Here is a 55,739-nt window from a genome sequence, read left to right on the forward strand (position 1 = left end):
GTTGGATCGTTAGAGCCACCTACGGTCCAGGCAATATCCAACTTCGAGATCCGGTTCGCGAGTGGCAGCGTTCGATCGATCGGCGCTCGATCTCGATAGCATCAGCCATGCCCTTATGGACGGACGCGAGCGGCGCATGGACACCGGACACCTGGCTAGTTATCTTTGCGGGAGCAACATTCGTAACTGCCCTCGCCGCGGCTATCGTCGGATTAAGTCAGCTTCGCGGATACCAGACGGCCGCACGCAGCCAAACTCGTCCGTACATCGTTATCGACTTCGGGCTCCGTGACACCGCAATGCTTATGCTTCAGGTGACTAACGTCGGAACGCGTCCGGCCCGCGATATCTCGATCCGGTTCGATCCGCCTCTGGAGTCGACAGCGCCTGATCTTTTGGAACCTGTCGCTGCTGCTCTCGACCCGGCCACTCCGATTAGGGTTCTTCCGCCCGGACGCACCGTTGAGTGGTTCCTGGACAACGGCCTCGTTGCAGTGGGGAGTGACCGCGTCCCTCAGGTCTACTCTGTTGTGACCGAATACTCGGATGCGGTGCCGCGGCGAGTATGGGCTTGGCGGGGCGGGCTTCCTCGTCGGGCAGACGAGACATTCATCGACCGGGGGCACCAACTCTCCTTAGCGCTCTACAATCAGACCGCCTTACCCAAGCCGGACATTCCAGAGCTTGTTGAGGCTGTACGAAAAGTCGCGAGCCAACTTGAGCGCCGGCGCGTAGCCACGTACCCTTCCCGCCGATGAGATTTCTACGAGCGCTCCGCACGGGCGCAGCGGATTTCGACGCTCTGACAGCTGCCCAGTGCCAGATCACACGTGGCAAACGATCGGCGGAAGAGGCCCCAACCGCCTGGGGCCCCTTCCGGGACTCTCCTCACCCGAAGAGGGAGTCCCCGCCGCCCGGCCCAGCGGCACTCACCGGGCCGGGCGATACGCGCTATCGATGACTGCCATCGACCAGCGAAATCTCGGCCGCGGCGCGCGTTCGTTTGTTCGCTCGAGCTAGTAGGTGGAGGTGGACTGCGTCGATGACACACACGGCGGCATTCATGACGACCATGGGCCAAACTTCAAGCGCCGCGTTATACCCGACGAGAAGCAGGGACGCGGCCAGGTTGAGCCAGCGGAGAAGCAGCATCTTGCCCTGAAGTAGTGATATGACTAGAAGAGCTGAGCCGATCCAGCCGATCAACTGAAGCCACATCATTGCTTGTCCATGTTGTCCGGATCACGGACCGCCTTCATGATCACGGAGAGCGCCGATGCTGTCTCGATCACGATGGATCGCTCCGGGAGGCCCCCTTCCGAGTCGTTAAGGGGCATATGGGAGGTGCGTCCCCGCTCCGCCCCGTTGGTGGTGTCGACGGTGATTGAGCCGGTGACGGCGCGAGTGATTCTCAGAGCATCGATCGCGATCGCGGCTGCGAGCGGGTCGTGGAGTGCTGCGCTCCTACTCTCGAACACCCCTGAGTAGAAGTCGAGGTAGGTATCGAACGCCTCGGCGACTGTGCTCAACAGGGGGTCGGCACTGTCGCGGAGCTCTGCGACCTCGCGAGGGGCAATGACATGTCGCATGGTCACGTCGAGGGGAACGAGGGTGATGTTCCACGGTGCCGCGAAGACGATCGATGCTGCCTCGGGGTCGTTCCAGATGTTCGCTTCGGCGGCCGGGGTCACGTTCCCCGGCACGAAGACCGCGCCGCCCATCACCGTCACCCAGGCGATCCGCTGTGGGAGGGTCGGGTCCAGGGTCAGCGCGGCCGCGAGGTTCGTCAAGGGTCCGATGGCAAGAATGTGCAGCCGAGCCGGGTGCTGTTGCGATAGCTGGATCAGGAGCTCAGCAGCCGTTCCGGAGATCGGCTTTGTTAGCGGCTCGGGAACGGCGACCGGACCCAAGCCTTCCTCGCCGTGGACGTGGGCTGCTCCGCCGCCGAACGGACCGGCAAGCGGTTCGTGTCTGCCGACCGCCACCGGGATCTCGGGGCGACCGGCAAGTTCCAGCAGATGAAGTGTGTTCCGTGCAGCTGTTGCCGCTGAGACGTTTCCGCTCACGGTGCCGATCCCGGCTAGCTCCGCGCGGGCACGGAGCAGGAACGCGATCGCGAGTGCATCGTCGATGCCGGTGTCGCAGTCGAGATAGATCGGGGTCGTCATGCCGTCACCTCGTATCGGTCGAACGTGAGGAGTGCCGGCTGCGAGGCCGGGTCGGCAACCGCGGCAGCGCCCACCGCCGACGCTGTCATCAGCGCCGATCTCGGGTCATTGCCGGCCGCGAGGCCCAGGACGACTGCTGCGCAGTATGCGTCGCCCGCGCCGACAGAGTTGACCACCGACGTCTGCTGGGCCGGAACGGTGAATCGGCGCTCACCGTTCTCGAAGAGAGCCGATCCCAGGCTTCCGTAGGTGACGACGACCAGGCGAGCCTTATGGAGCCCGTCGATCGCCGCGTACTCATGCTCATTGACCACGATCAGATCGGCGCGCCGTACGAGCGATTCGGGGAGCGACCGGGCTGGAGATGCATTCAGTACGGTGAACGCCTCCGTCGCGAGAAACGCGGCTTCGACGGTCTCGACCGGGATCTCGAGTTGCGCGATCAACACGTCGAAGTCGGCTTCAGCGGGCGGCACCGCCTCGGCATTTGCCCCCGGGCACACCACGATCTGGTTCTCTCCGGAGCCGTCTGTGATGATGAGCGCGACGCCAGTGGGAGAAACGGAACGGCGGATCGACTGAACATCGACTCCGGCTTGGCGAAGGGCTGCAATCGCGACGTCGCCATCGGCGTCCCGCCCGACCGCGCCAAACATGGAGACGTCGGCGCCGAGCCGGGCTGCCGCAACCGCCTGGTTGGCTCCTTTTCCACCGGGTTCCCGGCGGAATCCGTGCCCAGTCAAGGTCTGGCCGGGCGATGGAAACCGTTCCACTCCAGCGATCAGATCGATGTTGATGCTCCCGAGGACCGCAACCTTCACGCGTTCACCCTTCCAGCACTCGAGCGTTCGACGCTGCCGCGACGATCGCGCGGACGATCTGATCACCGACCGCCGAGGCATCCGCCCACTGGGCGACCCGTACCCACCCGCCGACGTCGCTCTGGAATGTGCTCCTGCCTTCTCCGTCCCCGTCGCATTCGATGCGCACGGTACCGGGTCCGCTGAAGGTGAAGAGGTCAGGACGCGCGAGCGTGAGCACGGTTACGGGGTCATGTGGCACGTTCCACTGGGTGTTCCAGTAGTCCCACCACTGAGCGATGTCCGCGTAGAGCGCTTCTCCGGCTGGTCCTGACTGCGCAATGCGCTGAACGCTCTCACCGCGAATCGCGATCTGCCGGGTGATCTCGAGTCCCGTCACAACGGTTGGAATTCGCGCGTCGAAGACGATCTGCGCGGCGCGAGCGTCCGAGCGGAAGTTGTGTTCTGATTCATCCGTGGTGAACGAGCCTCCCATGATCCAGAGGCCACGAACCGCCCCGGCGAAGCGCGGCTCGGCGGTGATGGCCGCTGCGATGTTCGTCAACGGGCCAATCGCCACGATGTCGAGGGTGCCCGGTCGCTCCATAGCGCTGCGGACGAGGTAGTCGACGGCGCTTTCGCCTGCGACCGGCTCGCGGTCGAGATCCACGTGGAGCGTGCCCTCGTGTCCCGCCCACCAGACCTCACGGCCAGATACCGGGTTCTCCAAGCCGGGGTGGGCGACGACGTCGACTCCCGCGAGTGACGCGTAGCGGTGGACGATACGGGCCCGAAGGGTGGTGTCTCCGTACACGGTGGTGACACCTGCGAGCCTGATCGACGGCGTGCCGAGAATCTGCACGAGCGCGAGGGCGTCGTCGACGTCCGAGCCGATGTCCGTGTCGAGGATGACATGGTGAATGGGCATAGGTGTTCCTTGCTGAGTGGTCATGGTGTGGTGTCCGAGCTACTTGAGGCCGCTGGTCGTCACCGACTGGATGAAGTACCTCTGGCAGGCGACGATGATCGCGAGCGGGATGATGGTGAGCACCATCGATGCCGCGAAGAGGACGCCGTAGTCGACGTTGAATTGGCCTTGGAGGTTGGAGAGCGCGACCGGTCCGAGAATGTGAGTGTCGTCGGTTCCCATCAGCAGCGGCCACATGTACGACTGCCATTGGAACAGGAAGAGCATCAGCCCGGCCCCGATCAATGCCGGCCGGGACAGGGGCACATAGATCCGTCGGAAGATTCCCCACCAGCCCAGCCCGTCCAGTCGACCCGCTTCCACGAGCTCGCCGGGGATGGCCAGGAAGAAGGTTCGCAGCAGGAAGATCGCCATTCCGTTGCCGATCCCGGGCAGGATCAGCCCGGTGAAGGTATTCTGCAGATTCCAGTCGCGGAACAGGTTCGCCAGCGGAATCGCGATCGAGTCGAACGGGATCAGGAAGCTGAGAATCACGACCGAGAACAGGAGCCCGCGTCCGCGGAACGGTATCGCCGCAAGGCCGAAGGCGGCCATTGCACAGATGGCGAGCCCGAGGACGACCGTGACGACGCTCACGAAGAGCGAGTTGGCGATCGCGCGGCCGATATCGCTTTGAAGCAGCGCGAAGTAGTTGTCCAGCGTTGGTGAGGTCGTGAAGAAGGTCTGCCACTGCAGCGGGTTCAGGTATCGGAACGTCTCCGCTCCTGGACGCAGCGAGTTAATGAACGTCCACCACAGGGGAAGCAGGAAGAGCAGCCCGACGAGGGCAGACGCAGTACTGAGCCCGATGTACGCGAGGATCCGCCGGCGAGGCGAGCGCTTGGCGCGCGAGGTGGCGATCGTGGTCACGATTCCTCACTCCTCAGGAGACGGAACTGCACGGCGACCACGGCCACGGTGAGCAGGACGAGGATGATGACCTCGGCCTGCGCCTTGTTGAGGTCACCGAGTGTGTAGGCCCGGTTGTAGATGTCGTACATGAGCAGGTTCGTCGCACCTTGTGGTCCACCCTTGGTCAGGATCTGCACGGGGGCGAAGACGAGGAAGTTCGACACTGTGTCGGCCACAAGCACGAACGCGAGCGGACGACGCAGGAGCGGGAACGTGATGCTCCACAGCTGCCGCCAGGCGGACGCGCCGTCGAGGGACGCCGCCTCGTAGTACGAGTGCGGGATGTCGTTGAGGCCGGCGATCAGGAACAGCATCCAGTATCCGACGCCGATCCACGACAACAGCACGATGATGCACCAGAGCGCCTGCTGCTGCGACGTCAGGAAGGGCTGCGGCGGGATGCCGACCAGCGACAGGAACGAGTTTGCGAGACCGTCCGGTCGGTAGATCACGCTCCAGATGACCGCCGAGACAGCAGGCGGAACCGCGATCGGCAGGATCACGAGCGACCGCCAGACACGGGAGCCCGCCGAGCGCTTGGTGTAGAGCACTGCGAGCAGGAATGCGACGCCGACCTGGATCGGGTTGATCAGGATAGTGAAGAGGACCGTGACTCCCAAGGCTCCCAGGAATCCGGGGTTCGTGAAGAGGGCGACGTAGTTGCCCAGGCCCACGAAGACATCTCCACCGCCAAGCAGGCTCTTGTGGAAGAACGACTCCCACAGCGCGCTCCCCGCTGGCACGAGCCGAAGGACGAGGAGGCTTACGAGCGCTGGGGCGAGGAAGGCGAGGGCGACGAGCCAAGGCCGCTGCCGGAGCGGCCTCCGTCGCGACCGGTTTGGGGCTGCCGCCCTGGAGCCCGCGTCGCGGGCTCCAGGGCGGATGGTGCTGGTGGTCATTTCAACTGGCTCCATGCGTCGTTGAGCTGCTGGGTCGCCTGCGCGAGCCTGGTCTTCACATCGGCACCGTTGCGGATGTCGGCGAAGGCCTTGCTCATCACCGAGTCGAACTGCACGTAGCCGACCGAGATAGGCCGCGCAAGAGCGGTGTGATCGACCTCGTAGGACACGAGGTCGCCGACCCCGGCGCTGTTGGCGCCGCCGAGTGCCTCCAGCCCAGGCAGGTACTTCTTCTCCGCCGCCGTGACCGACGGGATGATCGTGGTCGCTTTCGCCGTCAGGAGGTTTCCGTCCGGGTTGAGGGCGGCGTACTCGAGGAACTTCTTCGCCAGGCCCTTGCTCTTGGAGGCTGGGTTGATGCCCCACGACCAGGATCCGGTCGGAGTGACCTGCTTGCCGCCGGCGAAGTACGGCATCGGAGCGACACCCCAGTTGAACTTCGCGTTCTGAGCGAAGGTTCCGATATCCCATGGGCCGCCCACGAAGAAGGCGACATCACCATTGGAGAAGACCGGGGACGTCTGGAATCCGCCGACGCCACGCGGAGAGAGACCGGTGGAGAAGCTTTCGGCGTACCACTGCATCGCCTTCTGCCACCCAGCCGTCTCGACTGCGGGGGTCAGCATCTTCTTGCCCGTGATGCCCGAGCCGCCACTCAGCGATTCCACCAGCGGCTGGAGCTGGTAATAGGCCTCAACCTGCTCAAGCAAAAGGCCCGACTTGGTCCCGGCTGCCTGAGCCTTCCGGGCGGCGGCCTCGGTCTGCTCCCACGTCCAGCGCTTGGCCGGATCGGCCGAGGGCGCCTGCACGCCAGCCTTGGCGAGAGCGTCCTTGTTGTAGAACATCATCTGGGTCGAGTTCCAGACCGAGAGCGCCCACATCTTGCCGTTGTACAGGTTGATCTTGTACTGCGCGTCGGAGGTGGCAGCCTTCTCCTGACCCTTGAGATCCGAGAGATCCTCCAGGAACCCCTGCGCGGCAAGCTGCGGGATGTTCGGCTGGTCGACGGTGTAGACATCGATCGTGCTGTCCTTGGCAGCGAGTCGCTGCTGCAACGTGCTGCTCAGCTGATCGAAAGGCACCTGCGTGTACTTCACCGTGTCGCCCGGGTTTGCCTTCTCGAAACCAGCGATCACCGGAGCGTAGGTCTTGGGGTCGTCCGCGCCGAGGAGGTTGACGGTTCCCTTCGCAGGCCCACCGGATGACGACGTGGAGGAAGCGGCCGAGGAACACCCGGCCATCAGAAGCGCCGATGCCGCCAGTACGGCGGCAACAGCGATGGAGGAACGCTTCATCGAGTTGTCCTTTTCTCAAAATCTAAGCGGATAGAACTAACCGCTTAGATGAAGATAGAGGGTCAATGGCGGGAATGCAAGATCTTCGCTAGGATTTCTCTAACCGATTAGAAATGAGGGGTCCCGTGACAACTGGACGAGACGTCGCTGAGCGAGCCGGCACCTCGACTGCAGTTGTCAGCTATGTCTTCAACAACGGCCCGAGAAACGTCTCCCCAGCAACGCGGGAGCGTGTTCTGAAAGCGGCCGCCGAACTGAATTATCGCCCCAACGCCCTCGCGCGGGCACTGAGCGCCGGCACGACACTCTCCGTCGGCCTGATCGTTCCTGACATCGCCAACCCGTTCTTCGGTGAGCTTGCGCGTGCCCTCGAAGAAGCCGCGACCGCCCGCGGTCGCCTCCTCCTCATCGCTGACTCGGCAGGTAGCGAGCAACAGGAGATGCAGCAGATCAGCTCGTTCATCGAGCGTCGGGTGGACGGGATCGTCCTGGTTTCGGTTTCCGACGACCCGCAGCTCGGCATCGTGGCCGAAGCCCGCATTCCCATCGTGGCTCTGCACCCCCTGGATCTCGACCAACCCGCCTCGTCGCTCACCATCGACTACGACCACGCCGCCGAAGAAGCTACGACGCACCTCATCAGCCACGGCTACGAGTCCATCGGCCTGCTCAACGGTCCGACCGATTCCGCCGGATCCCGCCAGCATGCTGCCGGCTACACACGCGCGATCCTCCGGTCGCCGGGAGTCGAGTCATCTGAGCGGAGATCCGAGACATCGCGTGCGGATGCGGCCCGAGTGGCTCTCCAGTGGTTGGCCGAAGCAGATCGGCCGAGAGCGATATATGTGGCGACGGACGAACAAGCCTTCGGCGTGCTTTACGCCGCAGCCGAACTGGGCCTCCGGGTACCGCACGATGTCGCGGTGGTCGGGTTCGACGGAACGGCGCACTCCAAGTACGCGGTTCCCCCGCTGTCGACGGTTCGCCAGCCGATCGATGACCTGGCGGCGCGTGCGATCGAAGTGCTGATCGAAGCGACGGACTCGCACGTCCACGAGACACTCCCCCACCGATTCCTGGTCCGCCGATCCTGCGGGTTCCACACCGATGTGGTCGAGGCGCCAACAGCCTGACACAGGCGTAATGCAGACCACCACACTGACCACAATGAACCCTTCGCACTGCGCATGATCTCGACGCTCACCTCCGGAGTGGGCCTCTTCGTCGCGACAAACGTGGATGACCTTGTCGTTCTCACCCTTTTCTTCTTGGCGGCGCAACGCGGCGCCATCCGAACCTGGCACGTCGTGATCGGCCAGTACATCGGCGTGCTCACGCTCGTCGCGGTGAGCCTGGCCGCGGGCCTGGGACTGACCTTCATCCCGCAGCGCTGGATCGGAGTGCTGGGACTCATCCCGCTCGCACTCGGAGTGCGAGGATTCATCCGCTATTTTCGGGCTCTGGGCCTGCCAAAGGAGATCAGCTCTTCGTTGAACCCCGGCGGCCTGTGGGGAATCGTCGGCATCACGCTGGCCAACGGTGGCGACAACCTGGCGGCCTATACGCCGGTGTTTCGGAGTCTGTCGGTCGGGGAGTCGATTGATACCATCGTCGTCTTCATCGTCCTGATCGCCGCATGGCTTGCTCTGGCTCGCCTCATTGCGACACGTCGAAACGTACTCGCGACGATCTCCCGCATCGAAGGCTGGCTGGTGCCAACCGTTTTCTGCACCCTAGGCGCGCTCATACTCTTTCGATTCCAGCTTCCATGATGAGTGGCTCGTTATCCGGTGGCTGGGTAGATGACATCAGCGCGCGACATTTGCGGTCTGAAGCCGATCACGAATGTTGGGCGCTGTGGCGACGAAGCAGAGAGCAGGAGGGGAAAGGACGAGGAAGAAGGCAAGGGCCAAAGAGGGACGGAAGAAATACAAGTGGCGACGAAGAAGAGAAGAGAGAGACCGGGCGGAAATACAAGAGCGAATGGAACGAGAGACAAGAGCAAATGCACGCAGGCACTTAAGTGGAACGGCCTGCGCCAGCCGCGGTTCAGAGGGCTCCCGCGTCAACACGACTGCCCCATCCTCCCGGCGTGCGACACCGAGCGATCCGCATCGCGCAACCCTGATCCCCTGGACAACGGTGTCTACTTGCGACTTGTGCAACATGGCGATGCAGGGTGTCTGAGTGCTGGCCCCGCGTCGTAACCCGAGACGATGACGGGGCCACATTCATGGCAGCATGCCGATGGTCGAGGACGCCGCAGGCGGCGCCGCACTCATGAGGTTTGAGGGCCTTTCCGCCGCTCGATCGTAGCTCGCTCCCGGTGCTCCGTGCCGGGCTTTCGCGGCGTATCCTCCTCCGCTGCGCTCCCCCGGTACTCCACGGTCCCGGCACTCCACACCTCCCACTCGCTCTCGATCACCCGCCGGAAAGGCACTCAAAAACGATCAACCTTGGGAGTGAGCGGGATGCGGGTATTCATCATCGACACCAGCAACATGGCACCGGAACTACAAGGCGGACTCATCGGCGTGGAAGGGACCTCGAACCTAACCGCTGCCGAGAAGCAGGAATGCGTCGAGACCGTTAGCCAGTACGTGATGGACGGGTGGGCGATCTCGGCCGATCCGTCCACGCCGATCGGCTGGCTCGCCGCCCTCACCGCGGAGACGGCGTGCGTGCCCTTCGTCAACCTCACCCGTCTCGCTTCACCTGAACCCGCACTGAAGTCCGCACACGCCTGAGCCACGACTGTCGACTCGGCCACGCGGCCGGGCTGTTTGGCGTGTTGTGAAGCCGGAATGCCCGGCCACGGGATGTGGTCAGGCAGTGACCCGTTTCTGCGAATTTCGGATTTGCGCGTCAAAACCGGCTGGGAAACACAACGTGTAGGTATGAGGGCACCGGTTTCAAGGACCGCACCGCGGCGCAGTTCGCCGTTGGCTGCGCTGGATGGCTCGCTGGATTCACAGCAGAAGTGGCCTGCGCGTCCGTTGTGCACCGCTGCAACGGCACGATCGAACACGCTGAGCCGCAGTCGTCTCAGGCTCGCGTCGGTGGTTGAGCGGACGATTATCGCGTGGTCTCTTGACACGACTCACGAGGAGAAACGCCCCGATTCCGATGATTTTCTAGCGGGTTTCGGACATTTGGGCCATTTGCGCGCCAAAACCGGCTTGGAACCGGAAGTTCTAAGTAGAGGGACGTTTGTTCGAAAGGACAAGACCGTCCAGTTTCGAGAAGCCGAAGACGAAGTTAGTGGGAGGTGAGTGCAGGTGCGAGGCGGAGTAGCCAGGTGGAAGCGGGGACAGTCCTCCCACGGGGTCAAGCAAGCGGTCAACTACGCCTTCAGCGGTGTCTGTGACGCCACCCTCACCGCCAAAACCGCCGACGGTGTCATCGCCGCCGCCGGCTACGCCGATGCGGTCATGACCCGGTACATCGTGGAGAACGGTGCCATCCGCGACGACCTCCTCACCCGGGATCAGCTCAAGGCCTGGGTCGACGGGCTCGACCCAATCACTGGTGAGCGACGCGGCCGGGATCTCGAGTCCCCGGTTGCTGACCTGGTCTTGGATGCGACGATAAACGCACCGAAGTCGTTCTCCATCGCCGCCATGCTCGACCCCGACCTCGCTGCCGCCTACGAAGACCTCCAAGACCGGCTCCGTGACCGGATTGTGAAGCTGTGGCAGACGGAGCTCAACGCGCGCCGCGGCAAGGGCGGCGCCATCCGGGAAGACCTGGCCCGGATCGAAGTCGTCGAACTCCGCCATGAACGCTCTCGCTCATTGGACCCGCACAAACACCGCCACCTCTGGCTCAACGTCAAAGTCCAAGGCCAAGACGGCAAATGGTCCAACATCGACACGAGGGTCGCATTGCGATTCCAGAACGTCATCAACGCCGAAGGCGACCTCGCCTCCCGCACCGACCCAGCATGGACCCACGCTCTCGCCGCCAAAGGGTTCACACTCAACGAGGACGGGGAGATCACCCAACTGCAGCACCTAGTGCGGCCCTTGTCGAAGCGGTCGGCCCAGATCGAAGCCAACAAGGTCACCCGCACGGCCTGGTGGAAGCAACAGCACCCCGGCCAAGAACCGTCGCACGACGTACTGAACCAGATCGACCGGTGGGCGTGGGCGACCGGCCGGCCGAACAAGCCGAGCAACTTGAACGAGGACGACTGGGCAGAGCTCATCCAACAGGAACTCCTGACGGCGGACCCCGCTCTCCGTCAGGAGCGCACCCCAATCGATGTGGCCTCAGCGTCGCTCGCGGATCTCGACCTTGAACTACTCGCCGCAAAAGCCATTGTCGATGCCGACGCACGATCGACCGGCACCGGTGGACGCTTCAGCATGATGGACCTCCAGGCAGGGACCATCCGCGCCATCGCCGCCACCGGCGTCATCGCCGAGCGCGCCGAGCTGGCCGCGCTAGCCGACCAGGTCGTCGCCTCGACACGTGCGCTCACCGTCACGCTGCTCGACGAACCCGATGTCCCCGCACACATCAAGTCCCGAATGGCGATCTCCACCGCAACGCTGAAAGCCACGATCGCCAACCGCATCGAAGCGCTCTCGGCACCCGGCGCCCCGGCCCCAGTCGAGGAGATCACGGCGATCGCGCGCGCCCTCGACCCCGAGCGCGTCCTCGACAACGACCAGGCCGACGGCGCCTCCGCCATCGCTGGGGCCGCTTCCGTCGTCGCCATCACGGGAGCCGCCGGCACCGGCAAAACCACAATGCTCAAAGTCGCCGTCGCCACGCTTCGTCGCCAGGGTCGCAACATGATCATCGTCGCCCCAACCAAGAAGGCCTCCACCGTCGCCCGACGCGAAACCAACAGCGCAGCGTCTAGCCTTCACCAACTCCTTTATGACTTCGGCTGGCGCTGGACCACCGGCGCGGCAGGCAACACTGAATGGACCTGCCTCAATCCCGGCGACTCCGACCCGACAACGGGCCAGACTTACCCTGGTCCTCGTACCCGAATCCGGCCGGGCGATCGAATCGTCGTCGACGAAGCCGGCATGCTCGACCTCGAAGCCGCCAACGCCCTTATCGAAGTAATCCACCGCACGCGTGCGACCATCGCCGTCGTCGGCGACGACTACCAAGCCCTCCCCGTCGGGCACTCCGGCGCAATGGCACTCTTCCGCCGGTCCGCATTCGAGAAGATCGAACTCACCGAAATCCATCGCTTCCACGACCCCGAATGGGCAGATCTTTCAGCACGTCTGCGCGACTCACGTGGTTCGGCTGAGTCTCTGGCGATCGCGGAGGATATCGAACGCAGGGGGCATCTCATTCGCGTGACGAGCGAAGCTGAGGCTCATCAAGCGATGGTCGCCGCGTGGCTCGAGTCGTCGCTAAAGGCGGAGACGATTGCACTCGTCACTGCGACACACGCCGAGGCTCAGCAGATCAACGAAGCCATCCAGACCCGGCGCGTCGAGTCGGGCGCGCTCGACACACGCCGCTCGGCGGTGGGGAAGTCTGGGCAGTCCCTGTTTGTTGGAGATGTGGTTCAGACCCGACGGAATGACAATTCATCCGATGTCGAGAATCGGCAGAACTGGATCGTAAGGAACATCACTGAGGAGCACATCACCCTGGTATCCGATTCCGACTCGACCGCCCTTCGACGGATCACGCGCGAATACGCAAGCTCCAACGTTCACCTCGGATACGCCAGCACTGTCTACGGCGTCCAAGGCGAGACCACTGACCGCGCCATCGTGGGACCCGGCGTGGACGCTGCCGGCCTTTACGTGGGGCTTACTCGAGGGCGTGCGCGAAACGATGCAGTTGTCATCGCGTCGACGCTCGAGACTGCGAAGACGGAACTGGCGGCCACGATGCAGCGACAGATTGGGGAAGAAACAATCGAGAAGTCGCGGATTGCTGCTCGACAAGAACTCGCCCGCGCGGCGACAATTGACACCACACGGCCGGTCGCGACCGTGGACGCGTGGTCGTACACATTGTCACAATGAGCATGCAATTGTTGTGCTATTGCCCAGCCAAACCGGTCGCGATGATCTCCCGCCCGAGGCGGCTCCTACCGTCGAGTGCACGATCCCGTTCGCGATAGTTGAGCAGCGCCACCCCAAGCGCGTCGGCGCGCGCTTGCGTTACGGGGCGCACACCGCCTCGCAGAAAGATGAGCGGTTGCCGTCCATCGGCGAGTGCCAGTGCGGCAGCCTTCTCTACGGCATCGACATCGAGATTCCCCCGGCCGTTATCAACCCAGCCAAGGTAGTACGAGCTGTACAGGTCACAAGAGGCCCCAGCGGACATTACGGCGTCGGTCGCGCCGAGAAAGATCATCCACTCTCTGCACAACTCAATTGCCTCATCGCTCGACACCCCAAAGGGCCTCGGCAGTGGTGGTTCGCGTTCCACCCCTCCAGTCTGCCTGATGCCACGGTCACAATTCCGCACGCCGTCAAACTCGTAAGGTTTGGATGGGCCCCCGCGCGAAACCTTCACGAGTCAGGTCGTTCACCCCGACGCTGGAGAAGGCGCAACTGATTCGCCCCACTCTGAAGGAGAAGTCGATGCGTCTGACCCCCGCCACAAGTTCGATCGACCTCTTATCGATCGATCACGTGTTCTCGCAGTCGCGGCTTCTCTCAAGCGAAGACTTCATCTCTGAGGCGAAGGCCTGGGGTTACCGGATAAGCCTCGTCGACCTTCAGGCTCTCAACCAATACGGCGTACTCGTTCCATTCTTTCGTGCCGACGATGAAGAGATCAGCGGTCGAGCGTTGGATGTCTCAAAGCACGAAGGGAAGTTTGTTCACTGGGCAAGTGTGGGGGGATTGCGCGACCCGCAGCAAGAGGGTCAGTCGTTGTGGTGGCCGCATATCAGACCAGATGGCGCTGTGGACCGATGGTGGGACGGATACTTCTACAGCCCCTGGCAACTGTTGGAGCTTCGATATGCCCTGCGGGATTGGGACGATCTTCGGGCTGGGGGCTGGTTACGTCGCGCTGAACTGGTCAGCGCCGCGCAGTCGAGACGACACGAGAGCTTGAGTCTGGCCGCGTTGTCGGGCGCGTTTTTGCCCCAAGTCCTTGGGCGGGTTAGCTATTTCAATGGTGTCGACCAAGACCAGGTTGACGTCGCACAGTTCTCGATCAGAGCCGAGCAGCGTCTCGCAGCGGTTCGATTCGATTCGTCGAAACTGCTGCGCGTCGCGGACTTCTACTTGCGGTCCGCGAGAGGGTTCGACCCAATGTGTGATTGGTGGGAACTGCTACGCCACTCCGGACCCTCAGGCTGGTTCAAGGCGTCAGGCGAGGTCCTCGAAGCGATCTGGAAGCGAATTGCTGCTGAGCTCTTCCTACGCGCACACGACCAGTTGGTCGACGATGGGATACTCGAGCCGCTCCCAATCGCCGAGCGATCTTCGATGACGCGGGACATCATGCTTGACCGCATCGGCAATAATCCAAGCGCTTCAAGCCTTGAACGTTCCCTTTCGAAGTTCTCGCTATCGCCATACGCACGGGTTCTATTCGTCGTGGAAGGCGAGACTGAGGAAATCCAGCTTGGCGCCCTACTAAGCGAGCTCGGATTCCTTCGGCCTGACCGCGTTCGGATCTTCCGCCAATCAACGTCGAGCGACTGGCCCAATCAAGTCGCCAAGCTCGTGGCGCCTCGCATTTCAGAGGTTTACGGAAATCGATTCGCAGTTGAAGGTAGTCCGACCGCGATATATGTGGCAATGGACCCGGAGGGCCCTCGGTACGGTAACGCCGATGCAGTTCTCAAAACCCGAGCCGCCCTCCAACGAATCCTCCGCGAGGAAGTCGCGCGACAGGGCGGCACGCTCACGCAAGATGAGTTGGACACACTCGTGGAGGTGCGCGTCTGGGGCGAGTACACGTATGAGCTCGCTAATTTCACCGACCTCGAACTCGAGCGGGCTCTGCTCGCGGTCCTTCGGGAACGGGGAGACAAAGTAACTCCTGAGGGAGTCCACGCAGCAATCCAGAATGTGCGAAAACGAAAGATCGACCTGAAGTACGCCCTACAACAACTCCAGGTCCAGGATGCGAAGGTTGCTCTCGCCGAATATCTGCTGCCGACGCTGCTGGGTAAGTTGGAGCTTCCACCGGAGAAGCAGCCTCCTGCGGTCCGCACGGTGTTCAGCGTTGCTCATCTTGCGCAGCGACTCACCGGCGGCAATTTCCTCCTAGAGGAGGAGAAGTGATTTCACGCTCAGTACTTGGATTCCACTATTTTCTAGTGGGATCCCGTAGCCAGAGCTTGAGTTCCGCTGCATCCAAATCGGACCACTTCGCACCTTGACCGAAGTCACCGCCGATCAGCTTCACGTCGGGGAGCGCAGCAGACAATGCCGTCGCGTCTTTCGAAGCCAGGGCATCGTAATGACCGTTGATTCGAGGCGCATACGCAACTGCAGCGATGGGCTTGCCCGATTCGCTCAGCTCTTCTACCAGGTGCGCATCGTGCAAGCTATGGCCGAGCACAAGCACATGAGAACAATTCGCGAGTTGTCGCCGGAATGTGGACCACATCTCCTGCAGGGGAGGGGAAAGCCAGGGACGCTCTTGGTGTCATCTGGCAGGAGTAGTGCTGGCGTAAGTCGGTCGTCGATCTTCTCATCGCTGGGTCGCGATTGGATCGTACCGTCCTCGGTGAAGTACCACCCAACCGCACCATGGAGGTGCAGAACAGGGATGATCCCATCGTGATCTGCGGACTCAAGTGTGTTTGGCGCCCACTGCGGCCGACGACCGGCGAAGGTTGAAATAAACCCGTCTTTGCTGACGATGTTGGCATTCACGCGCTCCGACTCTAAGTCGATAGCTGCCTCGATGGCGCGATCGAAGTTTGTCGTCGCGTGGACCAGGAAAATTGGATCTTGGTCGTCGCGCCTCAGTGAATTGCGGATCAGATCGTGAAGCCGCTTGTAGCTGCGATAGGCCTTTTCCTCGTCAACGCGGTCCATCGTGAATTGTTCGTACAGGTTCTGCCAGACGACGCGCCTGATCGCGTTTACGTTCTGCGTCGCGAAATTGAGCCAGGCGCGGGAATCGAGGACCGTCTGAACCTGAGTTCCGTCTCCAATAAGAGACTGCATCCCACCCAGTTTGTGTAGGGGCTCAACGGTAGGGAGGGCTTCCGCAAAACGGAGAAAGCGCCCGAGTGCGGCCTCGAACCTATCGCCGTCCATTGACGGTGTCAGCCCTAGCAATTCGGCTGCGTACCCGAGTTCCTCGACCAGCGATGTTGCCCACTCTGACATCATCGCCAAGGGCTTGTCTCTGCCGAGGGCGGTACTTGCTCCTGCCCCCGTCAGAATCATCACTCGCGAGTGCATTCCCGTCCCCTCGTCACTGAAAATCGGCGCGTCCGGTTCGGGCACGCCGTGTACGCTTTTGTAACTCTATGTACCCGAGATCATCAAGGTCGTTCACCCTGGGTCAGTAGGCGATAGGCGGCGCTATGTGAATCCTGTTGGCCTATGGCTCGAACGAGACCCTGAGGTATCCGCTGTTTCAGCGTCGGATCAGCTCGAAGCTCGTGAGCAAGGCCGGCCAGGACCCGATGGTGTTTTTCGATTCCGCCAGCGCGGCCATCTATCTTCCATTTCGCGATCAGCTCGGTTTCGAGCAGGCGGAACTCCGCTATCAGTGGGTAGGGCGGCAGATAGTCCAGGTAGAGGATCGGCGCAAACGTCCGCGGCGCAGTAGTCCATTCCACCTCGTCGTGGGGGCCGGGTGGTTCGATCCAAACGACGAGCTCGCCTGGTTGGTGGACGGTCCACCCGCCATCTGAATACCAACCCCTAAGTTCAAGAGGCACCTGAGCCATCGCGATGCTGTATCCGAGCAGGCGAAGCGTCTTGAGTGTGCGTCGAAGCAGCTCCGATCCGACACCCTCACTTCGTCGCTCGATCTGTACAGCTACGTGAGTCACCACGGCAACCTGGCCGTGTAACCGCTCTTCCTCGAAAGCGACATTCGGCCGCGCACGGCTATAGCCGAGAAATGCGCCCAACTCGTCTCTTGCGACCAGAGTTACAGATTTTCGGGATTGCCAGTTCTCAACCTCCGGCTGCAACAGCGAACGAAGGACACTTCGGTCGTCCGGGAACGTCTCTTTCGCGAGTTGAATTAGCTCGTCCAGGTCCGCAAGTGTCGCTGGTCGGATACGTGGCGAACCTGGCATGATTCGATGATCTCGCGCCGGGCACGACACCCGAAGGAGCTGGCCCGCCCCAATTTGAGTGGCGATGCGGTCTTGATATCCGCACCGAGGCTGGTACCGTCACCTCCGGCCGCCGACCTAAACCATTGCGTAGGAAGAAGACGCGGCAGGAGTTCTCAGTCCTTTCGGAAATAGTCCGGCTGCAATGCAGCGAGCCGATCGTCCGCGCTCGCGGTCACGTCCTTAAGGAAGACGTGGCGCCCCACGTCGAACGCACCATGGCTGTCGGTGCTGTACCAAACGTCCACGACCCGAAACCTCCGGTAGTTGCTGCTCGCGTCGAGAAAGCCGTCTCCAACCTGGAGTGGCACGCCGTGATGGCTGTCCTGCCAAGGTAGCTCACCCTCCACGTGGTAGGTGTTCAACTCGAACGGGTCGTAATCAGCCATCGAATTCTCGGGCATTGCTAGCCTTTCTTGCTCTTGGCCTCGCCAAGCGCGAGATCCCCGCACTCACCGTATCCGGCTTGACGGAACATCGAGGGCCAAGTGACGTGAAGGGCTCCTCGCTCTGTAGCTGAGGGGCGCTCGCGGTTAACGCCTTCGGCGCGCCGCGAGGCGACATGCAGAAGGTCAGGTGGCGGTCGGCAAATGGACCGCCTCGGCTTCCAGCAGCGCTTGACACCATAATTGGCGTCGCATCATTCGGGCTCAACTCGCTACCTTCAGGGACAGCTCCATACGGTGCTTCGGAAACAGATAGGAGCCGTCCCGTGGCCCTCGTACATTTCGCGGAGTTTAAGCGAGTCAACAGCGAGCGCATCACAGTAAACAACGCAATGATCGCGCTACTTGCCGGTTCCCGCCTTGCGTCGCATACTTTGACTCTCACGGAAGGATCAGACCGATTCCTCCCGGAGATCTTTCCACGCGTCGACGATATCGATCGCTTCAACCTAGTGACCGATCGAGCAAAGGAATTGCTCGACGACGCCGATCAACACGTCGCTGCTGTATCCGTTCCCTACGGGCTGTCCATCCACGAAGACTTCGTCATCACCGTCATCGAAATGCTTCGCTCGAGCGGCACACCGGTACCAGTCCCCGGCAAGCGCAAACTCGGGCCAGCGACGATGCACGAGGCACTATTCAATGCCACTGGTCATTCCTACTCAGCGACGTCTCTTGAGCTCTTCCACGTCTTGCGGGAGATGCGAAATTCTCAAATCCATGAAGGGGGCCGCGCGAATCCTCGCCTGTTAAAGCAATTGGCAACTATGTCAGCCAACGCAGCGGGGCTTTGGCAACGGATCGTGCTGGAACCGCACACTAGCGCCGTCGCCGGCGGCCGCGTGTCGTTCTCCGTGGGTCACCTCTATCTGGTGTTCGCCGTTACCAAATCGCTCGCTCGAGAAGTCAACTTTGCCTTGCAAGCGCACTGGCCGCGACAGGTGTGGGGTGCGCTTCTGATTCGGGATTACGAGGTGGAGTCGTCTAAAGCGCGTAATTCAAGTTCTTGGCGACGGAGCCTTGTCGGCTTCGCGCGATTGGATTACGCGCCACTCGGACTCAGAGAGTCTGAAATTGAGGCAGCGGCTCGCGCGTCGGGCGCTTGGACAGCCCCTAGCTGGGCCTGAAAGAAAACACAGGTGCTCTGTCCTATTGAGCTACATTCGGCATGAACCGAAGCCGGGACTCGAACCCGGGTCTCCATTGTTTTTGTGAGATTCCGGGCTGCGATCCCGATACGCCTTCTGCGAATCCCTCACATAAATGTAGCACACCCAGTTGGGATGTATTCCTTATTGCAGCCCTACAGCTCGGCGCGATTCGACCCTTTTGAACAGGCGCCGACCCAAAGCTTTGAACAGGCACCGACCCAAAGCGGTGAGTAAACGGTGAGTTTGGCCAAAAACCATTGAGCGGGTAGTGTGGGCGGCAACCTTACTTCCCAGTGATTTACTGGGATTCCAGGCCACGCGAGTGTAGTTCAATGGTAGAACTTCAGCTTCCCAAGCTGATAGCGCGGGTTCGATTCCCGTCACTCGCTCCATAGTTCGGCTCCTACTGCTGTCGTCCCCCCGTCAGGGTCCGCGCGACCGCGACGATGAGGGCCACCGTCTTGTCGTGGTCCGCACGCCCGGTGAGCACGTCGAGGGCGAGGCCGTCCTCCATGGCGACGAGCGTCCGCGCCGTGTCCCTGACGCCCAGCGCCAGACGGAACACGTCGGCCGCCTCGCCCTCCTCGAGAGCCTGAGCGTAGAGGTCCTCCTGCGCCTCGAGAAACGCACCGTGTTCGCGCGCGACAACCGGATGCCTGCTCGCCATCGGCTCGAGTTCGACCAGGAGGACAGTCGCCGCGGCCGACTCCGTACCCGGAACAGGGACGCCCGACTCGATGCCGGCCCGTAGCCTGCCGAACGGGTCGGATTCGGCGAGCATCCGTTCGCGTCGGTGCGCGACGTACTCGGCTGCGGCGATAGCGTAGGTCTCCGCGAAGAGGTCCGTGATCTCGGGGTAGTAGTACAGGACCGAGGCCGGAGTCACCCCCGCGGCCTCCGCGATGTCGCGGAGGCGCGTCTTGGCGTACCCACGATCGACCAATGTGAGAGCGGTCGCCTCCACGATCTCGCGTCGCCTGGCCTCTTGGTTGCGCGGACGTGCCATCCGCCCACTCTGCCACAATGCTCGACCCTGCCGCGGCTGGGCCGAGGGCGCTCGATGGCCGGCTCTTGACAGCGACACGTTTATTAAACAAAACTTCGTTAACTCATTCGGAAGGCCCACATGACCCGACTGCTCCCCCTCGCACTGGCACAAGTCCCCGCACAGGGAGACATCGCCGCTTTCGCGGACACGCTGCGAGCGCACGTGCGCATTCATCCCGAGATCGAATTGTGGGTCTTCCCCGAACTCCACCTGACCACGCCGGGCGGGGACGAGCAGCCCCACCAGCTCGCCGTGACGGTCGGCGACGACCGTCTGCGGGCACTCTCGGAACTGGCGGCTGAGCTGAAGATCTGGCTCGTGCCAGGGAGCATCTACGAAGCCGACGGTGCCGGGGGCGTGTACAACACGGCGCTTGTATTCGGGCCGGACGGCCGACAAGTTGCCGCCTACCGCAAGGTCTTCCCGTGGCGCCCCCTCGAGGTCTCCCGGCCCGGTACGGAGTTCGTCGTCTTCGACATCCCCGGGCGCGGGCGCGTCGGCCTCTCGATCTGCTACGACTCGTGGTTCCCCGAGCTCACCAGGCACCTCGCGTGGATGGGCGCCGAGTTGGTCCTGTGCCTCGTGCAGACCGACACCAGCGACCGTCAGCAGGAGGTGGTGATCACCCAGGCGAACGCTATCGTCAACCAGTGCTGGGTCGCATCCGTGAACTCGGCCGCGCCCACCGCCCGCGGCCGGTCGCTGCTCGTCGACCCCGAAGGGCGCATCCGCGTCGCTTCTCCGTCCTCCGAGACGACGCTCCTCACCGACGTCGTCGACTTCGACGCCGTGACCACCACGCGCCGGTACGGCACCGCTGCCGTCTCCCGCCCGTGGTCGCAGTTCACCACGGGCGACCGTGCCATCGAACTGCCGTTGTACGCAGGAACGCTCGACCCCGCACGCTGGACACCAGCGACCCCCACCCAGGAGGAAACCGCATGACCTCGCACCAACCCGTCACTCTGGCCACGCGGCTCGGGCTCGCAGGAGTGATCTTCTTCGGGCTCGCCTACATGGCACCCGGAATCGTCCAGTCCACCTTCGGCGTCGTGGCCGAGGTGAGCGGCGGCGTAGCTCCCATGGCATATCTGGCCGCCACGGCGGCCATGCTCCTGACCGCCCTGTCGTATGCCGCTCTTGCCAAACGCTTCCCGAGCTCGGGATCGTCGTTCACGTACGCGAGCAGCATGCTCGGACGCGGACCAGGGTTCCTGGTCGGCTGGGCGATCCTGCTCGACTACCTGTTCCTGCCGATGGTCGCCTGGCTCATCCAGTCGATCTACCTGAACGCTCAGTTCCCCGGCGTTCCCATCTGGGCGTGGCTGGTCCTCAACATCGGCCTGACCACCGTGATCAACGTGCTCGGCATCGTGCTCGCGGATCGTGTCAACACTGCGCTGACGGTTCTGGCGCTGGTCGGAATCGCCGTTTTCGCGATCGTGATGATCGGCTACCTGGCGGCGCGCCCCGCGCCGGATGCCGGCGCGGCCCTCCTGAACCCGAACACCTCGATCGCGGCGATCGCATCCGCTGCGGCCATCGCCGCCTACTCGTTCCTCGGATTCGACGCGATCAGCACCCTCAGCGAGGAGACGAAGAACCCGCAGCGCACCATTCCGCGTGGAATCCTGCTGACAGTCGCGATCGGCGGCGGCATCTTCGTCGTGGTGTCCTGGCTCATGCAGCTGGTGCACCCGGGCGGCCATTTCCAGAACGCGGACATCGCCGGGTACACCATTTCGGTCCAGGCCGGCGGGAAGTTCTTCGCCGACGCGCTCAACATCGTGGGGATCGTCGGCGGGTTCGCGTCCGGCCTCGCGATCCAGGCCACGTCGAGTCGACTGCTCTACGTGATGGGCCGCGACGGCGTGCTGCCGAAGCGGGTGTTCTCCCGGCTCAGCGCGAAGTACCGGGTCCCGTGGATCAACGTGCTCATCGTCGGAGCCGTCGGGTTCATCGGGCTCGGGCTGGACATCGCCCAGGCGACCTCGCTCATCAACTTCGGGGCCTTCCTCGCCTTCACCGCCGTCAACGTCTCGTTCCTCGTTCTCATCTGGAGGGAGCGGATGACACGGTCCCGCGCCGCACGAGCGCTGCTCTCACTCGTCCCCATCGTCGGAGCCGTCGTCGATCTGGCGCTGTTGTCGCAGCTTCAGCCCAGCGCGCAGATCGTCGGCGCGATCTGGCTGGCGATCGGCATCGGCTGGCTCGCCTACCTCACGCGCGGATTCCGCCGAAGCGTGCCCTCCGGGGCCGGGGCGCCCGTGCCTTCGGCGAGCGTCGAGACGGCGGAGACCCTCGACGAGGACATCGTCCGCTGAGGCTAAGCCCACGCGCCCGGTCCGCGCCCTCGGGTGCGTGGGCCGGGCGCGTGTCACGTCGTGGCCGATCTCCATCTCCAGCGCTCGTCATCCTCGGCGGCCGGAAGCAGTGGGGCCGACATCGTGGCGGGTTTGCTCCGTTCGGATCTCCGGATTCCCAGAGCGGTGCGTAAGCGGTGAGTTCCTTCGCGGCATGTCACGCTAGACGGGTGTCGATCACGGTGGGCGGTTCGCGACCGCGGATGCAGATGAATGTGCGTGGCCCGCAGCCTGGCCGTGGCCGCGGGAGACTGCTCCGCGCGACGGTCGCGGCTGCGTTGTCCGTGGTCGCGACATTCGTCGGCGCGGGCGCGAGCACAAGCGCGAGCGCAGCCCCCGCGCACGCGCACGCCGCCTCCCCCACCACCGTCGACGACTTCACCTTCGCGAGCTTCGACGGCGACTACCGCCTCTCGCGCGACGCACAGGGCCACTCCACACTCACCACTGTGGAGACCCTGGTCGCGCGGTTCCCGCAGACCGACCAGAACCACGGCATCCGGCGGGAGCTGGTCGAGGACTTCGACGGGCATCCGACCGGCCTGGAGGTTGTGTCGGTGACCGATCAGAACGGCGCCCCGCGCGGCTACACCAGCGACTCCAGCAACGGCGTCCGCACGCTGACGATCGCGGCCGGCCACTTCGTCCACGGAGACCAGACGTACGTCATCACCTACCGGCAGACGAACGTCACGCGGTACTTCCCCGACACCGGGAACGACGAGTTCTACTGGGACACCAACGGGACCGCGTGGGCGCAGCCGTTCGACCGCGTCACCGCGACGGTGCACCTCGGGCCCGGGCTCGCGGGCGCGCTGCAGGGGAGGCGTCCGCCTACCGCGGCGTGCAGGGCTCGACCCAGAAGGCCGGCGTCGAGCGGACGGGCGACGGGTTCCGGTTCTCGGCCGAGGGGCTCGGTCCGCGGGAGAACCTGACGTTCGCGATCGGGTTCGCGCCCGGCACCTTCACGCCGCGCGCGGACGGGCTGTTCGACACCGGCTGGGGGTTCGCGGCGGCCGGCGGCCTCCTGCTCGTCCTTCTCAGCCTGGCCGGCGCGGTCGTCGTGCGCGTGCGCCTGCTGCGCGACGCGCCGGGACGCGGGACGATCGTCCCCGAGTACGTGCCGCCGAAGGAGGGGCTGCTGCTCACCGCGGACGTCACCGGCCTCAGCAAGAAAGCGGTCGCCGCGCAGACTCTCGACCTGGCCGTGAGCGGCAGGGTCCGCGTGCTGGAGTCGGCGGGATTCCTCGGGCGGCCCCGGTACACGCTCGAGCTCGTCGGTACGGAGGCGACCGGGCGGCAGGCACTGCGCGACCCGCACCCGACGCCGACCGAGCTGCAGTTCCTCCGGGCGCTGTTCGGCGAGTCGGTCGTCCCGGGCACCACGCTGGAGCTCGGCTCGACGAACACCAGCGTCGCGCGCGCCATCCAGTCGGTTATGAAGCGCGTGCACAGGGAGGTCACCGACTCCGGTTATCGGACGAGTGGCCCGCGCGGCCCGGTCCGCGCGGTGTTCCTCACCGGCCTGATCGCGACCGCGCTCGCGGTCGTCGGGTCGGTGCTGTGCATCGTCGGCGTCTACGGAGGCGCGGTGCCGATCCTGATCCTGATCGCGTCCGTCCTCCTCTTCATCGCCACCGCCGCTCTCGTCTCCCGCTCGCCCCTCACCGCCACCGGGACTGCGCTCCGCGAGTACGTGGACGGGATGCGGATGTACGTGCGTCTCGCCGAGGCCGACCGCATCCGCTACCTCCAGTCGCCGCAGGGCGCGGAGCGCGTGCCCGTCGCGGTGGGCGACCCGCGCGAGATGCTGAGGCTGAACGAGCGCCTGCTCCCGTGGGCCGTGCTGTTCGGCGAGGAGAAGAAGTGGCTGGCCGAGCTCGGGAGGTTCTACGAGCAGACCGGGGAGACGCCGACCTGGTACGCAGGGCAGACCGCGTTCAACGCGGCCGTGCTCTCACAGCTGGTCGGCGGCATCTCCTCCAGCACGACGATGACGAGCAGCTCGTCGTCCGGCGGCACCGGAGGCGGCGGATTCTCCGGCGGCGGGGGCGGCGGGGGCGGCGGAGGGGGCGTCTAGCGACACTCCCTCCGACATCACGAGGGCCCCTCGGTCTCCGTTGCCGCCGCCCACCCCGCGCGCTACCATCGGCACCGTTCCAGAGGGGAGACCGCAGGAGGTACCGCTATGTCTGTTCTCATCGCAACCAAGTTCACCGGCGACACGGCGACGTTCACGAGTTCGCTCACGGAGCGCGCCGGCGAGTATCGGGAGATCGCCGATCGCGCCAAGGCGGCCGGTGCGCTGCACCACCAGTTCGCCGTGGGCGACGGGTTCGTCGTCATCATGGACGAGTGGGAGACGCAGGACGCGTTCCGCACGTTCTTCGCCGACCCCGAGCTGCAGGGGTTCATCGCGTCCGTCGGCGGCGACGCGAGCACGCCGCCGCAGGTGCTCGCCGGGGAGAAGATCGACTCGCCCGATAAGTTCTAGGGTTCCTGCGCGGCCGAACCGCGCACTTCTTGCCGCAAGCGAAAGATCACGGGATCTTTCGGCGCTCTACCGCGCCAAGAACCGGCGTTCGCCCGTTACGGTCGCAGTGCGGGCGACCTCCGCAGCCAGACGAACAGACGCGTTCATCCGACGCGGGAAGGCCCTGAGTACCGAGCGTGACCACCTTCAACACCGACCACCCGCACGCCTTCGAATCCCACCGCGCGGCCTGGGTCGCGCGGGAGGTGCAGGCCGAGCAGCTCATCCCGCTCATCGGGCGCCTCTACCGCGACCACGGCGTCGTCACCTCGATCCACGGCCACCGGCTCATCAACCTGTCCGCCACCGGCGTCATCTCGGTGCACGACCGCGCCCGCGAGCTCGGGCACGAGGAGCTGACGCTGCAGGAGACGGCGGCGGTGCTCACCGCGCTGCTCGGGATCGCGCCGGCGCCGGCCTCCATCGACGTCGGGCGGCTCGCCATGTCGGTGCGCGGGCTGGACGACGCCGACGTGGAGGCCAGGGTGCGGGCCGAGCTCGACAGCGCGCACTCCACCTACGCGGCGGGGCCGACCGACGTCGTCCTCTACGGCTTCGGCCGCATCGGGCGGCTGCTCGCGCGCATCCTCATCAACCACGCCGGCAACGGGAACGGGCTGCGCCTGCGGGCGATCGTGGTGCGCCGCGGGTCGGTCAACGACCTCGACAAGCGCGCAAGCCTCCTCGCCCGCGACTCGGTGCACGGGCCGTTCCCCGGCTCGGTCACGGTCGACGCCGAGCACGACGTCCTCGTGGCCAACGGCACCCGCATCCAGGTCATCTACTCGGACGACCCGACGAGCGTGGACTACACCGCCTACGGCATCCGCGACGCGATCGTGGTCGACAACACCGGCCGCTGGCGGGACGAGGCCGGGCTCGCGCAGCACCTGGCCGGCCCGGGTGTCGCGCGGGTCCTGCTCACGGCGCCGGGCAAGTCGCCGCTGAAGAACATCGTGCACGGGATCAACGACGACACGATCACCGAGGCCGACCGCATCGTCTCGGCGGCCTCCTGCACCACCAACGCGATCACCCCGGTGCTCAAGGCGCTGGAGGACGCGTACGGCATTGTGCGCGGGCATGTGGAGACGGTCCACTCGTTCACGAACGACCAGAACCTCACCGACAACTTCCACAAGGGCGACCGGCGTGGCAGGTCGGCGGTGCTCAACATGGTGATCACCGAGACCGGGGCGGCGAAGGCGGTCGCCAAGGCGCTGCCGTCGCTCGCGGGCAAGCTCACCGGCTCCAGCATCCGGGTCCCCACGCCGGACGTCTCCCTCGCGATCCTCAACCTGACGCTGGAGCGGCCGGCGACGAAGGAGCAGGTCAACGACTACCTGCGCCGGGTGTCGCTGCACTCCCAGCTGCGCCAGCAGATCGACTACGTGGAGTCCCCGGAGGTCGTCTCCAGCGACTTCGTCGGCTCGCACCGCGCCGGCATCGTGGACGGTCTCGCCACCATCGCGGACGGAACCAACCTCGTCCTCTACGTCTGGTACGACAACGAATACGGCTACTCCTGCCAGGTCGTGCGGGTGCTGGAGCGGATGGCGGGGACGCATCCCGCGGTCGTCCCGCCGCGCGCGGAGGTGCGGTTGCTGGAGGGGGCGACTACCTAGGCCACGGCCCTACCGGCGACCGGTAGCATTTGCGCGCTCGGCGGCCAACCACGCTGGACAGCCGTCGCTATCAGCGAGAGATTTTCGTCACCGTCACACCGCCGGTCAGGTTGAGCGTGGACCTTGCAGCCCAAGAGTTGTTGATGCCGTTCCAGGTGAACGTCCCAGCCCTATCCCCCGTGGCAACCTGGGTCACCCCTTTCCAGGACCCGGACAAGGAACCGGTGCCCTGGTAGCCATTGGGGACGCTGTTCTTCAAGCACATGCTCGTTGTCGAACATCCGGGCCCAACGATCGTGAGGGCGCGCGACAGCGTGATCTGCTCGGGGATAGCGGCCAGGGTCTCCCCGGTCTCGGAATCCACAAGTAGCTGCACCGGGCCAGGAAGGTTCTCGATCGCCTCGATTTCCTCTTCGCTCTGCGTTCCGACGAGCTTCTCAAGCTGGTCAACGTATCCCGAGCTCGTTGCCACGATCGAAGGAACCGAGTCGGCAGTCAATCCTTCATCCGCAACAGCAGCCCCCGCCCCCGCGGTCATCAACACTGCAACAGCACCAAGAGCTGCCAAAGAAGACCCGATCCGCATTAGCTTCACTCCCTCTAGTTTGTATGGCGCATCTGCGCACATCTGAATCACCGGGCTCCTCGCCGCGAGCACGCTGTCAGGCCACGATTTCTAATATGAGGAATCATGCACTCCCTGTCGGAGCGCTCGATAAACGACGCCTTGACGCTGCGGCCGCACGCCCGGGCTGTCATCACGCCGCGCCATTCGGCCTCGCCCTTAAATCACCCGCCACGCCACCCGGTCACCGACCAACGAAGCGCACCGCGCCGGCATCGTGGACGGTCTCGCCACCATCGCGGACGGAACCAACCTCGTCCTCTACGTCTGGTACGACAACGAATACGGCTACTCCTGCCAGGTCGTGCGGGTGCTGGAGCGGATGGCGGGGACGCATCCCGCGGTCGTCCCGCCGCGCGCGGAGGTGCGGTTGCTGGAGGGGGCGACTACCGTTCAAGGGTGAGCACCCCCGAGAACGAGACCCCGACCGAGACGACCGACGACGCCGCGGAGACGGAGGCCTCCCTCACTTTCGCGGACCTGGGCCTCGACTCCCACGTCCTGAAGGCCGTGAAGGAGCTCGGCTACGAGACCCCGTCGGCCATCCAGGCGGCGACGATCCCGCTGCTGCTGGAGGGCCGCGACGTCGTCGGGCTCGCCCAGACCGGCACGGGCAAGACGGCAGCGTTCGCCCTCCCGATCCTCTCCCGGCTCGAGCTGTCGCAGAAGACGCCGCAGGCGCTCGTGCTCGCGCCGACCCGCGAGTTGGCCCTGCAGGTCGCGGAGGCGTTCGAGAGCTACGCCGCGCATATGCGCGGCGTCCACCTGCTGCCCGTTTACGGCGGCCAGGGCTACGGCGTGCAGCTCTCGGCGCTGCGACGCGGCGTCCACATCGTGGTCGGCACGCCCGGCCGGATCATGGACCACCTCGACAAAGGCACGCTCGACCTCTCCGAGCTGCGCTACCTGGTGCTCGACGAGGCCGACGAGATGCTGAAGATGGGGTTCGCGGAGGACGTGGAGACGATCCTCGCCGACACCCCGGACGACAAGCAGGTTGCGCTGTTCTCGGCGACCATGCCCGCCTCGATCCGGCGCATCTCCAAGAAGTACCTCCACGACCCGGAGGAGATCACGGTCAAGACCAAGACCACCACCTCCCCCAACATCACGCAGCGCTACCTCGTCGTCTCGTACCCGCAGAAGGTGGACGCGCTCACCCGCATCCTGGAGGTCGAGAACTTCGAGGGGATGATCATCTTCGTCCGCACCAAGAACGAGACCGAGACCCTGGCCGAGCGGCTGCGCGCCCGCGGCTACTCGGCGGCGGCGATCAACGGCGACGTCGCGCAGGCCCAGCGTGAGCGGACGGTCGAGCAGCTCAAGTCGGGCAAGCTCGACATCCTGGTCGCCACCGACGTCGCCGCGCGCGGCCTCGACGTCGAGCGGATCAGCCACGTCGTCAACTTCGACATCCCGGTCGACACCGAGTCGTACGTCCACCGGATCGGCCGCACGGGCCGCGCGGGACGCAGCGGCGCCGCGATCAGCTTCGTCACCCCGCGCGAGCGGCGCCTGCTGACGGCCATCGAGAAGGCGACCCGCCAGCCGCTCACGCCGATGCAGCTGCCGAGCGTGGACGACATCAACGTCACCCGGCTGGCCCGGTTCGACGACGCGATCACCGCGGCGCTGGCGCAGGTCGAGCGGGTCACCCGGTTCCGCGACATCATCGGCCACTACGTCGAGCACCACGACGTTCCGGAGGCGGACGTCGCGGCGGCGCTCGCGGTCGTGGCGCAGGGCGACGAGCCGCTGCTCCTGAACGAGGACGACGCGCTGGCGCGGAGCGTGGAGCGGGACGGGCGCGACACCCGCTCCGCCGGACGCGACGACCGCGGCGGACGCGGCGAGCGGGGTGAGCGGGCTCCGCGACGCGAGCGCAGTGACAAGCCGATGGCGGCCTACCGCATCGAGGTCGGCAAGCGGCAGAAGGTGGAGCCGCGCCAGATCGTCGGCGCGCTCGCGAACGAGGGCGGCCTGAGCCGGGAGGACTTCGGCCACATCCGGATCATGCCCGACTTCTCGCTCGTGGAGCTGCCGGCGGACCTCCCGGCCGACACGCTGTCCCGGCTGTCGGGGACCCGGATCAGCGGCAAGCTGATCGAGATCCGGCCGGACAACGGGCCGGGGGCGCGGCGGCAGCGCGGGGAGTGGGAGGAGCGGCGGCCTCGGGAGCAGCGGCGGGACGAGCGCCCGCCGCGTAAGCCGCGGCACCGCTAGGCGTCACCGCCCCGGCATCCACCCCGACTGCGCCAGCCACGCGCTCAGGTCCAGCAGCTCCGGGTCGATCGCGCGCGTCATCGCGAAGTCGGCCTGGTACGCGGGCGTCTCCGCGAACCAGCGGAACATCTGCGCCATGTCCCCGAACGACGCGACGGCCTCCAGCGGCAGCGCCTCGTAGCGCGCGGGGAGCCCGGCATGGAGTCCGATCGCCTCGGCGATGTCGTCCCCGGTCAGGCGGTCGCCCGCGATCTCCAGGCTCGACCCCTCCACCGGCGTCCCGCCGCGGAGGATCGCGGCGGCGACCCGGCCGATGTCGCGCACCGCGACCATCTCCAGCGGGACGTGCGCGGGCAGCGCCATCCTCACGACCGCCTGGGCGTCCTCGACGCTGACCGACCGCGCCGCGAGGTTGTCCATGAAGAACACGGGCCGGATGATCGTGCGGTGCAGGCCGAGCGCGTCCAGGTGCTCCTCGACGCGGCGCTTGCTCTCGAAGTGCGGGATGCCCGTGTGCCGTTCCGCGCCGCCGACCGAGCTGAAGACGTAGTGCGGCACCCCGGCGCGGGCGGCTGCGTCGGCGGCGGCGATCCCGGAGGCCGTCTCGTGCTCGATCCCGCCGCGCGGCGTGGTCATCGCGAACGCGCCGGCAACGCCGGCGAACAGGCGGTCGAGGGAGGCGGCGTCGTCCAGCTCGCCGACCGAGAGCTCGACGCCGCGCTCGGCGAGGCGCCGGGCAGCCGGCGCGTCGGGGTCACGCACGAGGGCCCGGACGCGGGCGCCGCGCTCCAGGAGGGCGTCCACCACGGAGCCGCCCTGCCGGCCGGTGGCGCCGATCACCGCGAACGGGCGGCCGGCCGGGTCTGCGTCAGTGTCCACGGTGTCCTCCTCCAGCGCTCCGCTCATGGGGCGTCATCGCGAACGTAGCCCCGGGTCAGCCGGACAGGAACACCCAGGACGCCCCGATTCCGACGACCACGAGCGCGACCGCGGCAGCGACGACCGGGCGGCGCCAGCCCGGCATCCAGGGCGGGAGGGCGACGGCGAGGAAGGTCACGAGGGCGACGATCGACAGACTCCCGAGGGCGACCCCGGCCTCGCCCGGCGCCTGGGAGCAGCCGAACCCGCACCAGGCGAACCGGCCGAACCCGGCGACGAAGACGTCGATGACGAGCGCCACCGGCACCGACGCGGCAAGCCAGAGGACGGGGCGGGGTGCGCCCGCCTCCGCCGCCCTAGCGCGCATTGTCCTCCACGATGTGCCGGATGGCCCCGACGGCGAGGTGCAGCATCCCGCCGAGCACCCCGAGCACGCCGAGCCGGTTGCCCCAGGCGAACACGTCCGCGGCGCCCGCGGCGTCGGTCCCCCGGATGGCGAAGCCGACGAAGTAGAGGACGACCGCGCTGATCAGCGCCACGACGTAGATGGTCACGAGGACGGTGATCGCGAGGTTCGGCGTCCGGCGGATCTTCGGCCTGCGCTCATCGGTGGACATGGCTCGGATGCTACCGAGGGGTGGAGCCGGCGGCAATGACCGTCACGGCGTCCCGAGACCCCCGGGGTCTACGATGGCCCGCATCCGCCCGCCGAAAGGAGACCCCCTATGCCCGTCCTCACCGACACCTTCGCCCTGTCCAATGGCGTCGAGATCCCGAAGATCGGGTTCGGCACCTGGCAGATCCCGGACGGCCCGCTGACCTACGACTCGGTGCGCACGGCGCTGGACGTCGGCTACCGGCACATCGACACGGCGCGCGCCTACGGCAACGAGGCGAGCGTCGGACGGGCGGTGCGCGACAGCGGCCTCCTGCGCGAGGACGTCTTCATCACGACCAAGTGCCCCGCCGAGGTGAAGGACGCCGCGGGCGCACGCCACGCGTTCGACCGGTCGTCCGAGCTCCTGGACCTCGGGCCGATCGACCTCTACCTCATCCACGCGCCCTGGCCGTGGAACCACCAGGGCAGCGACCACCGCGCAGGGAACATCGAGGTGTGGAAGGTCTTCGAGGAGCTGTACGACGCGGGCCGGACGCGCTCCATCGGCGTGAGCAACTTCGTCGTCTCCGACCTGGAGTCGCTCATCGGCGGGACGAGCGTCGTGCCGCACGTCGACCAGATCCGCTGGTTCGTCGGGCACACGCAGCCCGAGACGACGGCCTACTGCCAGGAGCGCGGCATCCTCGTCGAGGGTTACTCCCCGCTCGCGACCGGGCGGCTGATCGGGGACGAGGACATCGCGCTGATCGCGGAGAAGTACGGCAAGACCGGCGCCCAGGTCAGCCTCCGTTACCTGCTGGAGAAGGGCGTCCTCCCGCTCCCGAAGTCCACGACACCGCAGCGGATCGCGGAGAACGCCGAGCTGGACTTCGAGCTGGCGCCCGAGGATGTGGCGGCCCTCGACGCCCTGTCCGCCCAGGGCCGCTGACCTTCCGCCGTCGAGGGGCACGTAAACGCCCCCAAACGCGCTTTCGGGGGCGTTTACGTGCCCTTCGGCGGTGGGGGTGCTACTTCCCGGCGCCGACGGCGATGCCCGCGACGACGTACCGCTGCAGCGCCAGGAACACGATGAACAGCGGCAGCACGCCCAGCACGAGCGTCGGCAGCAGTTGCTCCGGGCTCATCGTGTGGGTGCCGATCGTCGCGTAGACGGCGAGGGTCACGGTCTGCTTGTCGTCCGACGAGAGCAGCACGAGCGGGAGGATCAGGTCGTTCCAGACCTGCAGGATGACGAAGATGGCCAGCGTCGCCGTCGCCGGGCGCAGCAGCGGGAAGACGATCTTCCAGTAGGTGCGGATGAGCCCGGCGCCGTCGACCGCCGCGGCCTCCTCCAGCTCCGGCGGCACGGTGCGCAGGAAGCCCGCGAAGAAGAACACCGCGAACGGCATGATCGTCGCGGTGTACGCGAGCACGATGCCGATGTAGCTGTCCAGCAGGTGCAGCTTCTGCATCACCTCGTACAGCGGTGTGAGCACGACGAAGATCGGGATGGTGAGTCCGGAGACGAAGATCTGGTACAGCGTGCGCGTCCAGCGCCGGGTGTGCCGCACGATCGCCCAGGCCGCGAGGGAGGCCGCGAACACGGTGATCACCGCGGTGGCGAGCGTGATGATGAGCGTGTTCCCGACACTGCGCAGGTAGTGCATGTTCTGGAACGCGGTGACGTAGTTCTGGAAGTCGATCGGCGCCGGGAGGGCGAACGGGTTCGACGGGGAGGTGTTCCCGTGGTGCAGCGACACCGTGACGAGCACCCAGATCGGCGTGAGGACCACGGCCGTGAACGCGAGCAGGACGACGGAGGCGATGACCGTCGACGCGCGCGAGCGGAAGCGGCGGGACCGGAACCGCGGCGCGCGGGCGGTGGGGCCGGTGGGCGTGACGCCGCCGTCGCGGGCGGCCTCGGTCTCCTGGCTGATGAGTGCGGTCATGCGAGGTCGGCCTCCCGTCGGCGCAGCAGCGTCGCCTGCGTGACGCCCACGACGATCGTGAGGATCAGCAGCAGGACGGCGAGCGTGGTGCCGTAGGCGAACTGGTAGTTCGCGAAGCTGTTGTTGTAGATGACGAGGCTGAGCGTCTGGGTGGCGTCGGCCGGTGCGCCCTGCGTCATGATGAACGGCAGGTCGAACACCCGCAGCGACCCGATGACGCTGAGCGTGATGTTGATCGTGAAGGACGGCGCGAGCAGCCGCCAGTCGATGCTCCAGAACCGGCGCCAGCCGGCGGCGCCGTCGAGGTTCGCCGCCTCGATCAGTGCCGGGTCGATGGCCATGTAGTTCGCCAGGTAGATCGTGGCGGTGTAGCCGAGGAACATCCAGATGTAGATGGCCGCGATCGACATCAGCGCGGTGTGCGGGTCGCCCAGCCAGATCGGTTCGAGGGCGTGGAGACCGAGGGCGTCCATGACGTCGTCGATCGGGCCTCCCAGCGGCGAGTACATGTACGACCACAGGTAGCCGACGGCGACGAAGGCCATCATCGCGGGCAGCAGCAGGCCGGCGCGGACGAAGTTGCGCACGCGCTCCAGCTTGAACAGCCAGAACGCGACGAGGAGGGCGAGGCCGTTCTGCACGACGACGACCACGATCGTGTAGACGATGGTGTTGCCGAGCGCGTGCAGGACGGTGGGGTCGGACAGCGCGTGCAGGTAGTTCTTCAGCCCGACGAAGTTGCCGCCGCTCGGCCCGATCGCGTCGGTGAAGCTGAGCTGCACGCCGCGGATCAGCGGGTAGATCACGAACACGGCGAAGATCAGGGCTGCCGGCGCGATCAGCACCATCGCGGAACGGCCACGGATTTGCATGGGATCGCCTTTCGGGGCTGGGTCGAGCGGGTGCGGTGGTGCGGTGGTGCATGGCTGCCCGGCCGGGGAGGCGTGCCCGCTCCCCGGCCGGGACGGGTGTGACTACTTCGTCTTCGGGATCGTCTGGTCGAGCTGCTTGAGGAGCGTGCTCGTCGACTGCGACGGGTCGTTGAAGAGCGAGGTGCCGACCTTCCAGAACTCCTGCTCGTAGGTCGGGAAGTGCAGGTACTCGATCGGCGAGACCTGCGAGTGGCCGGCGTTGAAGGCGTCCACGTAGGCGCTCGCCTTCTCCATGGTCGGGCTCGGCACGTTCTTCAGCGTGGTGAACGAGTTCTCCGCGGCCAAGTAGCGGCTGTCGTTGGCCGGGTCGGCCATGAAGGCGACGTACTTCTTCGCGGCGTCGGTGTGCTGGCTGGCGGCGTTGACGCCCCAGCCGGAGCCGACGAAGGTCACGCCGTAGGGGCTGCTGCCCGCGTCGCCGCCGGGGAACGGGTTGAGCGAGAAGTCGAACTTCGCGTTCTGCTGGAAGTTCTGCAGCTCCCACGCGCCCATGATGGTGAACGCCCACTTGCCGGCGGCGAAGTCCGCGTTGCCGGTGTTGAACGGCTCGATGCCGTTCATGAGCTTGCCGTCCACGCCGCCCGTGGTCAGGAGCTGCTTGATGTGGTCGAAGACCGGGGTGAAGGTCGGGTTCCAGTTCGTCTTGCCCTCGTCGTAGCCCTGTCCCCACTTGGCGTCGACCAGGTTCGCGGCGAGCGCCAGTGAGAGCTGCTCGCTGGTCCAGCCGCCCTGGTCGGCGAGCAGCAGGCCGGGCTGGCCCGCGGCCTTCAGCTTCTGCAGCGCGTCCAGGAAGTCCGGCCACGTCTGCGGGACCTGGCTGATGCCGGCCTTCTTCAGGATGTCGAGGTTCGCGTACAGGCCGATCGGGATGTTCTGCTGGGTGAACGCGTAGGTCTTGCCGCCGATCGCGCCGAACGGCGCGACGTTCGGGAGGAGCTGCTTCACCCAGGACTGGTCGCTGAGGTCGGCGAGGTAGCCCTGCTTCTGCCACTGCTGCACGCGGGTCGCGTTCGTCATGAGGACGTCGGCGGCGGTGCCGGCGGCGAGGCGGGTGTTGTTGTACTGGTCGTACTCGCCGTTGGCGACGTACTTGTAGTCGATCGTGATGTCCGGGTACTTCTTGTGGAAGTCGGCGTTGATCTGGGGGATGTCGGCGAGCTCGGTGCCGCCGCCCTCGAAGCCGACGACGGTCAGCGTGGTCTTGCCGCTGCTGGAGCCGTCTCCCGACGAGCAGCCGGCGAGCGCCAGCGCGACCGCCGAGACGGCGGCGGCGGCGAGGATCAGTTTCTTGCGCATGGGTGTCCACTCCTTTGTGTGGTGCCTGTGTTGTCAGGTGGTGCGTTGCGTGGCGGGTGGTGCGGGGGTTGTGGAGCCGGGCCCGCGCCTCGGTTCAGGGTTCGAGGGGCGGGACGTCGTCGCGCTCGTAGGCCGCGGGTCGCGACTGGATGTCGCGCAGGAGCCGGAGGTCGAACTTCGGCACGCGCCGGAAGTCGAGCACGCCGTTCTTCTCCTGGAAGACGTCCGTGAGCTGGGTGAAGCAGTAGCCGAACATGCCGGGGTCGTCCAGCAGCGTGTCCACGAGCCGGCGGAACCGGTCGACCCACTCCTCGCGGGTGCGCGGCGCTTCGCCGTACCCCCAGGAGTCGTCGCCGGCGCGGTCGCTGTCCGACCACCAGATGCCGCCGAACTCGCTGCAGAAGTACGGCTGTCCGGCGTACGGGACGGACCACTCGGCGCCGTCGAGCGCGGTGTTGACGTACGGGCGGCCGTCGGCGAGGCTCTCCCATGCGCTGCGCGAAGACGTCCGGGTCCTGCTCGTAGAGGTGCGAGTCGTAGATGTCGGCGCCGGGCACCCGGTGCGAGTAGCCGGACGCGTCGATCACCGGACGGGTGGGGTCGATCGCCTTGGTGACCGCGTAGAGCGCCTTGGTGGCGTCGTCGAGGACGGTGATCCGGTCGGTCATCGGCTGGAACGTCTCGTTGAGCGGGCACCAGCCGACGATCGACGGGTGGGAGAGGTCGCGGGTGACCGCCTCCACCCATTCGGCGATGAACGAAAGCGTCGGCTCCTGCGGGCCGCCCGGGCCGACCTTGGCGCCCCAGTCGGCGAACTCGCCCCAGACCAGGTAGCCGAGCCGGTCGGCGTGGAAGAGGTAGCGCTCCTCGAACACCTTCTGGTGGAGGCGGGCGCCGTTGAAGCCGGCGGCCATCCCGAGCTCGATGTCGGCGACGAGGGCGTCGTCGCTGGGCGCGGTCATCAGGGTGTCGGGCCAGTAGCCCTGGTCGAGGACGAGGCGCTGGAAGACCGGGCGGCCGTTGAGGAGGACGCGGCGGCCGTCGATGGCGATGGACCGCATCCCGGCGTAGCTGTCGAGGGCGTCGACCACGGTCCCGCCGCGCAGGAGGGTGAAGCGGACCGTGTAGAGGTGCGGGTCCTCGGGCGACCAGGTGCGGAGGCGGTCGGCGGGGATCGGGAGGGTGAGGACCGGCTTCACCTGCGCCGTCACCTCCACTTCACGGGTGATGACGAGGCCGTCGGCGTCGCTGATGTCGACCCGCGCGGTGAGCCCGGCGGCCGGGGAGGCGACGTCGAGCTCGACGGCGAACGACGACGACGGGAGGTCGGGACGGATCACCGGGCGGCCGAAGTGCGCCGGGGCGACGGGCTCGATCCAGACCGTCTGCCAGATGCCGGTCGTGCGCGTGTAGAAGGCCTCGTAGTTCTCGGGGCGTCGGGACTGCTTGCCGCGCGCCTGGATGGTGAGGTGGTCGTCCTCGGCGAGGACGGAGAGGGTGAAGGTGGCGCTGGGCGATCCCGCCACGGCGTCCGTGATGTCGATCGTGAACGGGGTGAAGCCGCCGCGGTGCCGGCCGACCTCGATGTCGTCCACCCAGACGGTGGTGTCGAAGTCGACCGCGCCGAAGTGGAGGAGGAGGCGGTCGTCGGCCCAGGCCGCCGGGACCTCCACGGTGCGCCGGTAGCGGACCGCGGGGTGGAAGTCGGTGCTGCCGATGCCGGAGCGCTCGGACTCGGGGGCGAACGGGACGAGGATGTCGCGGTCGAGGGTCCAGGTGGCGGGAGCGGCGGTGCCGGCGGCCTCCGTCGCCTCGGCCGCGCCGAAGCCGAAGCTCCACACGCCGTTGAGGTTCAGCCAGCGGTCGCGCACGAACTGCGGGCGCGGGTACTCCGGGCGCGGCACGGCCTGCGAGTCGGCCGCGTCGCCGCCCTGTTCAATTTCCCTCGATGCAAATGGCACGATCAGGATGCTAGCGCGCGATTTGCCTCGATGCAAACACATTCTGGAAAATGTGCGGAATCACAGGGCGACGATCACTCGGGAGCCCCCACCACCGGCGCACTCTCCCGCACCACCAGCCGGTGCGGCGCCACGAGCACTTCGGGCTCCAGCGCCTCCCCGGCCAGCCGCCGCACGATGCGGTCGAGCGCCGTCTCGGCCAGCCACTGCTTGTCCGGGCTCACCGTCGTGAGCGAGGGGATGGAGAAGCGGCCGTCCTCGATGTCGTCCCAGCCGACCACCGCCACCTCGTCGGGCACCGAGACCCCCGCCTCATGCAGCGTCCGCAGCGCGCCGAGGGCCAGGGCGTCGGAGAAGCAGAAGATCGCGTCGAACCGTTCGCCGCTGTCGAGCAGGCGGCGCATCGCCGCGGCACCCTCCGGACGGCGGAAACCCTCCACGTACTCCACGATCTCGGGGAGGCCGAGGTCGGCGTGCGCGCGGATCGCGGCGCGGTAGCCCTCCAGGCGCTGCGAGCTGGCGGCGCGGTGGCTGCGCTCGGCGCCGATCGCGGCGATGCGGCGGCGGCCCTGGGCAAGCAGGTGCTCGACGGCCTCCCGAGCGGCCTGGAAGTTGTCGATCATCACCTTGTCGTAACCCGGGAACTCATCCTCGCCGAGGAACACGAGCGGCCCCGCGGCGAGCGCCTCCAGGTCCTCCGCGCGGAGGGCGAGCGGGCTCAGGGCGAGCGCGTCGAAGAGCGAGCCGCCCGCGGTCCGGCGGAGCAGGGCGAGCTCGCGCTCCCGGTCGCCGTCGGTCTGGTCGACGACGACGGTGAGCCCGCGCTCGGCGCCGCCCTCGACGAAAGCGCGGGTGAGCTCGGCGAAGTAGGCGGTGTCCAGCTCGGGCAGCATCAACCCGATGAGCCCGGACCGCCCCACCTTCAGGCTGCGCGCGAGCTCGCTCGGCTGGTATTCGAGCTCGTGGATGACGCGGAGGACGCGCTCCCGGGTCGCCGGCGCGACGTGGTCGAAACCGTTGACGACGTTGGAGACGGTCCGGACGGAGACGCCGGCGGCCTCCGCCACCTCACGACGTGTCGCCGCCATGCTCCCCCGCTCCGTGCTGTTCCGCGCTTTGCCTCGTGGCAACCCGCGCTCATCCTATCCAGGTCGCGCACGCTTCCCCGACCGTCAGCCGAGGGGCACGTTGTTGTCGCTTGGGAGGGCCGGAAGTGACAACGACGTGCCCTTCGACGGTCGGGGGTGGTGGAGATGGGCTCGGGGGTGGAGGGCTCGGGGGCCGTGGGGTCGGCGCGGACCAGCGCGATGCCGCCCAGGATGAGCACTCCGCCCACCAGCTGCAGCGCGTTCAGCGACTCCCCCAGCAGCAGCCACGCGTAGAACGTCGCCGCCACGACCTCCAGCAGCCCGGCGAACGAGCCGAGCCGGGAGCCCAGCATGTTCGCCGCGGTGATGCCCGACGCGTAGGCCAGTGCGGTGGCGAGGACACCGACCACCGCGAGGGGAACCCACCACGGCGCGTGTCCGCCGAAGAGCTCGACGTCGCGGGTGCTCACGACGAACGGGAGCAGGCCGGTGGCGCTCACCGCGGCCAGCACCACACCGCCCGCGAGCAGGCCGCCCGCGGCGAGGGCGACCGGCGGGAGGCCGTCGGACGGGCGCGCGGCGATGATGTAGTAGCCGGCGCAGCCGAGCATCGCGGTCACCGCGAGCGCGACGCCGACGAGGTCGAGCGGCTTTCCGCCGCCAGGGGACACGACGAGCAGCAGCCCGGCGATCGCCACGACCGAGCCGGCGAGGACCACGGCCTTCGGCGCCCGGCGGGTGCGGGCCCAGACGAACAGCACCAGCACTACCGGCGCCAGGTACTCGATCAGGATGGCCGTGCCGACCGGGATGCGCTCGATCGCGGCGAAGTAGAGCACCTGCGTCCCCGCCACGCCGACCAGGGCCATCCCGAGCAGGCGCCAGCGTCCCCGCCAGAGGGAGCCCCAGCGGCCGCGGAGGGCGAGGATCGCGAACGGCGCCAGCACGACGCCGCCGATCAGCACGCGCGCGGTGACCGCGGCGGCCGGCGACCAGCCGCTCTCCAGCAGCGGCTTGATGAACGCTCCGGACAGACCGAACGACGCGGCGGCGACGACCGCGACGACGAGACCCCTGGATGTCTGGTTCGGTGCCATCGGAGGCCTCCTGCGTGCGCGTGGGACGGGTCCCGGCGGCACGGGAAGCGCTCGCGTCAGGACCGTAGTGGGTTATGATCCTGACGCTAGTACCCGGCGAGGTAAGGAGTCAACTTGCGTTTTGCCCCTGACGCGGAGGACGCCCTCCAGTTCGCGGTGACCCTGTGCAACACCGTCCCGACGGCCTCCCGCAGCGGGGAGGACGAGCTCGCCACCCCTGCGCAGCTCGTCGCCCTCCTGCACGAGAACCAGTACTCGGGGCGCATCGACGGCGACGAGGCCGAGCTCCGGCAGGTGCACGAGACCCGGGACCGCCTCCGCCGCGCCTGGACGATGGAGCGCGACGCCGCCGTCGCCGAGGTGAACGCCATGCTCGCCGACGCCCACGCCTCCCCCTACCTGATGCGGCACGACGGCTTCGACTGGCACCTGCATGCGACGTCCCTCGACGCGCCGCTTGCCGAACGCATCCGGGTGGAGGTCGCGCTCGCGCTGGTGGACGTCATCCGCTCGAACGAGAACGACCGGCTGCGGAGCTGCGCCGCCTTCGACTGCGACGGGCTCGTCCTCGATCTGTCCCGCAACGGGTCCAAGCGGTTCTGCAGCGTGCGGTGCGGCAACCGGATGAACATGGTGGCGTTCCGGGCGCGGCAGGAGACGGAGTAGCGGCCGGGTGCGCGCGGGGTGCGTGAGATGATGACGGACAGACCGACCCACCCCACCGGAGCAGCCACACGCCATGACGTCGGAGAACACGCAGTGACGGACGGGAAGCTGCCCACCATGCAGGCCGTCGCCGACACGGCGGGCGTGTCGCTGGCGACCGTGTCCAACGTGCTGAACCAGCCCTCCCGCGTCGCGCCAGGCACCCGGGAGAAGGTGCGGGCGGCGATCGAGTCGCTCGGCTACATCCGCAACGCCGCCGCGCGCGACCTCAAGCGCAGCCGGAGCGACGGCATCGGGCTCATCGTGCCGGACATCCTCAACCGGCTGTTCGTGGACATCTCCCGCGGCGCGCAGATCACCGCGGGCCGGAAGGGCCTGAGCCTGCTGATGGCCAACGCCGTCTACGCGTTCGAGTCGTTCGAGCCGCTGGTGGTCACCGACCAGCAGGACCAGTTCCTCGACTACTTCGCGGAGGAGCGCACCAGCGGCATCCTCTACGCGGCGATGAGCGACCCGACGGACGGGATCAACCGCATCCGCGGCCACGTCCGGCCGATCGTGGTGATCAACTACGACCAGCCCGGCGACTGGTGCTCTGTGCTGATGGACAACCGGCAGGCCGGGCGGATCGCGGCCGAGCACCTGGCCGCCATCGGCGTGCGCCGCGTCTTCTACGTGTCGCCGCCCGACGCCGCCCAGCCCATCGCGGACCGCCGCCGCGGCGTCGAGGAGGCCGCGGCGACGCTCGGGCTGGAGCTGACCCAGGTGACCACGGGAGGCTTCCGCGCCGAGCACGGACGCGCGGCGATGACCGACCTGCTGGCCGGCCGCCGCGACGGCGAGCGCTTCGCGTTCGTCGGCATCACGGACGACCTGGCGCTCGGCGCGCTCCACGTCCTCCGCGAGCACGGCGGCCTGCGCATCCCGGAGGACGTCGCGCTCATCGGGCTGGACGGCACCCACGACGGCGCGGAGTCCGACTGGGTGAGCCTGACCTCCATCACGCTGCCGGGCTACCGGATGGGCGAGGAGGCGATCCGGCTGGTGCTGGACGAGGCGCAGCCCGGGCACCGGCACGAGCGCGTGGTGCTGCCGGTGGGGATGCGGTTCGGGGCGAGCACGGTCCGGCCGGACGCGGGCTAGACGGCCGGCCGGCTCAGTCGCGCGCAGCGACCAGCTCCAGCACCTCGGCCGTGGTCCCGAGCTCGCCGAGTTTCGGGAACTGGTGCGCGATGGAGGCCTCGTGCGCCTCCAGCGCGTCGCTCATCGCGTCGGTGACGAAAGCGACGTGGTAGCCGAGCTCGTACGCGGAGCGGGCGGTCGACTCGACGCCGGAGGTCGTGGAGACGCCGGTAAGGACGATCTGGGTCGCGCCGGCCTCCTTCAGCTTGGCGTCGAGGTCGGTCGAGAGGAAGGCGCCGAGCGTGCGCTTGGTCACGGTGATGTCGCCCGGCTGCTGATCGAGCTCGGGGAGGAGCGCGGTCGCCTCGGCGGGCAGGGTCTGGCCTCCGGCGCGTCCGGTCGCCTTGCCGCGATCGGTGCGGCCCGGCGCGGTCCCGGCGACGTTCACGAGCACCACCGGGAGGCCCTTCGCGCGGAAGGCCGCGGCGAGCTGCGCCGAGTTGGAGACGACCTGCTCGATCGGGTGCGCCGTGGGGTAGCCCAGGATGCCGGTCTGGAGGTCGATGACGACGAGGGCGGGGGTCTGTTCGAGCTCGATGCTCATGCGGGTCTCCTGTAACGTTCGCGGGCACAATCGTTTGTGTCGCTGATGATCAGCCTACGCTATGATTTCTGCATGTCCAGCGAGAGGCCGGCGGCCGGCGACCCGAGCGAGCTCCTCGCCTCCCTGCTCAAGCACGCCCAGCAACGGCTGATGGCACTCGCGGACGCCGCGCTCGAACCGCACGGTCTCGACCGCAAGGAGTTCGGCGTCCTCCGGGTGCTGGCCGCGGGCGAGCCGCTGTCGCAGCAGGCGCTCGCCGGCCTCCTCGGCGTCGACCCGACCACGATGGTCGCGGTGCTCGACGCGCTGGAGGACAAGGGGATCGTGACCCGCCGGCCCGACCCGGCGGACCGCCGGCGCAACCAGATCGCGCTGACCGCGAGCGGGCAGGCGACGAACGCGGCTGCGGAGGCTGCGTATGCGGCGGCGGAGGGGAGTTCCTGGGGCCGCTGCGGAGCGCGGATGCCGGGGAGTTGCGGAGGATGCTGCGGGCGGTCGCGATGGTCGAGGGCGGCGCCCCGTCGGTGGTAGCCCGCGCCTCCGAGGGCGGTGCGCGGACCGCGCCCTGAGCGGCGGCCCTCACCGCATCGCGACCCTCCGCACGGTCAGAAGAAGCGGTGCCCCTCGGGTCGCGAGCGATAAGCGAACCCGGCGGCGATCGACGCCACCACCCAGACGAACACGGCAGTGACGCCGATCACACCGCCGAGCGCCGACGCCAGAGGACGAGCGACCATCGCGACGACCGCGACGATCACCGCGGTGACGGTCAGCCGCTTCCAGGCGCGCTCCGAGAGCGAGGCGCGCACGTGCTGTAGCGACTCGGCAGGGTCCTCAGCGAGCCGGTATCCCAGCCCGGCGAACGCGAAGGCGCCGTAGAGGCTGAACAGGCAGAAGATGCCGAGCGCGGCGACGGTGACGGTGACGGAACGCCGATACCGGAGGATGTCCGCCTCCGACCAGCCGACGTACAGCCGATACCCGTTGACTCCTTGCACCACCGCGGCAGCGACGACGAGCACGCCGCTGGCCGCGAGATAGGCCTTCAGCGGCGAGGGCGGGAGCAGCGAGGCGAGCAGCGATACGCACACCACGGCCATGATGGGGAGCAGCAGCCAGTCCCACACCCGCAGCGGCACTCCCGGCGGCACGACAAGCGGCGCGTCGTCGTGCGCCGCGTCCGGCGCATCACCCTCTGTCACGCCGCGAGTTCAGCGCCGCGGTGCCGTCGCCCCTCCGGGTGCGCCCGCTCGCGGTCCGATGCCGGGTGCCGAGCGCGTCCGGCCCAGTTGCTGCGATAGACGCTGTTCGGCTCCGGGGTCACAGGAGCGGGCTGTCGTCGTCGGCGTCGTCCTGCCAGACGGAGCTCCCGGAAGCGTAGCCGTAGGGGAACAGCGCGATCGCGAGCGGCGACACCATGACGGAGGCCGCGACGGCGGGCAGCAGTGGCCCGAGGACGCGTTCGAGGCTCCCGGGGCGGGTGACCTCCAGGTCGGTGGCGACGCGCGCGAGGGAGTCGGGACGGCCGTCGACCGGACGGTCGGCCTCGTCGACGCTCTCCGCGAGGCGGGTGCGCAGGTCGCCGCGCTGGTCGTCGGTCAGCGCTGCGAACGCCTCGGCGTGGACCTGGACGAGCTGGTCCGGCTGGCCGGTCGCGAGCACGAACTCGTAACGCTCGACGGCCTCCTCGTCGGGGGAGGAGCGGTGCTTCCTGGACATGGGACCCGAGTGTAGACCCGGGCTGGGGCGGTGGCTTCAGCAGGAAGACACGCCAGGATCTCCTTCCGAACGAGCTTCGGAAGGAGCTCACTGGGTGTGTCGGGGGTATCTTCCTGCCGGCGTGGAGGAGTTCACGCCTCCGGGATCGGCATTGCGAACCGCTCCGGGCGCGCCACGTCCGGGTCGGGGCCGTTGCGCACGCCCGCGTCGAGCGCGTCGATGCGGGTCAGCTCGTCGGCGGTCAGTTCGAAGTCGAAGACGTCGAAGTTCTCGGCGATGCGGCGCGGGTTCACCGACTTCGGGATGGCCGAGCGGCCCTGCTGGAGGTGCCAGCGCAGCATGACCTGGGCCGGGGTCTTGCCGTGGGCGGCGGCGAGGTCGGCGAGCACCGGGTCCTCCATCACGTTGCGGCGCTGCTCGCCCCAGCCGGGGTAGAAGGTGATCCCGCCGATCGGGGACCATGCTTGCGTGACGATGCCGTGCGCGGCGTCCGCGGCCTGCACCTCCGGCTGGGTGAAGTAGGGGTGGAGCTCGACCTGGTTCACCGCCGGGACCACGCCGGCCTCGGCGAGCAGCCGGTCCAGGTGGTGCGGCATGAAGTTGCTGACGCCGATCGCGCGGACGCGGCCGTCGGCGAGGAGGGTCTCCAGCGCCTTGTACGCCTCGATCGTCTGCTCGAAGCGGTCGGGCGCCGGCTGGTGGAGGATGAGGAGGTCGAGCTGATCGAGTCCGAGCTTCCCGGTGGCCTTCTCCCACGCGTGCAGCGTCCGGTCGTAGCCGTAGTCGGACACCCAGACCTTGGTCTCCACGAAGACGTCGGCGCGGTCGACTCCGGAGCGGCGCAGGCCTTCGCCGACCTCCCGCTCGTTGCCGTACGCGGCGGCGGTGTCGATGTGCCGGTAGCCGGTCGCGAGGGCCGCCTGCACCGCCTGGGTGGTCTCCTCGGGCGGGCTCTGGAAGACGCCGAGCCCGAGCGCGGGCATCGTGACGCCGTTGTTGAGGGTGAGTTCGATGGTCATGGTCATCACGCTAAGCGCGTCGGCGGAAGGCAGGGAGGTCGTGCCAGTGCCTCCCTCGCGGGTCCGGCGCGGCGTAGCGTCGAGCTATGACGAACAGCGACGACGTGCGGGACTTCCTCACCTCCCGCCGCGCCCGGCTCACGCCGGAGCAGGCCGGGCTGCCCGCCTACGGCGGCAACCGCCGCGTCACCGGGCTGCGCCGCGAGGAGGTCGCGATGCTCGCCGGCGTGAGCGTCGACTACTACACCCGGTTGGAGCGCGGGAACCTGTCCGGCGCCTCCGACAGCGTCCTGGAGGCACTCGCCCGGGCGCTGCAGCTCGAGGAGGCGGAGACCGCGCACCTCTACGACCTGGCGCGGGCGGCCGACGTCGCCCCGCGGATCCGCCGCCGGCGCTCCCCGCAGACGGTGCGCCCCAGCCTCCAGCGGGTCATCGACGCCATCACCGGCGCCCCTGCCTGGGTCCGCAACGACCGCGGCGACGTCCTCGCCGCCAACGAGCTCGGCCGGGCGCTGTACGTGGACCTGATGTCCGAGGTCGTGAAGCCCCCGAACGCCTCGCGCTTCACGTTCCTCAACCCGAAGTCGCGCGCGTTCTACGCGGACTGGGAGCGGGCCGCCGACGACATGGTCGCCATCCTCCGCTCGGCCGCCGGCCGCAACCCGTACGACAAGGACCTCACCGACCTCGTCGGCGAGCTGTCCACCCGCAGTGAGGAGTTCCGCACCCGCTGGGCGCGGCACGACGTCAAGTACCACCGCACCGGCCGCAAGCGGGTGCACCACCCGATCGTCGGCGACCTCGACCTGGCCTTCGAGGCGTTCGAGCTGCCGGGCGAGCCGGGCCTGCGCATCAACGTGTACACGGCCGATCCCGGCACGCCGTCGGAGGACGCGCTGAAGCTGCTCGCGAGCTGGGCGGCGACGCAGCGGGAGGCAGAGGCGCACCCCGAGTCCGACGCCGACACCGCCCGTCCCGACATCACGATGAACGACTAGGAGACCCGCGTGGAACTGCTCCCCGGCCAGGACGGACCCGAGACCGAGCGGCCCGCACAGGCGACGACGACGAGTACGGGAGGCGATCCTGATGTCCGAACGCAGTGAGAGCCGCCACTTCGCGCGGGATGTCCGGCGGACGATCGCCGCGCTGCCGGAGGACGAGGACGCCCTGCTCCGGGTGGAGGCCGCTCTGCGGGCTGCGCCCGGGTTCGTGGCGGCGCCGCCGCTGTGGCGGCTGTTCCGGCGGCCGCCGGCCGACCTGAGCAGCGTCCGGAAGCAAGGACGTACCAGCGAGCAGCGCTGAGCAGCTGAACCGAAGGGCACGTCGTTGTCGCTTTCCCGGGCGGGAAGCGACAACGACGTGCCCTTCGATCGTGTGCGCTGAGGGTGCGCAGCTCAGCCTTACTTGGCCGGGGGCATCAGCACCGAGTCGATGAGGTACACGGTCGCGTTCGCCGTGTGGACGCCGCCGCAGATGACGTTGGCGTCGTTCACCTTGAGGTTGTCGCCGGAACCGGTGACCGTCACGGTCCCGCCCTCGACCGTCTTGTGGGTGCCCACGATGTCCTTCGGCGAGAGCTGGCCGGGGATGACGTGGTAGGTGAGGATGCTGGTCAGCGTCGGAGCGCCGGCGTCTGTCTTCAGTGTGTCGATCGTTGCGGGGTCGATCTTCTGGAAGGCGTCATCGACCGGGGCGAACACCGTGAACTGCCCGCTGTTGAGGGTGTCGACCAGGTTCACCTTGGGGTTGAGCTTTCCGGAGACGGAGGCGACCAGGGTGGTCAGCAGGGGGTTGTTGCTCGCCGCGGTCGCGACCGGGTCCTGGGCCATCCCCTGGACCGAGCCGGCGCCGGAGGGGACCTGCTTGGCGTAGGTCGCGCAGCCCGGGCCGACGAGGTCGGCCGCCGGGTCCATCGAGGACGACGCCGACGGGGACGACTTCGGCATGGACGAGCTCGTGTCGGTGGTCGAGGAGCCGGCTCCGGACGAGCAGGCGGTGAGCGCGAGCGCGGCGGCGGCGAGGATGCCGGCTGCGGCGAGGCGGGTGCGCGTTGTGGATCGCATGTTTCTTCTCCTTCGAGAGGCTGCTTCGAACCGGTGCAGATCGGGAGACCGCATCGGCGGCCGTCAACAGGGGTTCGGCCCGGGGGCCGGATCGGATTGGAACCCGCGTCCGGCGCCCCTCCGCCAATCCGCGGCGGCCTCCGCGCCGAAGAGGTGTCGTGACCAACCGCAGAAGACATCGCGCTGCCTGGGCCTGGGCCGCACTCGCGGGCGCGGTGAGCGGAGGGCTCTTCGTGGCCGTGGCCGAAGCCGTCGCCCTCGTCGCCGCCCGGGAGGCCAGCCCGCTGATCGCGGTCGGATCGTTCGTGATCGACATCGTGCCGCGCTGGGCGAAGGAGCTCGCGATCGAGCTGTTCGGCTCGAACGACAAGCTCTTCCTGCTGTCCTCGCTCGGCGCCGCGGTGCTCGTCGCGGCGGCCGTCGCCGGGATCCTGGAGTTCTGGCGCCGGTGGGTGGGCGTCGCCCTGTTCCTCGTGGCCGGGGTGCTCGCGGTCGTCGCGACCGTGACGCGGGCCGACGCGAGCCCGCTCGGCCTCCTGCCGTCCGCGCTCGGCGCGCTCGCGGGCGCGGCTGCGCTCCGGTTCCTCGTCGATGCGCTCCGGCGCTGGCGGGACGCGATCGGCGGCGAACGCGCGACCTCCGGCGTCGACCGGCGCCGCTTCCTGCTCTTCACCGGAGCGGGCGCCGCTCTCGCGGTCGTCGTGGGCGTCGGCTCCCGGCTCGGGTCGGCCGCGACGTCCTCGATCGCGGCGATCCGCGCCGCCCTGCACCTCCCCGCGCCGGCCAACCGGGTCGAGGTCCCGGCCGGCGCCGACCTCCACCTGAAGGACCTGTCGCCGCTGTTCACCCCCAACGCCGACTTCTACCGGGTGGACACGGCCCTGACGGTGCCGTCGATCGACCCGTCCGGCTGGTCGCTCACCGTGGACGGGATGGTGGAGAGCCGCGTCGAGCTGAGCTTCCGCGACCTGCTCGCGATGGGCCTGCGCGAGTACGCGATCACCCTCACCTGCGTCTCCAACCAGGTCGGCGGGAACCTCGTCGGCAACGCCCGCTGGCTGGGCGTCCCGGTGCGCGAAGTGCTCGCCCGCGCCCGCCCGCGGAACGGCGCCGACATGGTGCTGTCGCGCAGCATCGACGGCTTCACCGCGGGCACGCCGCTCACGGCGCTCACCGACCCCGGCCGCGACGCCATCCTCGCGGTCGGGATGAACGGCGAGCCCCTGCCGCTGGAGCACGGCTTCCCGGTGCGGATGGTCGTCCCCGGCCTCTACGGCTACGTCTCGGCGACCAAGTGGCTCACCGAGCTGAAGGTGACGAGGTTCGCCGCCGACCAGGCCTACTGGACGCCCCGCGGCTACAGCGAGAAGGCGCCGATCAAGCTCTCCAGCCGCATCGACACGCCCCGGATCGACCGGTCGCTCGCGGCCGGCCCGACGAAGATCGCGGGCGTCGCCTGGGCGCAGACGGTCGGCATCCAGAAGGTCGAGGTCCAGGTCGACGGCGGTCCCTGGCAGCAGGCGATGCTCGCCGCACCGATCAATGCCGACACCTGGGTGCAGTGGTCGCTCGACTGGGACGCGACCTCGGGATCGCACACGATCGCCGTCCGCGCGACCGACCGCGCAGGGAGGCTGCAGGAGGAGAAGCGCACCCCGATCGCGCCGAACGGGTCGACGGGGTGGCAGTCGACGCTGGTGCGGGTGGGGTGACGCCGCCAGACTGACACCATGACCGACGCGAACCCGGCCGCCTCCAAGGAGACCCGACGCCAGCGCCGGACCTGGCGCCGCCAGGCCGCCCGCTACGACCGCACGGTCGGCAAAGCCGAGCTGACCATGCTCGCCGGCAGCCGCGAGTGGGTCGGCGCCCGGGCGAGCGGCCGCGTGCTGGAGGTCGCCGTCGGGAGCGGGCGCAGCCTCCCGTACTATCCGGCGGGGGTCGAGGTGGTGGGGATCGACCTGAGCCCGGAGATGCTGGCGATCGCGCGCCGCAGGGCTGCGGAGCTCGGGCGAACCGTGGACCTCCGCGAAGGGGACGCCGAGGCGCTGCCCTTCGCGGATGCAGAGTTCGACACGGTCGTCTGCGCGCTCGCGCTGTGCTCGATCCCGCGGCCGGAGATCGCCCTCGGGGAGATGGCGCGCGTCGTCGTGCCGGGCGGGTCCGTCGTGCTGGTCGACCACACCCGGAGCGACCGTGCCCTCGTCTACGCCGGGCAGTGGCTGATCGAGCGGGTCAGCATCCCGCTGCAGGGCGAGCACCTCACCCGGCGGCACCGCGGCGAGGTGGAGGCCGTGGGGCTGGAGGTCGTGGAGCACGAGCGCCTGCGCTCCGGCGCGGTCGAACGCATCCGCGCCACGCGCCCGATTCCACCGTCGAGGGGCACGTAAACGCCCCTAAAAGCGCGTTTTAGGGGCGTTTACGTGCCCTTCGGCGAGGGCGAGGGCGGGCACATGGAAGCCCGCCCGGTGCGTTGGATGGCTGGACAACACCGGGCGGGCTGATTCGGGGGTTTCCGTTGGGGTGGATCAGCCGTCCGCGCCGGCGGGCGTCGTGGTGATCTTGGTGCCCTCCAGCTTGTTCGCCGCTTCCGCGTACTTGTTGGTGAACGTGTCGCTGATCTTCACCTTCGAGGTGTCGACGCCGATGGTCTTCTCCATGTCGAAGATGACCTTCGGGCCACCGGCGGGCATGATGCCGTCCGGCAGGAACTGGCCCTTGTCGGTCGACAGGCCGTCGATGTACTGCTGCTTGGTGATCGTGCTGTTCTGCACGAAGTCCTGCGGCATCTTGTTCGCGATGTCCGCGGCCGAGTGCGTCGCGATCCAGTGCATCGTCGCGACGAGCGCGTCGACCACCTTCTGCGCGGCGTCCTGGTGGCTCTTCACCCAGCTCGCCTGCGCCAGCAGACCGGCTGCCGGCCACGCGCCGCCGAGGGCCTTGGTCGCGCCCTTCGTGGTCGCCATGTCGACCGCGGAGACGGCGAGCTTCTGCGAGGTGAGCGCGCCGACCGTCGGCTGCGTGGTCATCACGCAGTCCGCGGAGCCGCGCTGGATGGCCGCGATCGCGGTCGAGCCGGCGTGGACGGCGATGGTGTTGTACTCCTTCTTCGTCACGCCCTGCTTGGCGGCGAGGAACTGGGTGAGCTCGTCGGTGCCAGAGCCGAGGTCGGTTACGCCCATGTTCTTGCCCTTGAAGTCGGCGGCGGAGGTGACGTTCGCCTTCGGGTTGCACATCACCCGCTCGCCGGGAGCGCCCGAGAGCTGCACCAGGTTGATGACGTCCTTGCCCTTGGACTGGAAGTCCACGGTGTGGACATACCAGGCTCCCGCCATGTCCACCTGACCGGAGGCCATGGCGTCCTCGGCGCCGACGCCGCCGTTCTGCTCGGTCGACAACTCCATGTTGACGCCGTACTTCTTGTAGTAGCCGAGCTGCTGGGCCAGCTGGTAGGGGAGGTAGATCTGCTTGTCGATGCCGCCGACCATCATCTTGACGGTCGGCATGGGGCCGGAGCTGCTGCCGGCCGCCGCGGTGCCGCCTCCACCGCCGGAGCAGGCGGCGAGGCTCAGGGCCACGACGACGCCCGCTGCCGCGATGGCACCGATGCTGCGCTTCTTCATGGGGGTTGTTCCTTTCTTCGTGCCGGACGGGTCCGGCGTTCTGCTTCGTTGCAGGACAGGTGGGGTGTCGGGCGCGCTCAGATCGCCTGGGCCTCGGACCGGCTCGGCGGACGCCACTTGAGGAGGGACTTCTCCAGGAGGGTGATCAGGTACTCGGCCACGAGCGTGACCACGGCCACGATGACCATGCAGGCGAAGACCGTGTTCGGGTCGAAGCTGCCCTGCGCCTGGCTGATGATGAGGCCGACGCCGTGCTGGGCGCCGAGCACCTCGGCCACCAGGGCGCCGATGATCGCGAAGCCGAACGCGGTGTGGAGGCTCGCGATGATCCACGTCATGGCCGACGGGATGGTCACGTGCCGCGCGACCTGCACCGGCGAGGCGCCGAGCACCCGGACGTTCGCGACCAGGTTCTGGTCGACCTCCCGCACGCCCTGGAAGGCGTTGAAGAAGACCACGAAGAACACCAGCACGGCGGCGAGGAGCACCTTCGGGAAGACGCCGAGGCCGAACGCGACGATGAAGATCGAGCCGAGCACGATGCGGGGGATCGAGTTCACGACCTTGATGTACGGGCCGAACACCGACGCGAGGTAGCGGTTGGAGCCGAGCAGGATGCCGAACACGACGCCCAGGAGGGTGCCGAGCAGGAAGCCGAGGAAGGCCTCCTGGACCGTGATCCAGAGGTTCTCCCAGATGGTCCCGAACGCGGTGCCCTGAGTGAACAGGTGCACCAGGCTGTCCCAGATTCCGGAGGGCTGGCCGTAGAAGAACTTGTCGACCCAGCCCACGGAGGTGAACCACTGCCAGCCGCCGATCACGACGATGGCGACGGCGACGCGGCCGGCCCAGATCCAAGCGACCCGACGACGGTGCGCGCGGCGGCCGGCGACGCGGAGCTCGGTCTCGCGCTCGGCGAGCGGGGCGGAGGCGGGCCTGCCCGCCTTCTTCTCTGTGTTGTTCTTCTCTGCGATCGTCATGGTGGTCACGCCGCCGCTCCTGCCGTCTGCTCGTAGGCCCGCGTGACCTCGTCACGGAGCGACTCCCAGATCCGGCCCTGGATGTCGAGGAACCTCTCCTCGTGCCGGATCTCCTGAACGTTGCCGCGCGGTCGCGGCAGGTCGATGTCGAAGACGTCCTTGACCGTCCCCGGGCTGCTGGTCATGATGACCACGCGGTCGGAGAGCGCGACGGCCTCGTCGAGATCGTGGGTGATGAACAGCACCGACGGCCGCAGCTCCTCCCACAGGGTGAGCAGCTCGGTCTGCATGATCGCCTTGGTCTGCACGTCGAGCGCGCCGAACGGCTCGTCCATGAGCAGGATGCGCGGGTTGTTGATCAGCGCGGCCGCCATCGCGACGCGCTTACGCATTCCGCCGGAGAGCTGGTGCGGGTAGCGGTCCTCGAAGCCGGCCAGGCCGACGCGGCGCAGCCAGTCCATCGCGAGGGCCGTGGCCTCCTTCTTCGGCGTGCCGAGGAGGATCGGGCCGATCATCACGTTGGCCAGCACGGTCTTCCAGGGGAAGAGCGAGTCGGCCTGGAACATGTAGCTCACGCCGCTCGTGATGCCGTCCACGATCCGGCCGCCGACGCTGACGGAGCCGGCGCTCGGCCGCTCCAGACCCGAGACCTGCGCGAGCGTGGTGGACTTGCCGCAGCCGGTCGGGCCGACGATGGCGCAGAACTGGCCGGGCTCGACCGTGAGGGTCACGTCGCGGATCGCCGTGAAGGTCTCGCCCTTCGGCGTGAGGAAGCGTTTCGTCAGTCCGACGATGTCGATGCGCGCCGCCTCCTCGGCCGCGGGGGCCGCGGCGGCGCTTCTGGGTCGGTGTTCGACCATGGGTTCAAGACCTCTCTGTCTTCGGATGCACGAGTTCCGTGTGCATGCCGTGTGATCACCGATGCTCTCCCGCCGATCGCGCGGCTGTCTCGCTTGCGCCCGATTCACCCGCTTGTGTGCGTTGTCGCAGGTTTTGCGCATTCTGCGCGCACGCGCTCCCCAGCAGGAGATGAAACAATCTCGGGTGATGCGACGACGGATCAGACGACTCTCGAGCCAGATACTCCTGGCTCAATTGGCGATCCTCGTCGTCTCGATGCTGGTCGGCTTCCTCCTGCTGGCGCAGTCCGCGCGCGCCAACCTCGACGCCGACTACCAGGCGCGGGCCGCCGCGATCGCGCAGACCTTCGCGGGCATCCCGGACGTCCAGACCTGCATGGCGCACGGCGGGACGGGCTGCGACGCGACCATCCAGAACCTGGCGTCGCAGACCGCCAACAGCACCGGCGCCGCCTACGTCGTGGTGATCGACAGGAACCGCGTGCGGCACTCGCACCCCGACGCGGCGCTGATCGGGCAGAAGGTGGAGGAGCCCTTCGTCGCGGCCGACGGCAAGGTGCACCTGCGCACCGACACCGGCGCGACCGGCGTCAACGCGAACGCGCGGGTGCCGCTGTACGCGCCGGCGTCGGACCAGATCGTCGGGGAGGTCTCGGTCGGCATCCGGGAGAGCTCGGTGGCGAGCGAGCTGCTGTCCGAGCTGCCCGCCTACGGCTCGTGGTTCGTGCTCGCGCTCGCGATCGGCGCGCTCGCGTCGTTCGGGCTGGCCAGCCTCCTCAAGCGCCGCACGTTCGGCCTCGAACTGGACGAGATCGCGCGGCTGCTGCAGGAGCGCGAGGCCACGCTGCACGGCATCCGGGAGGGCGTGATCGCGATCGACCCGGCCGGCCGGATCACCGTCGTCAACGACGAGGCCCAGCGGCTGCTGCGGCTGCCGGAGGGCGCGCGCGGACGGCTGCTCGCGGACGTGCTGGTCGCCGGCCCGATCCGCGACACCCTGACGGGGACCTCGGAGGTCAAGGACGCGATCGCGATCACCGATGACCACGTGCTCGTGATCAACCGGATGCCGGTGAAGCTGGGCAACCGGCCGCACGGCGCCGTGTTCACCCTCCAGGACCGCACCGAGCTGATCGGGTTGACCCGCGAGCTGGACGGCGAGCGCAGCTTCAGCGAGTCCATCCGGGCGCAGCAGCACGAGTTCTCCAACCGCATGCACGCGGTGTCCGGCCTCCTGGAGCTCGGGAGGACGAAGGAGGCCCTGGAGTACCTCAACGAGATCCGCGGCACGACCGCCGACCTCGACGCCACCCTGCGCTCGCACATCGGCTCGCCGCTGATCGTCGGCCTCCTGCTGGGCAAGGCAGCGGAGGCGAACGAGCGCGGCATCGAGCTGGTGATCGCGCCGGACACCGACCTCGGCGAGGCGCCGGAGCGGGTGCAGGCGCTGACGACGATCCTCGGAAATCTGATCGACAACGCGTTCGACGCCCTGTCCGGGGCTCCGGCGCCGCGGCGGACGGTCGTGAGCGTCGTGGAGACGCCGGCGTCGGTGACGGTGCGGGTCGCGGACAACGGGCCCGGCGTCCCCAGCACGGAGCTCCCGCGGATCTTCGAGAGCGGCTACTCGACCAAGCGCGGCTCGCTCGTGCGGCACAGCGGGCTCGGGCTGTCGCTCGTGCACTCGACCGTGACCAAGCTCGGCGGGACCGTGACGGTGTCCGGCGGCCCGGGCGCGACGTTCACGATCGTGCTGCCGCGCCACACGGTCGCGGAAGCCTCCACTCCCGTACGCAAGGAAGGAGCCGCACGATGAGCGGGAACCCGGCAACGCCCTCGCTGAGCGTGCTGGTGGTCGACGACGACTACCGCGTGGCCTCCGTGCACGTCGGGTTCGTGGAGGCCGTCCCCGGCTTCCGCGTCGCCGGGCAGGCGCACACGGCGGCCGACGCCCTCCGGCTGGCGGGCGAGCTGCGGCCGGACCTCGTGCTGATGGACGTCTACCTCCCCGACGGCGACGGCCTCCAGGTCGTGCGAAGCCTCCTCGGCGAGCCGTCGGCGCCCGCGGTGATCGTCATCTCGGCGGCGAACGACATCGCCACCGTGCGCAAGGCCGTGCAGCTCGGCGCGCTGCACTACCTGGTGAAGCCGTTCGGGTTCGCGCAGCTCGCGGAGCGGCTGCAGGCGTTCCGGCGCGCGAACGAGGATCTGGGCGGCTTCCCCGACGAGCCGACGCAGCACGACATCGACCGGGTCTTCGACCTGCTGCGGCCCGCCACGACCGGCCAGGCGGAGGAGCTGCGCCGGCTGGCGCCGACCCTCCAGGCGGTCTACGACGCGGTCGCGGCCGGCGACGGGAGCCTGTCGGCGAACGACGTCGCCGCGGCGGTGGGGATCAGCCGCACGACCGCGCAGCGCGCCCTCACCCAGCTGGAGCAGAGCGACGTGCTGAAGCTGGAGCTGCGCTACGGCGCGACCGGCCGCCCCGAGCACCGCTACGGCGTCAAGCGTCGCTGAGCTACATCTACGTGACAGAACACGCCGCCTACGCGACCACCAAGACGGCAAGTCCTGTCACTTAGATCTAGGAAGGACGCGGGGCAGGAGGGCGTCGGCGACGAGGGCCGCGGCGACGAAGAACGCGCCCGCGACGAGCGCGAGCGCGATGTAGATGAGGACGCGGTCGGCGCGCTGCTCGGTCCTCAGCAGGGACTGGCCGGCGACCACGACGTCCTGGCCGGCCGGCTGAGCCACGATCGCGAAGCGCAGCCCTGGCTCGGGCTCCCAGCTCACGGCGTCCTCTCCCGACGACTTGGCCGCCGCCAGCACGCCGGCCGGCACGCGGGCGAGCGAACCGCCCAGGTAGCCGTTCCCCGCGATGGGGTCGCCCGCGGCGTCGTAGTGCACCCAGAAGGTGCCGAGGTAGCGCGTGAGGTCGACGCGGTCGGGCTGCGTGGCGGCCGCCGTGGCCTCCCCGGCGGAGAGCAGCGCGCGCGGGGCGTCCTCCACCGCGTTGCGGCCCGCCTGCTGCTCGACGACGTAGAGCGTGGCGAGGCCGCCCGCGAACAGGGCGTAGGCGGCGACGGCGACGACGATCCTGCGAAACCACATGCTCGCATGATGCGCCCGAGCGCGGGCCGGCGGCATCCGCCTTGCGAACGATTCCGGGCCTGCCGGACACGCGGACGCGCCCTCACTCCCGCGAGGAAGTGAGGGCGCGAACTCTGCGCTGCGATCCTCAGTGGGCCGCGGTGACCGCCGACTCGATCTGGTCGGCGACCTGCTGCACCTGCGAGCCGTAGCCGCCGCTCAGGGCGGTGGTCGCGAGGTGCTGGAGGTCGGCCGTCTGCGCCGAGGCCGGAGCCGAGGCGAGCTGCGACAGGTCGGTGCGCAGCGAGTCGGGGAGCTTCGACGCGAGCCGGCTGTCGCCGGTCACGGCCGAGGCGATTCCGGTGACCTCGGAGCTGAGCTGCGAGGTGGCGCCCGACGTCGAGCCGGAGCCGAGGAGGTCGCCGCTCTGCAGGCCGGAGATCAGGCCCTTGATGTCGAGGCCCTTCAGGTCCAGTCCGCCCTGGGCGTCGCCGTCCTGGTGGTCGCTGCGCTCGGTGGCGCCCTTGAGCTGGCCGGCGAGCTTCTGGATGGCGCTGCCGTAGCCGCCGTTCAGCGCGGTGGAGACGAGCTTCTTGGCGTCGGCGGTGCGGTCCTGCGACGTCGCGTTCGCGAGAGTCTTCAGGTCGCCCTGCAGGCTGTCGGGGAGCAGCGAGAAGACCGGGGTGTCCGCGACGATCTTCTTCGCGAGCTTCTGCGCCTTGACGCCGTTGATGTGCCCGTTGAACAGGGCGTGCGCCTGGCCGTACAGCGAGAAGCCGTCGCCCAGGTCGAACCCGGCGGAACCACCGGTCGAGGCCGAGGCGCCGGCCGTCGAGGTCGAGGTGGAGACCGTCGCCGAGCCGGAGCCCGCAGC

Annotated in this window: 55 protein-coding genes, 1 tRNA gene and 2 pseudogenes (1 of these 58 only partly in view); 25 read left to right on the forward strand and 33 right to left on the reverse strand. The window is 67.7% G+C overall.

All coding sequences use genetic code 11. The features are described 5' to 3' along the window. Nucleotides 1-951: 951 nt before the first annotated feature. The 7 genes from ACQ86L_RS11335 to ACQ86L_RS11365 all read right to left on the reverse strand — a co-directional run bounded on the left by ACQ86L_RS11335 (nucleotide 952) and on the right by ACQ86L_RS11365 (nucleotide 7,041). Nucleotides 952-1,221 (reverse strand): hypothetical protein, encoded by a 270-nt coding sequence (locus tag ACQ86L_RS11335; protein ID WP_434315488.1) that lies wholly within the window; start codon nucleotides 1,219-1,221, stop codon nucleotides 952-954. Next, nucleotides 1,218-2,168 carry a nucleoside hydrolase gene (locus tag ACQ86L_RS11340; RefSeq protein WP_434315489.1) on the reverse strand — a complete coding sequence of 317 codons (951 nt, stop codon included), beginning with the start codon at nucleotides 2,166-2,168 and terminating at the stop codon, nucleotides 1,218-1,220. Before ACQ86L_RS11340 ends, ACQ86L_RS11335 begins: the two co-directional genes overlap by 4 nt. After that, nucleotides 2,165-2,989 (reverse strand): ribokinase, encoded by an 825-nt coding sequence (locus ACQ86L_RS11345; protein ID WP_434315490.1) that lies wholly within the window; start codon nucleotides 2,987-2,989, stop codon nucleotides 2,165-2,167. The genes ACQ86L_RS11340 and ACQ86L_RS11345 overlap by 4 nt, the downstream gene beginning before the upstream one ends. A gap of 4 nt (nucleotides 2,990-2,993) precedes the next feature. Then, nucleotides 2,994-3,896, reverse strand: a complete 903-nt coding sequence (locus ACQ86L_RS11350) for a nucleoside hydrolase (RefSeq protein ID WP_434315491.1) — start codon at nucleotides 3,894-3,896, stop codon at nucleotides 2,994-2,996. 39 nt (nucleotides 3,897-3,935) lie between these two features. Then, complete coding sequence (locus ACQ86L_RS11355) at nucleotides 3,936-4,805, reverse strand: carbohydrate ABC transporter permease (RefSeq protein WP_434315492.1); 870 nt, start codon at nucleotides 4,803-4,805, stop codon at nucleotides 3,936-3,938. Continuing rightward, nucleotides 4,802-5,590 carry a carbohydrate ABC transporter permease gene (locus tag ACQ86L_RS11360; protein WP_434315493.1) on the reverse strand — a complete coding sequence of 263 codons (789 nt, stop codon included), beginning with the start codon at nucleotides 5,588-5,590 and terminating at the stop codon, nucleotides 4,802-4,804. The genes ACQ86L_RS11355 and ACQ86L_RS11360 overlap by 4 nt, the downstream gene beginning before the upstream one ends. A 152-nt stretch (nucleotides 5,591-5,742) precedes the next feature. Beyond that, nucleotides 5,743-7,041 carry an ABC transporter substrate-binding protein gene (locus ACQ86L_RS11365; protein WP_434315494.1) on the reverse strand — a complete coding sequence of 433 codons (1,299 nt, stop codon included), beginning with the start codon at nucleotides 7,039-7,041 and terminating at the stop codon, nucleotides 5,743-5,745. Between the two features lie 125 nt (nucleotides 7,042-7,166). On the opposite strand from ACQ86L_RS11365, the gene ACQ86L_RS11370 reads away from it, so the two are divergent. The 4 genes from ACQ86L_RS11370 (at nucleotide 7,167) to ACQ86L_RS11385 (ending at nucleotide 13,049) form a co-directional block, all read left to right on the forward strand. Beyond that, the gene (locus ACQ86L_RS11370) at nucleotides 7,167-8,174 is read left to right on the forward strand and encodes a LacI family DNA-binding transcriptional regulator (RefSeq protein WP_434315495.1); all 1,008 of its coding nucleotides are present in this window, start codon (nucleotides 7,167-7,169) and stop codon (nucleotides 8,172-8,174) included. Between the two features lie 54 nt (nucleotides 8,175-8,228). Continuing rightward, nucleotides 8,229-8,813: a cadmium resistance transporter gene (locus ACQ86L_RS11375; RefSeq protein ID WP_434315496.1), complete on the forward strand. Its 585-nt coding sequence runs from the start codon at nucleotides 8,229-8,231 to the stop codon at nucleotides 8,811-8,813. A gap of 699 nt (nucleotides 8,814-9,512) precedes the next feature. After that, the gene (locus ACQ86L_RS11380) at nucleotides 9,513-9,788 is read left to right on the forward strand and encodes a hypothetical protein (RefSeq protein ID WP_434315497.1); all 276 of its coding nucleotides are present in this window, start codon (nucleotides 9,513-9,515) and stop codon (nucleotides 9,786-9,788) included. 525 nt (nucleotides 9,789-10,313) lie between these two features. Next, nucleotides 10,314-13,049, forward strand: a complete 2,736-nt coding sequence (locus tag ACQ86L_RS11385; protein ID WP_434315498.1) for an AAA family ATPase — start codon at nucleotides 10,314-10,316, stop codon at nucleotides 13,047-13,049. 16 nt (nucleotides 13,050-13,065) lie between these two features. On the opposite strand, the gene ACQ86L_RS11390 is transcribed toward ACQ86L_RS11385, so the two are convergent. Continuing rightward, a complete protein-coding gene (locus tag ACQ86L_RS11390; RefSeq protein WP_434315499.1) occupies nucleotides 13,066-13,458 on the reverse strand; it encodes a hypothetical protein in 393 nt (130 codons plus the stop codon). A gap of 155 nt (nucleotides 13,459-13,613) precedes the next feature. Between ACQ86L_RS11390 and ACQ86L_RS11395 the strand changes: the two genes are divergently transcribed. Further along, a complete protein-coding gene (locus tag ACQ86L_RS11395) occupies nucleotides 13,614-15,275 on the forward strand; it encodes a hypothetical protein (protein ID WP_434315500.1) in 1,662 nt (553 codons plus the stop codon). A gap of 25 nt (nucleotides 15,276-15,300) precedes the next feature. Here ACQ86L_RS11395 and ACQ86L_RS11400 read toward each other — a convergent pair whose 3' ends face one another. From ACQ86L_RS11400 to ACQ86L_RS11415, 4 genes are all read right to left on the reverse strand, one after another. Then, a complete protein-coding gene (locus ACQ86L_RS11400; protein ID WP_434315501.1) occupies nucleotides 15,301-15,555 on the reverse strand; it encodes a hypothetical protein in 255 nt (84 codons plus the stop codon). Beyond that, nucleotides 15,519-16,454: a hypothetical protein gene (locus ACQ86L_RS11405; protein ID WP_434315502.1), complete on the reverse strand. Its 936-nt coding sequence runs from the start codon at nucleotides 16,452-16,454 to the stop codon at nucleotides 15,519-15,521. Before ACQ86L_RS11405 ends, ACQ86L_RS11400 begins: the two co-directional genes overlap by 37 nt. Before the next feature lie 38 nt (nucleotides 16,455-16,492). Then, nucleotides 16,493-17,260, reverse strand: coding sequence for a GNAT family N-acetyltransferase (locus ACQ86L_RS11410; protein WP_434315503.1), 768 nt, complete (start codon nucleotides 17,258-17,260; stop codon nucleotides 16,493-16,495). Between the two features lie 155 nt (nucleotides 17,261-17,415). Continuing rightward, nucleotides 17,416-17,688, reverse strand: coding sequence for a hypothetical protein (locus tag ACQ86L_RS11415; RefSeq protein WP_434315504.1), 273 nt, complete (start codon nucleotides 17,686-17,688; stop codon nucleotides 17,416-17,418). Nucleotides 17,689-18,011: 323 nt separating this feature from the next. Between ACQ86L_RS11415 and ACQ86L_RS11420 the strand changes: the two genes are divergently transcribed. Both ACQ86L_RS11420 and ACQ86L_RS11425 read left to right on the forward strand, forming a co-directional pair. Next, entirely contained in the window at nucleotides 18,012-18,875 is an 864-nt protein-coding gene (locus ACQ86L_RS11420) for a hypothetical protein (RefSeq protein WP_434315505.1), read from the forward strand. Nucleotides 18,876-19,217: 342 nt separating this feature from the next. Next, a tRNA-Gly gene (locus tag ACQ86L_RS11425) sits at nucleotides 19,218-19,291 on the forward strand. Between the two features lie 11 nt (nucleotides 19,292-19,302). Here the strand turns inward: ACQ86L_RS11425 and ACQ86L_RS11430 are convergent. Further along, a complete protein-coding gene (locus ACQ86L_RS11430) occupies nucleotides 19,303-19,905 on the reverse strand; it encodes a TetR/AcrR family transcriptional regulator (protein ID WP_434315506.1) in 603 nt (200 codons plus the stop codon). Nucleotides 19,906-20,025: 120 nt separating this feature from the next. On the opposite strand from ACQ86L_RS11430, the gene ACQ86L_RS11435 reads away from it, so the two are divergent. From ACQ86L_RS11435 to ACQ86L_RS11460, 6 genes are all read left to right on the forward strand, one after another. Continuing rightward, nucleotides 20,026-20,892, forward strand: a complete 867-nt coding sequence (locus ACQ86L_RS11435; protein ID WP_434315507.1) for a carbon-nitrogen hydrolase family protein — start codon at nucleotides 20,026-20,028, stop codon at nucleotides 20,890-20,892. Continuing rightward, nucleotides 20,889-22,271, forward strand: a complete 1,383-nt coding sequence (locus tag ACQ86L_RS11440) for an APC family permease (RefSeq protein WP_434315508.1) — start codon at nucleotides 20,889-20,891, stop codon at nucleotides 22,269-22,271. Before ACQ86L_RS11435 ends, ACQ86L_RS11440 begins: the two co-directional genes overlap by 4 nt. A gap of 323 nt (nucleotides 22,272-22,594) precedes the next feature. Next, nucleotides 22,595-23,245: a DUF2207 domain-containing protein gene (locus tag ACQ86L_RS11445; RefSeq protein ID WP_434315509.1), complete on the forward strand. Its 651-nt coding sequence runs from the start codon at nucleotides 22,595-22,597 to the stop codon at nucleotides 23,243-23,245. Beyond that, entirely contained in the window at nucleotides 23,155-24,390 is a 1,236-nt protein-coding gene (locus ACQ86L_RS11450) for a DUF2207 family protein (protein ID WP_434315510.1), read from the forward strand. The genes ACQ86L_RS11445 and ACQ86L_RS11450 overlap by 91 nt, the downstream gene beginning before the upstream one ends. Before the next feature lie 108 nt (nucleotides 24,391-24,498). After that, complete coding sequence (locus tag ACQ86L_RS11455) at nucleotides 24,499-24,804, forward strand: hypothetical protein (RefSeq protein WP_434315511.1); 306 nt, start codon at nucleotides 24,499-24,501, stop codon at nucleotides 24,802-24,804. 176 nt (nucleotides 24,805-24,980) lie between these two features. Further along, nucleotides 24,981-26,468: a glyceraldehyde-3-phosphate dehydrogenase gene (locus ACQ86L_RS11460; protein WP_434315512.1), complete on the forward strand. Its 1,488-nt coding sequence runs from the start codon at nucleotides 24,981-24,983 to the stop codon at nucleotides 26,466-26,468. A gap of 70 nt (nucleotides 26,469-26,538) precedes the next feature. Here the strand turns inward: ACQ86L_RS11460 and ACQ86L_RS11465 are convergent, their stop codons facing one another. Next, nucleotides 26,539-27,126, reverse strand: coding sequence for a hypothetical protein (locus tag ACQ86L_RS11465; RefSeq protein ID WP_434315513.1), 588 nt, complete (start codon nucleotides 27,124-27,126; stop codon nucleotides 26,539-26,541). Between the two features lie 166 nt (nucleotides 27,127-27,292). Here ACQ86L_RS11465 and ACQ86L_RS11470 point away from each other — a divergent pair. After that, nucleotides 27,293-27,496, forward strand: a pseudogene (locus ACQ86L_RS11470) (glyceraldehyde-3-phosphate dehydrogenase); the annotation flags it as partial. Beyond that, on the forward strand, nucleotides 27,493-29,316 hold the full coding sequence (locus tag ACQ86L_RS11475; RefSeq protein WP_434315514.1) for a DEAD/DEAH box helicase: 1,824 nt from the start codon (nucleotides 27,493-27,495) through the stop codon (nucleotides 29,314-29,316). The pseudogene ACQ86L_RS11470 and the gene ACQ86L_RS11475, both read left to right, overlap by 4 nt. 3 nt (nucleotides 29,317-29,319) lie before the next feature. Here ACQ86L_RS11475 and ACQ86L_RS11480 read toward each other — a convergent pair whose 3' ends face one another. Genes ACQ86L_RS11480 through ACQ86L_RS11490 form a run of 3 tightly spaced genes read right to left on the reverse strand, consistent with a single transcriptional unit; the run spans nucleotide 29,320 to nucleotide 30,812 of the window. Further along, entirely contained in the window at nucleotides 29,320-30,195 is an 876-nt protein-coding gene (locus tag ACQ86L_RS11480; protein ID WP_434315515.1) for an NmrA/HSCARG family protein, read from the reverse strand. 55 nt (nucleotides 30,196-30,250) lie between these two features. After that, entirely contained in the window at nucleotides 30,251-30,562 is a 312-nt protein-coding gene (locus ACQ86L_RS11485; RefSeq protein WP_434315516.1) for a hypothetical protein, read from the reverse strand. Beyond that, complete coding sequence (locus ACQ86L_RS11490) at nucleotides 30,552-30,812, reverse strand: hypothetical protein (protein WP_434315517.1); 261 nt, start codon at nucleotides 30,810-30,812, stop codon at nucleotides 30,552-30,554. The genes ACQ86L_RS11485 and ACQ86L_RS11490 overlap by 11 nt, the downstream gene beginning before the upstream one ends. Before the next feature lie 108 nt (nucleotides 30,813-30,920). On the opposite strand from ACQ86L_RS11490, the gene ACQ86L_RS11495 reads away from it, so the two are divergent. Then, nucleotides 30,921-31,742 (forward strand): aldo/keto reductase, encoded by an 822-nt coding sequence (locus ACQ86L_RS11495; protein ID WP_434315518.1) that lies wholly within the window; start codon nucleotides 30,921-30,923, stop codon nucleotides 31,740-31,742. A 79-nt stretch (nucleotides 31,743-31,821) separates the two neighbouring features. Here ACQ86L_RS11495 and ACQ86L_RS11500 read toward each other — a convergent pair whose 3' ends face one another. The 6 genes and pseudogenes from ACQ86L_RS11500 to ACQ86L_RS11525 form a co-directional block, all read right to left on the reverse strand. Then, entirely contained in the window at nucleotides 31,822-32,742 is a 921-nt protein-coding gene (locus ACQ86L_RS11500; protein ID WP_434315519.1) for a carbohydrate ABC transporter permease, read from the reverse strand. Beyond that, on the reverse strand, nucleotides 32,739-33,614 hold the full coding sequence (locus ACQ86L_RS11505; protein WP_434315520.1) for a carbohydrate ABC transporter permease: 876 nt from the start codon (nucleotides 33,612-33,614) through the stop codon (nucleotides 32,739-32,741). The genes ACQ86L_RS11500 and ACQ86L_RS11505 overlap by 4 nt, the downstream gene beginning before the upstream one ends. A 102-nt stretch (nucleotides 33,615-33,716) precedes the next feature. Continuing rightward, a complete protein-coding gene (locus ACQ86L_RS11510) occupies nucleotides 33,717-34,970 on the reverse strand; it encodes an ABC transporter substrate-binding protein (RefSeq protein WP_434315521.1) in 1,254 nt (417 codons plus the stop codon). Continuing rightward, the gene (locus tag ACQ86L_RS11515) at nucleotides 34,955-36,931 is read right to left on the reverse strand and encodes a glycoside hydrolase family 2 protein (protein ID WP_434315522.1); all 1,977 of its coding nucleotides are present in this window, start codon (nucleotides 36,929-36,931) and stop codon (nucleotides 34,955-34,957) included. The genes ACQ86L_RS11510 and ACQ86L_RS11515 overlap by 16 nt, the downstream gene beginning before the upstream one ends. 74 nt (nucleotides 36,932-37,005) lie before the next feature. Continuing rightward, nucleotides 37,006-37,998, reverse strand: coding sequence for a LacI family DNA-binding transcriptional regulator (locus ACQ86L_RS11520; RefSeq protein ID WP_434315523.1), 993 nt, complete (start codon nucleotides 37,996-37,998; stop codon nucleotides 37,006-37,008). Between the two features lie 242 nt (nucleotides 37,999-38,240). After that, nucleotides 38,241-39,116 (reverse strand): annotated as a pseudogene (locus ACQ86L_RS11525) (EamA family transporter); the annotation flags it as partial. Between the two features lie 114 nt (nucleotides 39,117-39,230). Between ACQ86L_RS11525 and ACQ86L_RS11530 the strand changes: the two are divergent. Then, on the forward strand, nucleotides 39,231-39,782 hold the full coding sequence (locus ACQ86L_RS11530) for a CGNR zinc finger domain-containing protein (protein ID WP_434315524.1): 552 nt from the start codon (nucleotides 39,231-39,233) through the stop codon (nucleotides 39,780-39,782). A 93-nt stretch (nucleotides 39,783-39,875) separates the two neighbouring features. Continuing rightward, nucleotides 39,876-40,925 (forward strand): LacI family DNA-binding transcriptional regulator, encoded by a 1,050-nt coding sequence (locus ACQ86L_RS11535; protein ID WP_434315525.1) that lies wholly within the window; start codon nucleotides 39,876-39,878, stop codon nucleotides 40,923-40,925. A gap of 13 nt (nucleotides 40,926-40,938) precedes the next feature. On the opposite strand, the gene ACQ86L_RS11540 is transcribed toward ACQ86L_RS11535, so the two are convergent. Beyond that, the gene (locus tag ACQ86L_RS11540) at nucleotides 40,939-41,508 is read right to left on the reverse strand and encodes an isochorismatase family protein (RefSeq protein ID WP_434315526.1); all 570 of its coding nucleotides are present in this window, start codon (nucleotides 41,506-41,508) and stop codon (nucleotides 40,939-40,941) included. A gap of 72 nt (nucleotides 41,509-41,580) precedes the next feature. On the opposite strand from ACQ86L_RS11540, the gene ACQ86L_RS11545 reads away from it, so the two are divergent. Beyond that, complete coding sequence (locus tag ACQ86L_RS11545; RefSeq protein ID WP_434315527.1) at nucleotides 41,581-42,039, forward strand: MarR family winged helix-turn-helix transcriptional regulator; 459 nt, start codon at nucleotides 41,581-41,583, stop codon at nucleotides 42,037-42,039. Nucleotides 42,040-42,113: 74 nt separating this feature from the next. Here the strand turns inward: ACQ86L_RS11545 and ACQ86L_RS11550 are convergent, their stop codons facing one another. From ACQ86L_RS11550 to ACQ86L_RS11560, 3 genes are all read right to left on the reverse strand, one after another. Beyond that, nucleotides 42,114-42,710: a hypothetical protein gene (locus tag ACQ86L_RS11550; RefSeq protein ID WP_434315528.1), complete on the reverse strand. Its 597-nt coding sequence runs from the start codon at nucleotides 42,708-42,710 to the stop codon at nucleotides 42,114-42,116. Between the two features lie 118 nt (nucleotides 42,711-42,828). Then, on the reverse strand, nucleotides 42,829-43,227 hold the full coding sequence (locus ACQ86L_RS11555) for a hypothetical protein (RefSeq protein WP_434315529.1): 399 nt from the start codon (nucleotides 43,225-43,227) through the stop codon (nucleotides 42,829-42,831). Nucleotides 43,228-43,358: 131 nt separating this feature from the next. Continuing rightward, nucleotides 43,359-44,246 carry an aldo/keto reductase gene (locus ACQ86L_RS11560; RefSeq protein WP_434315530.1) on the reverse strand — a complete coding sequence of 296 codons (888 nt, stop codon included), beginning with the start codon at nucleotides 44,244-44,246 and terminating at the stop codon, nucleotides 43,359-43,361. Nucleotides 44,247-44,332: 86 nt separating this feature from the next. On the opposite strand from ACQ86L_RS11560, the gene ACQ86L_RS11565 reads away from it, so the two are divergent. Together ACQ86L_RS11565 and ACQ86L_RS11570 are read left to right on the forward strand one after the other, a co-directional pair. Further along, nucleotides 44,333-45,244: a helix-turn-helix transcriptional regulator gene (locus ACQ86L_RS11565; protein ID WP_434315531.1), complete on the forward strand. Its 912-nt coding sequence runs from the start codon at nucleotides 44,333-44,335 to the stop codon at nucleotides 45,242-45,244. A 91-nt stretch (nucleotides 45,245-45,335) separates the two neighbouring features. Beyond that, on the forward strand, nucleotides 45,336-45,551 hold the full coding sequence (locus ACQ86L_RS11570; RefSeq protein WP_434315532.1) for a hypothetical protein: 216 nt from the start codon (nucleotides 45,336-45,338) through the stop codon (nucleotides 45,549-45,551). 98 nt (nucleotides 45,552-45,649) lie between these two features. On the opposite strand, the gene ACQ86L_RS11575 is transcribed toward ACQ86L_RS11570, so the two are convergent. Then, complete coding sequence (locus ACQ86L_RS11575; RefSeq protein ID WP_434315533.1) at nucleotides 45,650-46,312, reverse strand: fasciclin domain-containing protein; 663 nt, start codon at nucleotides 46,310-46,312, stop codon at nucleotides 45,650-45,652. Between the two features lie 158 nt (nucleotides 46,313-46,470). On the opposite strand from ACQ86L_RS11575, the gene ACQ86L_RS11580 reads away from it, so the two are divergent. Continuing rightward, nucleotides 46,471-48,024 (forward strand): molybdopterin-dependent oxidoreductase, encoded by a 1,554-nt coding sequence (locus tag ACQ86L_RS11580; protein WP_434315534.1) that lies wholly within the window; start codon nucleotides 46,471-46,473, stop codon nucleotides 48,022-48,024. 18 nt (nucleotides 48,025-48,042) lie between these two features. Beyond that, the gene (locus ACQ86L_RS11585) at nucleotides 48,043-48,702 is read left to right on the forward strand and encodes a class I SAM-dependent methyltransferase (protein ID WP_434315535.1); all 660 of its coding nucleotides are present in this window, start codon (nucleotides 48,043-48,045) and stop codon (nucleotides 48,700-48,702) included. 138 nt (nucleotides 48,703-48,840) lie between these two features. On the opposite strand, the gene ACQ86L_RS11590 is transcribed toward ACQ86L_RS11585, so the two are convergent. The 3 genes from ACQ86L_RS11590 to ACQ86L_RS11600 form a co-directional block, all read right to left on the reverse strand. Then, a complete protein-coding gene (locus tag ACQ86L_RS11590) occupies nucleotides 48,841-49,935 on the reverse strand; it encodes an ABC transporter substrate-binding protein (protein ID WP_434315536.1) in 1,095 nt (364 codons plus the stop codon). Nucleotides 49,936-50,012: 77 nt separating this feature from the next. Continuing rightward, nucleotides 50,013-50,915, reverse strand: a complete 903-nt coding sequence (locus tag ACQ86L_RS11595) for an ABC transporter permease (protein WP_434318884.1) — start codon at nucleotides 50,913-50,915, stop codon at nucleotides 50,013-50,015. Between the two features lie 5 nt (nucleotides 50,916-50,920). After that, on the reverse strand, nucleotides 50,921-51,775 hold the full coding sequence (locus ACQ86L_RS11600) for an ABC transporter ATP-binding protein (protein ID WP_434315537.1): 855 nt from the start codon (nucleotides 51,773-51,775) through the stop codon (nucleotides 50,921-50,923). Nucleotides 51,776-52,010: 235 nt separating this feature from the next. Here ACQ86L_RS11600 and ACQ86L_RS11605 point away from each other — a divergent pair, with 235 nt between their 5' ends. After that, nucleotides 52,011-53,591: an ATP-binding protein gene (locus ACQ86L_RS11605; RefSeq protein WP_434315538.1), complete on the forward strand. Its 1,581-nt coding sequence runs from the start codon at nucleotides 52,011-52,013 to the stop codon at nucleotides 53,589-53,591. After that, complete coding sequence (locus ACQ86L_RS11610; RefSeq protein WP_434315539.1) at nucleotides 53,588-54,292, forward strand: response regulator; 705 nt, start codon at nucleotides 53,588-53,590, stop codon at nucleotides 54,290-54,292. The genes ACQ86L_RS11605 and ACQ86L_RS11610 overlap by 4 nt, the downstream gene beginning before the upstream one ends. A 57-nt stretch (nucleotides 54,293-54,349) precedes the next feature. On the opposite strand, the gene ACQ86L_RS11615 is transcribed toward ACQ86L_RS11610, so the two are convergent. Continuing rightward, nucleotides 54,350-54,886: a hypothetical protein gene (locus tag ACQ86L_RS11615; RefSeq protein ID WP_434315540.1), complete on the reverse strand. Its 537-nt coding sequence runs from the start codon at nucleotides 54,884-54,886 to the stop codon at nucleotides 54,350-54,352. A gap of 127 nt (nucleotides 54,887-55,013) precedes the next feature. Further along, nucleotides 55,014-55,739, reverse strand: partial view of a hypothetical protein gene (locus ACQ86L_RS11620; RefSeq protein ID WP_434315541.1) — the 3' portion only. 150 nt of this gene lie beyond the right edge of the window; 726 of the gene's 876 nt are visible here — the last part of the coding sequence; its start codon lies beyond the right edge, outside the window; its stop codon occupies nucleotides 55,014-55,016.

The organism is Leifsonia sp. P73, assembly GCF_051059105.1.
In the GTDB taxonomy this organism is placed as follows: Bacteria; Actinomycetota; Actinomycetes; order Actinomycetales; family Microbacteriaceae; genus Leifsonia.

What these genes read in the sequence shown, in the direction of transcription:
- ACQ86L_RS11335 (WP_434315488.1), bottom strand. Translation starts at nt 1,221, where the DNA reads ATGATGTGGCTTCAGTTGATCGGCTGGATCGGCTCAGCTCTTCTAGTC.
- ACQ86L_RS11340 (WP_434315489.1), bottom strand. Translation starts at nt 2,168, where the DNA reads ATGACGACCCCGATCTATCTCGACTGCGACACCGGCATCGACGATGCA.
- ACQ86L_RS11350 (WP_434315491.1), bottom strand. Translation starts at nt 3,896, where the DNA reads ATGCCCATTCACCATGTCATCCTCGACACGGACATCGGCTCGGACGTC.
- ACQ86L_RS11365 (WP_434315494.1), bottom strand. Translation starts at nt 7,041, where the DNA reads ATGAAGCGTTCCTCCATCGCTGTTGCCGCCGTACTGGCGGCATCGGCG.
- ACQ86L_RS11375 (WP_434315496.1), top strand. Translation starts at nt 8,229, where the DNA reads ATGATCTCGACGCTCACCTCCGGAGTGGGCCTCTTCGTCGCGACAAAC.
- ACQ86L_RS11380 (WP_434315497.1), top strand. Translation starts at nt 9,513, where the DNA reads ATGCGGGTATTCATCATCGACACCAGCAACATGGCACCGGAACTACAA.
- ACQ86L_RS11395 (WP_434315500.1), top strand. Translation starts at nt 13,614, where the DNA reads ATGCGTCTGACCCCCGCCACAAGTTCGATCGACCTCTTATCGATCGAT.
- ACQ86L_RS11410 (WP_434315503.1), bottom strand. Translation starts at nt 17,260, where the DNA reads ATGCCAGGTTCGCCACGTATCCGACCAGCGACACTTGCGGACCTGGAC.
- ACQ86L_RS11415 (WP_434315504.1), bottom strand. Translation starts at nt 17,688, where the DNA reads ATGGCTGATTACGACCCGTTCGAGTTGAACACCTACCACGTGGAGGGT.
- ACQ86L_RS11430 (WP_434315506.1), bottom strand. Translation starts at nt 19,905, where the DNA reads ATGGCACGTCCGCGCAACCAAGAGGCCAGGCGACGCGAGATCGTGGAG.
- ACQ86L_RS11435 (WP_434315507.1), top strand. Translation starts at nt 20,026, where the DNA reads ATGACCCGACTGCTCCCCCTCGCACTGGCACAAGTCCCCGCACAGGGA.
- ACQ86L_RS11440 (WP_434315508.1), top strand. Translation starts at nt 20,889, where the DNA reads ATGACCTCGCACCAACCCGTCACTCTGGCCACGCGGCTCGGGCTCGCA.
- ACQ86L_RS11455 (WP_434315511.1), top strand. Translation starts at nt 24,499, where the DNA reads ATGTCTGTTCTCATCGCAACCAAGTTCACCGGCGACACGGCGACGTTC.
- ACQ86L_RS11485 (WP_434315516.1), bottom strand. Translation starts at nt 30,562, where the DNA reads ATGCGCGCTAGGGCGGCGGAGGCGGGCGCACCCCGCCCCGTCCTCTGG.
- ACQ86L_RS11490 (WP_434315517.1), bottom strand. Translation starts at nt 30,812, where the DNA reads ATGTCCACCGATGAGCGCAGGCCGAAGATCCGCCGGACGCCGAACCTC.
- ACQ86L_RS11495 (WP_434315518.1), top strand. Translation starts at nt 30,921, where the DNA reads ATGCCCGTCCTCACCGACACCTTCGCCCTGTCCAATGGCGTCGAGATC.
- ACQ86L_RS11500 (WP_434315519.1), bottom strand. Translation starts at nt 32,742, where the DNA reads ATGACCGCACTCATCAGCCAGGAGACCGAGGCCGCCCGCGACGGCGGC.
- ACQ86L_RS11505 (WP_434315520.1), bottom strand. Translation starts at nt 33,614, where the DNA reads ATGCAAATCCGTGGCCGTTCCGCGATGGTGCTGATCGCGCCGGCAGCC.
- ACQ86L_RS11510 (WP_434315521.1), bottom strand. Translation starts at nt 34,970, where the DNA reads ATGCGCAAGAAACTGATCCTCGCCGCCGCCGCCGTCTCGGCGGTCGCG.
- ACQ86L_RS11540 (WP_434315526.1), bottom strand. Translation starts at nt 41,508, where the DNA reads ATGAGCATCGAGCTCGAACAGACCCCCGCCCTCGTCGTCATCGACCTC.
- ACQ86L_RS11545 (WP_434315527.1), top strand. Translation starts at nt 41,581, where the DNA reads ATGTCCAGCGAGAGGCCGGCGGCCGGCGACCCGAGCGAGCTCCTCGCC.
- ACQ86L_RS11555 (WP_434315529.1), bottom strand. Translation starts at nt 43,227, where the DNA reads ATGTCCAGGAAGCACCGCTCCTCCCCCGACGAGGAGGCCGTCGAGCGT.
- ACQ86L_RS11560 (WP_434315530.1), bottom strand. Translation starts at nt 44,246, where the DNA reads ATGACCATCGAACTCACCCTCAACAACGGCGTCACGATGCCCGCGCTC.
- ACQ86L_RS11565 (WP_434315531.1), top strand. Translation starts at nt 44,333, where the DNA reads ATGACGAACAGCGACGACGTGCGGGACTTCCTCACCTCCCGCCGCGCC.
- ACQ86L_RS11570 (WP_434315532.1), top strand. Translation starts at nt 45,336, where the DNA reads ATGTCCGAACGCAGTGAGAGCCGCCACTTCGCGCGGGATGTCCGGCGG.
- ACQ86L_RS11575 (WP_434315533.1), bottom strand. Translation starts at nt 46,312, where the DNA reads ATGCGATCCACAACGCGCACCCGCCTCGCCGCAGCCGGCATCCTCGCC.
- ACQ86L_RS11585 (WP_434315535.1), top strand. Translation starts at nt 48,043, where the DNA reads ATGACCGACGCGAACCCGGCCGCCTCCAAGGAGACCCGACGCCAGCGC.
- ACQ86L_RS11590 (WP_434315536.1), bottom strand. Translation starts at nt 49,935, where the DNA reads ATGAAGAAGCGCAGCATCGGTGCCATCGCGGCAGCGGGCGTCGTCGTG.
- ACQ86L_RS11595 (WP_434318884.1), bottom strand. Translation starts at nt 50,915, where the DNA reads ATGACGATCGCAGAGAAGAACAACACAGAGAAGAAGGCGGGCAGGCCC.
- ACQ86L_RS11600 (WP_434315537.1), bottom strand. Translation starts at nt 51,775, where the DNA reads ATGGTCGAACACCGACCCAGAAGCGCCGCCGCGGCCCCCGCGGCCGAG.
- ACQ86L_RS11610 (WP_434315539.1), top strand. Translation starts at nt 53,588, where the DNA reads ATGAGCGGGAACCCGGCAACGCCCTCGCTGAGCGTGCTGGTGGTCGAC.
- ACQ86L_RS11615 (WP_434315540.1), bottom strand. Translation starts at nt 54,886, where the DNA reads ATGTGGTTTCGCAGGATCGTCGTCGCCGTCGCCGCCTACGCCCTGTTC.